The organism is Nocardioides caricicola, assembly GCF_039541135.1.
GTDB lineage: Bacteria > Actinomycetota > Actinomycetes > Propionibacteriales > Nocardioidaceae > Nocardioides > Nocardioides caricicola.
Genome location: NZ_BAABFQ010000004.1, coordinates 71510 through 125989, shown reverse-complemented (window position 1 = coordinate 125989; position 54480 = coordinate 71510). Strand labels below are relative to the sequence as shown.

Below are 54480 nucleotides of genomic sequence, written 5' to 3'. Positions count from 1 at the left end.
CGGTGACCGCGCCGACGACCTCCTTGGCCTTGCCGGCGACGCTGCCGAGCAAGCCGTCGCGAGCCTGGGCAGCCTTGTCCGTGCTGTCGTTGGTCATGCCTACTCGGTGCCCGATCCGGCTGGGCCCAGACGGATCGGGCACTGTGACCCGTGCCTCGTCGGGCGTGAGGCCGCCTCAGACGTCGGCGACGAGCGGGGCGACCTCCGTGCCGAGCAGCTCGATCCCGCGGAGCAGGTCGTCGTGGGCGAGACGCGGGTTCGTCATCTGCAGCGAGAGCCGGTCGACGCCGCCGAGCTGCTCGGAGACCCGGCGGATCTTGTCGGCGACCGTCTGCGGGTCGCCCATGAAGAACGCACCGTTCGGGCCGGAGGTGGCGTCGAACTGCTGCCGGGTGGGCGCCGCGAAGCCGCGCTCGCGGGAGACCTTGGTGAACATCTCGTGCCAGCCGGGGTAGATCGTGTCGGAGGCGACCTGGGTGCTCTCGGCGACGAAGCCGAAGACGTGCAGGCCGACCTTGAGCTGCTCCGGGGCGTGCCCGGCCTCCGCGCCGGCGCGCCGGTAGAGGTCGACGAGCGGGGCGAACTGCCGCGGCTCACCGCCGATGATCGCGACCATGAGCGGCAGCCCGAGCCACCCGGCCCGCGCGAACGACTCCGGCGTACCGCCCACCCCGACCCAGATCGGGAGCGGGTCCTGGACCGGGCGGGGGTACACGCGCTGGCGGACCAGCGGCGGCCGGTGCTGGCCGGACCAGGTGACCTCGACCTGGTCGCGGATCTGCAGGAGGAGCTCGAGCTTCTCAGTGAAGAGCGAGTCGTAGTCGGCGAGGTCGAGGCCGAACAGCGGGAACGCCTCGGTGAAGGACCCGCGCCCGACGACCAGGTCGATCCGGCCCTTCGAGATCAGGTCCAGGGTCGCGAACTGCTGGAACAGGCGCACCGGGTCGACCGCGCTGAGCACCGCGACGGCGCTGCCGAGCCGGATCCGCTCGGTCCGGGCGGCGGCCGCCGCGAGGATCACCGGCGGTGCGGAGTCGTAGTACTCGCTGCGGTGGTGCTCGCCGATCCCGAACGAGTAGAGCCCGCTGCGGTCGGCGAGCTCGATCTCCTCGAGCAGGTGCTCCATCCGCTCGACGGGGCCGACCACGTGCCCGGTCGCCGGGTCGGTGACGGTCGAGACGAAGCTGTCCACTCCCAGGTGCATGAGGCGACGCTAGCCGCAGATACCTCGCATCACGACGGCGCGGGTTCCGCGGCCTGGTGACGACCGGCACAGTCGGTGCCATGTTCGAGTACTTCACCGGCCCCAAGTACGTCTGGAACCTCGGCGTCTGCGCCACGCTCAACAACGGCGGCGCCATCGACGAGGTGGACCGGGCCTGCCGGCCCGCGCGCGACGCGGCCGACGTGGACTCGGGCAGTCGGATCTTCATGCAGTCGTGGAAGGCCGTCGCCGACCAGGTCGCCGACCAGGCGCGCGAGTCCGAGGCCAAGGGCCACCGGCGTACGGCGGGGCAGCAGTGGTACCGCTCCGGCCTCTACATCTGCCAGGCCGAGCGGATGCTGAGCAACACCGACCCGGGGCGCCGCGAGTTCTACCAGCAGGCGCTGGACGCGTTCGCGAAGGTCTTCGAGATCGCCGACCCCGCGACCACGCGCGTCGAGATCCCGTTCGAGGGCACCACGCTGCCGGCGTACTTCTCCAACGCCAGCAAGGACGGCGAGCCGGTCCCGACCGTGATCATGTGGAACGGCCTGGACTCCACCAAGGAGCACATGTACACCTCCGGCTGGGCGCAGGAGATGCGCGAGCGCGGCGTCTCGGTGCTGATGATCGACAACCCCGGCTCCGGCGAGGCGCTGCGGTTCCAGGACCTCAAGTCCCGCATCGAGTCCGAGGAGTGGGCGAAGGCGCAGGTCGACTGGCTCGAGGCGCGCACCGACGTCGACAGCGACCGGATCGGCCTGGTCGGCTGGTCGCTCGGCGGCTACTACGTGCCGCGCGCCGCGGCGTTCGAGAAGCGGATCAAGCTCATCGCCGTCTGGGGTGCCAACCACAACTGGGGCGAGGTGCAGAAGAAGCGCCTGCAGCGCGAGGGCGAGAACCCGGTCCCGCACTACTGGGAGCACGTGCTGTGGGTGTGGGGCTTCGACGACGTCGAGAAGTTCATCGAGTACGCCGAGGGCGTCAACCTCAACGGCGTCGTCGAGAAGATCACGGTGCCGTTCCTCATCGCGCACGGCGCCAACGACCGGCAGATCTCGGTCGACTACGCCCACCAGTCCTACGACCAGGCGGTCAACAGCCCGAAGCGCGAGCTGCGGATCTTCACCGTCGAGGAGGGCGCTGCCGAGCACGTCGGCCTCGACCACATGCCGCACATCAACGCGTACGTCGCCGACTGGGTCGAGGACACGCTCGCCGAGCTGTGAATGCGGGTGGTGGTTTCGAGGCTCGCTTCGCTCGCACCTCAACCACCGTCACAACTCGCGCTCGGTCCCGTCCGGCAGCGACACCACGCCGGTCACGCCGGGCGGCAGCGTCACGTCGACGTCCAGGTCACCGTCGGTGAGCTCCCAGCGCACCGACACCGTGCCGTGCCGGGTCTCGAGCGTCGAGGCCGCCCAGGTCAGGCCGCCACCGGGCCGCGGGGCGACGAGCACGCGCCCGTAGCCGGGCTCGAGCGGCGCGATCCCCGCCACCGTCCGGTGCATCCAGTCCGCGACGGCACCGAGCGCGTAGTGGTTGAAGCTGGTCATCTCGCCGGGGTTGATCGAGCCGTCGGGCAGCATCGAGTCCCACCGCTCCCACACGGTCGTCGCGCCCATCGTCACGGCGTACAGCCACGACGGGCACGCGCGCTGCATCAGCAGGCCGTAGGCGTCGTCGACGTGACCGGTGCGCGCCAGCGCCTCGCAGATGTACGGCGTGCCCGCGAAGCCGGTCGAGATCCGGTGCCCGCTCGCGGCCACCAGGTCGGCCAGGCGCTTGCCGGCGAGCGCCTCGGTGTCGGGGTCCAGCAGGCCGAAGACGATCGCGAGCGTGTAGACCGTCGTGCAGTCGGAGTGCACGGTGCCGTCCGCGCCGACGTACGCCGCGTTGAACGCCGCCCGGGTGCGCTCGGCGATCCCGCGGAACTCCGCGTCGTCGCGGCCGAGGGCCACCGCCGCGTCAGCGAGCATCCGCGCCGAGCGGTAGCGGCAGGCGGTCGCGACCACGGCCGGGTCGGCCTTGGCGTTCCACGGCTGGTCCGGCGGCGCGTCGGGGTCGAGCCAGTCGCCGAACTGGAAGCCGCCATCCCACAGGTCGTTCGCCGACGACAGCGCCTCGACCCGGCGCACGTGCCCGGCCATCGAGTCCCACTGCCGCTCGAGCACGGCCGGGTCGCCGTACGCCTGGTACAGCGCCCACGGCACCCAGACCGCGGCGTCGCCCCAGATCGCGGCGGTGTCCGGCTCGGGCATGCCGGGAGGCGGTGGCACCTTCTTGAGGACGTCGGGCACGCAGAACGGCACCTTGTCGTCCGCGTGCCGCTGCTCGATGGCGAGGTCGACGAGCCAGTCGGCGAGGAACGACTCGACGTCGTAGAGGTACGCCGCCGACGGGGCGAACACCGCCAGGTCGCCGGTCCAGCCGAGCCGCTCGTTGCGCTGCGGGCAGTCGGTCGGGACGTCGAGGAAGTTGCCGCGCAGGCCCCAGACGACGTTGCGGTGCAGCTGCTCCAGCTCCGGGTCGGAGCACGCGAACGTGCCGGTGCGCCGCAGGTCCGAGTGGACGACGACCGCCTCCAGCGCCGCGGGGTCGAGCGGCCCGCTGACCTCGACGTACCGGAAGCCGTGGAACGTGAGCGTCGGCTCGAAGAAGTCGTCGCCACCACTGAGGATGAAGCGGTCGGTGGCCTGCGCGTCGCGCAGCGGCCGGACCCCGAGCTCGCCGTCCTCCAGCACCTCGGCGTGCCGGACCCGGACCTCGCTCCCGCGCGGGCCGCGGGCCGTGAACCGCACCCAGCCGACGAGGTTCTGGCCGAAGTCCACCAGCGTCCGCCCGGACGGCGACGCCCACACCCGCTGGGGGCGGAGCACCTCGTGGCGCACGACCGGTGGTCCGACGTACGGCGCCAGCGTGCTCGTGTCGAACGGAAGCCTGCGCACGGGGTAGAACTGCGACTCGACCCCGACGTTCGCGTACGTCTCGCGGCGCCGGGCGTCGATCGTCTGGCCGTCGTAGAGGTCGTCGGCGAGGGTGTCCGAGGGCCCGGCCTCCCAGGACTCGTCGGTGCCGACGACCTGGCGGTGCCCGTCCTCGAAGGTGATCTCGAGCTGCGCGACCAGGCCGAGCCGGTCGCCGTACAGCGCCCGCCCGCCCTGGAACCCCAGGCGGCCTCGGAACCAGCCGTTGCCGACCGTCGCGGTGATCTCGGTGCGGTCGTGCAGCAGGGCGGTGACGTCGTGGGTGCGGTAGCGCAGCCGCCACTCGTACGAGCTCCACCCGGGCGACAGCACGTCCGGGCCCGCCGGCACACCGCCGACGAGGACCTCGTGCACCCCGAGGCTGCTGACGTGCAGCAGTGCCTGGGCCACCGCGCCGTGGCCCGTGTCGAGGTCGACCGTGCGGCGGAACATCGGGGCGGTCAGGTCGACCGCCGGCGTCACCATCGAGGCGGTCCACGTCACAGTCATGCGGTCACGCTAGGAGCGTGACCGGCGCTCCGGAACGGCGTTGCTGGTGATGGGAGGCATCGGCCCCGGGCGTGGTCGCCGAAGTGACCTAGGTCCCTACCCCGGGTCGTCGGGACCGGGCAGGGTGGGTACGGTGCCGCAACGGACGGGATTGACCGAAAGGCGTGCAGTCATGGTCGATGTGGAGAAGGTTCTCGACGAGGCAGGGTTGAAGAACCCCCGGGTGCGTGAGTACGTCGCGCACTGGGCGGCGATCACCGAGCCGGACCGGATCGAGGTCGTCAGCGCAGCGGACGACGCGCGCCTGGTGCAGGAGGCACTGGACGCCGGCGAGCTGCAGCCCGCGGGCGAGGGCCTCGACTACTCACGCAGCTACCACAAGGACACCGCGCGCTCGGAGGAGCGCACGATCGTCGCGACCAACAACCCGCAGGACCGGGGCGTCTACAACAACTGGCGGCCGGCGTCGGAGATGAAGCCGATGCTCGTCGAGCGGATGCGCGGCGCCTCGCGCGGCAAGACGATGTACGTGATCCCGTACCTCATGGCGCCTCCCGGCTCGCCGCTCGAGCCGTTCGCCGCCGGGGTCGAGCTCACCGACACCCGCACCGTCGTGCTGCACATGATCCGGATGTCGCGCGTGGGCGCGGAGTACGTCGACGCCCTCGCCGACCCCGACACCTTCGTGCGCGCCGTGCACGTCACCGGCGACCTGCCGAACCTCGGCCAGGGCACGCCCGACGACCAGCGCTACTTCGTCACCGTCGCCGACGAGCGGACGATCCTGCACTACGGCTCGTCGTACGGCGGCAACGCGCTGCTCGGCAAGATCGCGCACGGCCTGCGCCAGGCCTGCTACGACGGCTGGGCGTCCGGCGGCTTCCTCGCCGAGCAGTTCATGCTGCTCGGGATCATCGACAAGGAGACCGGCAAGCGCTACCACGTGTGCGGCGGCTTCCCGAGCGCCTCCGGCAAGACCAACCTCGCGATGACGCTGGCACCGGACGCGCTCGGTGACCGCTACCGCGTCGAGTTCTACGGCGACGACATCGCCTGGCTGTGGGTGAACCCCGACGACGGCCGCGTCTACGGCATGAACCCGGAGTTCGGCGTCTTCGGCGTCGCCAAGGACACCAACGAGCTGACGAACCCGACCGCGCTGGACTCGATCCAGCCGGGCAGCGGCGCGATCTTCACCAACGTCGCCTACAACGACCAGACCGAGGAGGTCTGGTGGGAGGGCAAGACCAAGGAGCCGCCCGCCGACCTGACCGGCTGGCGGGACTGGAAGGGCGAGCTGATCTCGGAGCGCGAGCCCGGCGACACGTCGCCGTGGGCGCACCCGAACAGCCGGTTCACCACGACGCTGGCGAACGTCCCGAACGTCGCCGCGAACTTCGAGGACCCCGCCGGCGTCCCGATCGACGCGATCATCTTCGGCGGCCGCACCAGCGACCGCGAGCCGCTGGTCCGCGCGATCCGCGACCTCGCCGAGGGCGTGTACGACGGCCTGACGCTCGGCGCCGAGGCGACGTTCGCCGCCGAGGGCGTCGACGGCCAGCTGCGCTACGACCCGATGTCGATGCGGCCGTTCATGGCCTACTCCGAGGGCGAGTACGCCGCGCACTGGCTGCGGATCATCGGTCAGGCGACCGAGCAGCCGATCTTCGCGCACGTGAACTGGTTCCAGCGCGACCCCGAGGACGGTCACTTCCGCTGGCCCGGCTACCGCGAGAACCTGCGCGCGCTGCTGTGGCTGTGCGAGCTCAAGGACGGCTTGGTCACCGGGCGCGAGACGCCGGTCGGTGTGCTCCCGACCCAGGACGAGCTGCACCTCGACGGGCTCGAGATCGACCAGGCCGACCTGGACGTGATCCTCACGATCGACACCGAGCGGTGGCGCCAGGAGATGGGCTTCCGCGAGGCGCACCTCAAGCAGTTCGACAACCTGCCCGAGGAGATCTGGGAGGCGCACCGCCGGGTGGCGCAGGCTTTGGACGACGACCGTCCGTAGGGGGTGTTACCGTCCGGCCATGCGCTGGACTCGGCCGCTCGCCGCACTCGCCCTGACCCCTGTCGTCACGTCCCTGCTGGCGGTCGCGCCCGCCGCCGCGGCGCCGGCCCCGGCGGACTCGGCGCCGGAGACGCTGGGCCGGTACGTCGCGTTCGGTGACTCGTTCGTCTCGGGACCGGGCATCACCCCCAAGCGGGCAGGCGACTGCGAGCGCAGCACCCGAAACTTCCCGTCGCTGGTCGCGGCGGCGGTGCCGGTCTCCGGGTTCACCGACGCCAGCTGCGGCGGTGCCCGGATCGGCGACCTGTGGGCCGCGCAGCGCGACAACCCGCCGCAGCTCGACGCGCTCACCCCGGACACCGGCCTGGTCACGTTCGGCACGCTCGGCGGCAACGACGTCGGGCTGGTCGGTCGCGCCGCCGGCTGCCTGGCCAGCGACTGCACCGGGACGCCGGACGACGAGTACCACCAGTCGATCGACGCCACCCTGCCCCGGCTCGTCGAGGGCATCCAGGAGACGAAGCGCCGCGCGCCCGATGCGGTGATCGCGGTCATCGGCTACGGCACCTACCTCCCGCCGGGCGGCTGCCCGGACAACCCGGCCCTGTCCGCGTTCTCCCCGGCCGAGGCCGACTACATCCAGGGCCTGATCGACCACCTCTCCGACGTGCTGGAGCAGGCCGCCGAGGCCGAGGAGGTGCTCTTCGTCGACATGCGCGAGATCCCGGGCTCCCTCGACCACACCGTCTGCGCCGCGCCGGACCAGCAGTGGATCCGGGCGCTCGACACCTACGGGGACGGTGCTCCGCTGCACCCGTCCGCAGCCGGCCACGAGGCGATGGCCGGCCAGGTCCTGGAGGTGCTCGCGTACGCTCCGACGGAGCCCCCGGTCGCCATCGGCCCGGTGCGGGTCGGTGCGACCTGCGCCGCCGGCGACCTCCGGGTGCGGGTCCGCGCCGGCGATGCCCCGGTCACGAAGGTCGTCTTCCGGCTCGGGAACCACCGCCTCGGCGTCGACCGCCGGGCGCCCTGGGTGCTCGAGCGCCGAGCCGCAGGTCTTGCCGGCCACCGCGGTCGCCTCACGGCGCAGGTCACCCTGCGCTCGGACGAGCAGTCGTTGACGCTGCGGCGCGCGGTCCCGCGCCCCGCCTGCCTGCGCTAGCGGCGCGGGCGGAGCGCTCCCCAGAGCCCGACGCCGATGCCGACCGCCGCGCCGCCCAGGCCGATCGCCTTCTGCGACCCGGTCATCTGGTCGTGCACGGCCATCCCGCCGAGCAGGTCCGCGGCGTCGGCGCCGCCGGAGGCGAGGAACCAGCGCCGGGTGTCGCGGCCGCGCAGCGAGGTGACGACGAGCGCGCCGCCGATCAGCGCGTCGCGGTAGCCCATCGAGCGCAGCAGCAGCCGCGTGGTCGGGACCGGGTCCTCGTCCTTGTCGCCCCAGAGCTGGTTCGCCTTCACCGGCGAGACCAGGAAGGAGACACCCGACGCGAGGCGGATCGATCCGGCGACGAGGCCGGCCCTGTCGACACGAGGCATGCCTCGGAGACTAGGGCCTCACCCGCGGTCGGGTCAGCCACAGCGCGCCGAGCACGAGCACGGACCCGGCCAGCCCGTCGAGCCAGTAGTGGTTCGCCGTGCTCACGACGACGAACAGCGTGGCCAGCGGGTGCAGCAGCCACAGCCAGCGCCACGGGGTACGGCTGGCGGCGATCAGGACGACCGCGATGAGCAGCGCCCAGCCGACGTGCAGGCTCGGCATCGCGGCATACTCGTTCGACATGCTGCCGAGCACCGGCGCGTGGTAGATCGATATCCCGCCGGCGTGCCCGGTGTCGACCATGCCGAGCGAGCTCAGCAGTCGCGGCGGCGTGACCGGGACGAGCACGTGGAAGACCAGCGCGGCGCCGGTCGCGGCGAGCAGCGCCCGCTTCGCCCAGTGGTAGGCCGGGCGCCGGTAGCGGTACAGCCACACCAGCACCGCGATGGTCAGCGGGAAGTGGACCGACACGTAGTAGCGGTTCGCGAGGTCGATGAGCCAGTCGTGGCCGAGCGCCCAGACCTGCAGCGAGGCCTCCGTGGGCAGGTGCAGCCAGCGCTGGGCGTCGAGGATGAGGTCCGCGTGGGCGTCGGCCTGGCCGAGGTCCTGCGCGGCCAGCATCCGGCCGAGGTTGTAGAGGAGGAAGGCGCCCAGGACCTGGGCGAGCTCCCGCGCCACGTCCACGCCGACGGTACGGCGCGACGCGCTGGCCTCCACCGTGGTGGGCGCGACCGTGCTCACCGCCATGTCCGTCGTACATCCTCTCGCGAAAACTTACATCTGTAAGATAGCCGGGGATCGAGAGATCCCCACATCGGGGTCCGACCCGGATCGCGGGCCGAACTCATCGGTTGAACTCACGGGGGAGGAGGGGCGATGGCGGCGCCAGATACCACCGACTCACGGATCACGCGGAGCCGCGCGCAGCTCGTCGACGCGTTGCGGGTGCTGCTCGAGACCCGCGACCCCGAGGACATCACGGTCTCGGCGCTGTGCGCCGCGGCCGGCGTGAGCAGACCGACCTTCTACCAGCACTTCGCGAGCGTGGACGACGTCGCGGTCGCCGGGGTCGAGCGCCGCTTCGTGCAGCTGCGCGACGAGCTCGCCGACGGCCCGGACCTGTCCCACCGCCTCGTCACCCGCTTCCTGGAGGAGCTCGATGCGGAGCGCGCGACCTGGCGGCGCACGATCGGGGCCTGCTCGGGGTTCGCGGGCTCGCGCGACGCGGTCGAGAACTGGTTCGCCGACCGGCTCGCCGAGCGCACCCCGGCCGCCGGCCCCACCGCGGTCCGGTACGCCGCCGCCGGGTTCCTCGGGGTCGTCCGCGCCTGGCTGCGCGAGGAGGACGGCCCGCAGCGGCGCTCGGCCGACCGGCTCGCGATCGACCTCACCGAGGTGTCGGCCCGGGTGCTCGGCCCGGTGCCCGGGCCGGGCGGAGGCCTAGGCTGCTGACATGAAGACGCGATTGAGCTGCCCCTGCGGCGAGGTGATCAAGGGCCAGGACGAGGACGAGCTGGTCGAGCTGACCCAGCAGCACCTCGCGGAGGCGCACCCGGGCATGTCCTACGGCCGCGACGAGATCCTCTTCATCGCCACCTGACCGGGCTCAGCCGGCGGGCGGTGCCGTGCTCTCGCGCACGACCAGCTCGGTCGGGAGCATCACCTGCTCCGGCTGGCCGCCGCCCATCACGGCCGCGATCGTGCTGACCGCCGCGCGGCCCTTGGCGGCGACGTTCTGGCGCACCGTCGTCAGCGGCGGCCGGCTGCTCGCGGCCAGCCTGCTGTCGTCGAACCCGACGACCGAGACGTCGGCCGGGACCTGCAGGCCCAGCGACTCCGCCGCGCGGATCGTCGCGAACGCGAAGGCGTCGGAGAAGCAGACCACGGCCGTCGGCCGGTCCGGTCCGGCGAGCAGCTCGCGGGCGGCGTCGTACGCCGCGGTCGGGGGCTGGTAGGGCGTCCGGACGACGACCGGCTCGACGCCGGCCGGGTCGAACGCGTCGCGCCAGCCGAGCATCCGCTCGCGAGCGGGGTAGTTGAGCGGCTCGGGGTCGGTCTCGAGGGTGACGATCCCGATCCGGCGGTGGCCGAGGTCGAGGACGTGCTGCGCGGCGAGCCGGGCGCCGCCGCGGTCGTCGACGTTCACCGATGCGGTGCCCTCGCGCAGGTTGTGGTCCACCACGACCATCGGGAGGTTGCGGCGCTCGAGCCAGCCGAGGTCGGGGGCGGTCGGGTCGCAGATGTAGACGAGCACGCCGTCGACGGCCACGTCGCGGGCGGGCACGAAGGCCGGGTCGGACGACGACGGCATCACGGTGAGCGCCATGCCGCGGCCGGCCAGCTCGTCGGACACCGAGGCGAGGAAGGCCGCGGAGACGGCGTCCTCGAACGCCTCGCTCAGGCTGCCGTTGATCAGCAGGCCGACCGAGCCGGTGCGCCCGCGCGCCAGCGCCCGGGCGGCCGGGTCCGGCCCGACGTACCCGAGCTCGTCGGCGGCGGCCAGGATCCGGGCCCGCAGGTCGGCCGAGAGCTGGTCGGGGCGCGAGAACGCGTTCGACACCGTCATCCGGCTGACGCCGACGCGGTCGGCGATCGACTGGAGAGTCACCTTGGCCATAGGTGACCCAGTATCGGTCACCCGCGAAATCGTGCTCACGCCCGGCTCGGACGGCAGGTCTCGGCCGGCCGGGGCTCCATCCATCGGGCGAGGGCGTGCAGGGCGGCCGCGGACCGCAGCCGGGTGCCGGCCAGGCGGGGTGCCCGCGGCTCGGGGTCGGGGACGACGGGGGCGTCGGGGCGGGCGCTGCCCGCGGTGGCGCGAGCCGCGCGGACGGCCAGGTTGGCGGCGATGGGGTCGAGAGTCATGGCTCCTCCTTCGGTCTCTTGACCGGTACAGTAGCCGTGCCTTCTTTATCGGTCAAGTGACCGGTAAAGAACCCTATCCTGCCGGCGCCACCGAGGGCTCGCGCGTCGTCGGGTCCCACGTGAAGACGTAGCTGCCGCCGCCCTCGGGGACGACCAGCGTCAGGTTGCCGCCGCCGGCCGCCCCGCCGGCGCCGTAGTTGACCGTCCAGGAGTCGTCGATCGCGACCTTCCAGTCGTAGCTCCCGGCCGGCAGCGTGAACGTGGCGTGCCACAGGCCGTCCGCGGTGTCGAAGGCCAGGTGGGTGGCGGCGCAGCCGGGCTGCCAGTCCTCCGGGCAGCCGAGCTCGCTCTGCAGGCTGCCGGCCACGGTCACCGAGTCGACGCTGGGCTCCGGGGCGGACACCGTGACCTTCACCGGGTCGCTCACGACCCGCGGCGACCCGGGCTCGGACAGGATCGCCCGGTAGCGCACCGTCGTGCCGCGCTCGAGGTCGGACACGTCGTCGACGACGGTGTACGCCGGCGCCGAGGAGTCCGTGCCGAGGTCGGTCCACGCTCCGCCGGCGACCGACCGCTGGAAGCGGACGACCTGCCGCGGACCCTCCGGGTCGACCGACGCCGCGACCGTGACCGGGTAGACGTCGCCGACCCGTCCGTCGGACGCGGGGGAGGTGATGCGGACCGCGGTCTGCGGCACCCGGACCCCCAACGGGGACGTGCCGCGGGTGTGCCCGGCGTTGTCGAGCACCGCGGCGCGGTACTGCACCTTCGTGCCCGCGGGTCGCCCGGGGTCGTCGTAGACCTTGTAGGGCGCCGTGTCGTCGACACCGATGGTCCGCCACCCGCCGGATCCGGTCCGGCGCTGGAAGGTCACCTCGTAGAACGAGGAGCCGCGGACGTTCGCCCGGACCGCGATGCGGCCCTGGGAGATGCCCCCGGTCGTGACCCCGAGCCGGACCTGCGGCGCCCGCTTCGACGCGGGGATCCGGGTCTCCGACTCGTAGACGACGGCGGACAGCCCGGGCACCAGCACATCCAGCTCGCGCCGGACGTTGGTGGTCAGCGTGGCCGGACCCTCGCCGTAGCGCTTCACGAAGGTGCCCCGCGGGACCCACGTCCGGATGTCGGCCGACGCCGCCTCGGTGCTGTTGTTCAGCACCACGACGTACTCGCGCTGCTGCCGGCGGTCGATCCGGGAGAACGCGAACAGCCCCGGACCGTCGGAGGCGTGGCGGACCTGCTGGGCGCCGTCGGCCAGGGCCGGGTGCTCGGCCCGCAGCGCCGCGAGGTCGGCGATCGACGCGTACAACGGGTGGTCGGTGACGAAGTTGTCGTCGGCGCCGGTGTTGTCGGTGCCGATCTGGTCGCCGGTGCGGTACTCCTCGACCTGGCTGGCGAACATCGTCTGCCGCGCCGACTGGTCGCCACCGAGCCCGGCGAAGCCCTGCTCGTCGCCGTAGTAGACGACCGGGTTGCCGCGCGAGAAGTACATGAGCTCGTGGGCAAGCCGGTCGCGGGCGAGCAGCTCGGCGTCGTCGGCGGACGGGTTGTCGGTCTTCAGGAAGTAGCCGATCCGGCCCATGTCGTGGTTGCCCAGGAACGTCGGCAGCGAGTACGCGTTGGAGTCGCGGTCGGTGTAGACGTCGTCGTTGGCGAAGAACTTCGCGAGCCGCCGGGTGGTCTCGCCCTTCGACGCGAAGTCGCGGGCGGCGGCCTGGAACGGGAAGTCGAGGATCGCCTGCATCCGGTTGCGGGTCGTGTACTGCGCGGTGAACTGCTTCGCGGCCAGGTCGCTGCCGTCGAGCGCCACCTCGCCGAACATGAAGAAGTCGGAGTTGCCGTCGGCGGCCGCGATCTGCTGCATGCGCGGGCCGAACTCCTGCCAGAACGCGTCGTCGACGTGCTTCATGGTGTCGATGCGGAACCCGTCGATGTCGAAGTCCTCGACCCAGGTGCGGTAGATGTCGACCATTCCGTCGACCACCTCGGGCTTCTCGGTGAAGAGGTCGTCGAGGCCGAAGAAGTCGCCGTACTGGCTGTCCTCGCCGGTGAAGGTCGTGTTGCCGCGGTTGTGGTAGTTCGTGACGTCGTTGAGCCAGGCCGGGACCTTGAGGTCCTCCTCGCCGGCGTCGAGCTCGGGGACGTAGGGGAACGACGTCGCCGGGTCGAGCTCGGGGAACTCCTCGGTGCCGGCGAAGTCGCGGTCGTCGAAGGGGTCGCCGGAGGCGTCGCGGTACGGCACCGCGTCCTTCGAGACGTACGCCGTGCGGGCACCCTCCTCGTAGCCGATCACGTCGGCGGTGTGGTTGGTGATGATGTCGAAGAACACCTTCATCCCGCGCTCGTGCGCGGCGTCGACCAGGTCGGCGAGGTCCTGGTTGGTGCCGAGGTGCGGGTCGATCTGGGTGAAGTCGGTGATCCAGTAGCCGTGGTAGCCCGCCGAGGGGCCGTCCTCGAGCTGGACCGGCTTGTTCTTGAAGATCGGGGTCAGCCAGATGGCGTCGGTGCCGAGGCCCTCGATGTAGTCGAGCCGGGAGCGCAGCCCGTCGAGGTCGCCGCCGTTGTAGAAGCCCTTGGCGGTGGGGTCGAAGCCGGTGGTGTCGCGGTCGCCGGTGAGCCCGCCGGTGTCGTTGGCGGGGTCGCCGTTCTCGAACCGGTCGCCCATCACGAAGTAGAAGTTCTGGTCGGTGAGCCCGGGGCGCGGGGCGTGCCGGGCGTAGTCACCGTCGAGGTCCGGTGCCGCCGAGGCGGGTGGGGCGGCGAGGCCCAGCGCGACGGCGATGGCGACGGCGAGGGGCGCGGCGAGGGCGAGACGACGATGCATGGAGACTCCCGAGGGTGACCTGGATCACAGCTGGCAGCAACCTAGGCGGCGCCACCGACACAGGCAAGGACGTTTGGCCGCGGGCATTGCGGGCACGGGGCGGATGGAGGGAGCACACCCGACACGAGGAGCTCCAGATGAAGCACCGCACCGCCTTGGCCGTCGCTGCGACCGTCGCCCTCTGCGCCGGGGGCGTGCTGACCGCGGCCCCACCCGCGAGCGCGACCGGTGGGCACGACGGCGACGACGGGTACGACGTCGTCATCCCGCTCAGCGAGCGCGCCAGCAAGCAGCTGCGCGACGGGCAGAACCGGATCGCCGCGATCGGCAAGGCCGACGCCTGGACGCACGACGGCCAGGTCGTGCTGAGCTTCCCCGTCGCCGGGGGCGACCACCGCCGCGGCGGCGACGGAGACCGGGCGATGGCCCTGCGCGGCGGGGTCGCCTACACCGGCGCCGGCCCGAACATCACCTGGGAGCGCCTGAAGGTGAAGGACAACGGCGTGATCACCGCGAAGCTGCGCGACGGCTCGCGGGCGGCGATCCTCCGGGTCTCGGGCAAGCGGCACCACGACCGCGGCGGCGACCACGGCGACTACGCCCTCGTGCTCACCTCGGTGGGCGCGGCGTCGCTGAACAACGCCGCGAAGGGCGCGCCGTTCTCGGCGGGCGACGTGTTCGCCGGCGGCGACGACTGCCGCTGACCGACCTCCCGCGACCGGGCCAGCGCAGCGGCTGCTCGATCAGTCGGTGGCGCGGGACAGCGTGCCCGCGCCACCGCGGTCGAGGGAACGCCCGATCACCATCCGCTGGATCTGGTTGGTGCCCTCGAAGATCTGCATCACCTTGGCCTCACGCATGTAGCGCTCCACCGGGAAGTCACGCGTGTAGCCGTACCCGCCGAGCACCTGGACGGCATCGGTGGTCACCTTCATCGCGTTGTCGGTCGCGACCAGCTTCGCGATCGACGCCTCCCGGCTGAACGGCAGGCCCTGGTCCTTCAGCCGCGCCGCGTGCAGCAGAGTCGCGCGCGCTGACTGCACGGCCGCCTCCATGTCGGCCAGCACGAACGCCAGGCCCTGGTGGTCGATGATCCGCTCGCCGAACGTCTCCCGGTGCTGGGCGTACGCGACGGCGTGGTCGAGCGCGCCCTGCGCGAGCCCGGTGGCGACCGCGGCGATGCCCAGCCGGCCCGAGTCCAGCCCGGCGAGCGCGATCTTGAGGCCGTCGCCCTCGGCGCCCAGCAGGCGGTCGGCCGGGACGCGGACGTCGTCGAAGCGCATGGTCGCGGTCGCCGAGCCGGTGAGCCCCATCTTCTGCTCCGGCGGGTCGGCGAACAGCCCGTCGGAGCCGGCGTCCACCAGGAAGCAGGAGATGTCGCCGCGGCCGTCGCCGGTGCGCGCCATCACCTTGTAGAAGTCGGCGTGCCCGCCGTGGGTGGTCCACGCCTTGGCGCCGGTGATGACGTACTCGTCGCCGTCGCGGCGGGCGCGGGTCGTCATCGCCGCCGGGTCGGAGCCGGCGTGCGGCTCGGAGAGGCAGTAGGCGCCCAGCAGCTCGCCGCCGAGCATGTCCGGCAGCCACCGCTCCTTCTGCTCCTCGGTCCCGGCGGTCACCAGGCCGAAGCAGCTCAGCGCGTGCACGGAGACGCCGACGCCGACGCTCGCCCAGATCGCGCCGATCTCCTCGAGCACCTGGAGGTAGACCTCGTACGGCAGCCCGCCGCCGCCGTACTGCTCCGGGTAGGGCAGCCCCAGCAGCCCGGCGCGGCCCAGGGTCCGGAAGGCGTCGCGGGGGAAGGTCTCGGTGCGCTCCGCACCGGCGACCTCGGGGCCGAGCTCGTTGGTGGCGAGGTCACGGACCAGGGCGATCAGGTCGACGGCCTCTTCGGACGGCAGCAGGCGCGATGCGGGCATGGCTCCAGTGTGGCGGGTGCCACGTGGTGGGCACCTCCCGGGCCGGGGCCTCCGGCTGAGAGAGTGACCGGCATGACGAACCTCCCCGAGTCGCTCGCAGGCAAGACCGTCGCCGTCCTGGGTGGCACCGGCCCGCAGGGCCGCGGCCTGGCGCGGCGCTTCGCCGCCGCCGGTGTGCCGGTCGTGATCGGCAGCCGCAGCGCCGAGCGCGCGGGCGAGACCGCGAGCACCCTCGCGGAGGCCACCGGCGGCACCGTGACCGGGGCCGACAACGCGGGTGCGGCGGCGGCCGGCGACATCGTCGTGGTCGCAGTGCCGTGGGAGGGCCACGGCGAGCTGCTCGCCGAGCTCGCTCCCGCCCTCGCGGGCAAGGTCGTCGTCGACTGCGTGAACCCGCTCGGCTTCGACAAGCAGGGCGCCTACGCGCTGCCGGTCGAGGAGGGCTCGGCCGCGCAGCAGGCGCAGGCGATCCTCGCCGACAGCACGGTGGTCGGTGCCTTCCACAACGTCAGCGCGGTCCTGCTCGAGGACCCCGAGGTCGCGTCGGTCGACACCGACGTGCTCGTGCTCGGTGACGTCCGCGAGGCCACCGACCTGGTGCAGGACCTCTGCGCCACGATCCCCGGCGTCCGCGGTGTGTACGGCGGCCGGCTGCGCAACGCCCACCAGGTCGAGGCGCTGACCGCGAACCTGATCAGCGTGAACCGCCGCTACAAGGCGCACGCGGGGGTCCGGGTCACCGACATCTGAGGGTCGTGTGCGGGAGATCACCCTGCCTGAACGGCCTGACACCTTAAATTCGGTCGGGATCTGCCCGATAGGACGGTAAGATCTTCGGTGTACCGGTCGGCTGACCAAGCGCCGCCGGTCTCCTCCATCCGCTTCACCATGACGCGGTCGTCGCCACCCGGCGGCGGCCGCGTCGTCGTGCGTGCGCCTCGGCGCAGAAAGTCAGAGTCACCGTGAACATCTCCCTCGCGACCACGCTCGGCCTCGCGGCCACGCTGCTCGCGTTCGCCTGCACCGTCCCTCAGCTCGCCAAGCTGGTCCGCGGCCGTTCCGCCGCCGGGATCAGCGTCGCCGCGCTCGCGAACTCCACGATCAGTGGCATCGCCTGGACCGTCTTCGGCCTCGCCGAGGGCGAGATCTGGGTGGCGCTGCCGGCGTTCGTCGCGCTGCCGGCGACTGCGGGGGCGCTCGTGCTGGCGTGGCGCGACGGCGGCAGCCGCGCGCGGATGTGGCTCCCGGTGGTCTGGCTCGCGGTGATCCTGAGCGCGACCGCGGCGGTGCCGCTGGTCGGCGCGGTGCCGATCACGGTGGTTCTCGGCTGCTCGGTCGCGCTGCTGATCACCCCGGCCGCGATCACGGCCTGGCGCAGCCACGACGTGTCCGGCATCGCCGCGTCCGGCTGGGTCTTCCTGGTGTTCGACGCCCTGCTCTGCGGCGCGTACGGCGTGATCGCCGACGTCGACGCGAACGTGCTCTACGCGATCACCGCGACCCTGGGCGCGGTCGCGGTCCTGACCCGGGTCAGCCTCCCCGCCCACGTGCACGCCCGGATCGTCCCGCTGCCCGCGGGCATCGACCCGAACGTCCAGCGCGAGGACCTGAGCCTCGCCGCCTGAACCGGAGATGCCCGACCGGTTTGCCCGGTTCTGAGAGGCTGACGCCATGAGGGACCGGGTCCGGCGCTGGGTGCTGGAGGTCGTCGGCTGGATGCTCGTCGTCGCGGGCGTCGCGGCGCTCGTGCTGCCCGGCCCCGGCCTGCTCATGCTGGCCGGCGGCCTGGTCGTGCTGTCGCAGGAGTACGAGTGGGCCGAGCGCCGGCTCGAGCCGATCAAGGTCAGGGCCCTGCGTGGCGCCGCCGAGGGCGTCGAGAACTGGGTCCGGATCACGATGTCGGTGACCCTCGCGCTCGGGCTGATCGCCTGCGGCGTGTACTGGATCTGGGGCCCCGAGGAGCCGCCGTCCTGGTGGACGCTCAGCGACGCGCTGTGGCTCCCGGGCGGCGCCGCAACCGGTGTCACCCAGATCGCGTCGGGGCTGATCGCGCTGGGCCTGATCGTCTACAGCTACCGCCGCTTCCGCGTGCGACGGGAGCCAGTCCCCGAGCTGGCCTCGGACGGGGACTGACTCCCACTCGGTCGTCAGGTCGCGCAGGTCACGCCGCGCGCGCCAGCCCGCAGATCGGCAGGGGTACGAGGTCGCACGGGTCGGGCAGGCCCGGGTCGGTGCCACCCCCACCGCCGTTGTCGCCCCCGCCGCCGGCCGGCGTCTCGCAGATGGGCAGCGGCAGGCCGAGCTCACAGACCGGGTCCAGGACCCCACCGGGGTCCGGGATCTCGCCACCGCCACCACCGGTCTGGTCGCAGATCGTCTGCGGCAGCCCGGCGTCGCAGAGCGCCTGGATCGGGCTGCTGCCGTCCTCGCCGGGCGGCAGGGTCGCCGCGTCGCAGATCGCCTGCGGCAGTCCGGCGTCGCAGAGCGCCTGGATCGGGCTGTCGCCGCCGCCGTTCGGGATCGGGAGCGTCGCGAAGGCGTCGCAGATCGGCTGCGGCAGTCCGGCGTCGCACGCGGGCTGCAGCGGGTTCTCCGGCTCCTCGCCGCCGCCCTGGGCGCGGCACTTCTTCAGCTTGGCCTGGGCGCGCTTGAGCTTCTTCTTCGCCTTCGCCTGCTGCTTCTTGGCCTTCTTGAGCTTCTTGTCAGCCGACTGGCGCTGCTTGGCGCCGTCGGCCGTCCGCTTGGCCTTCTTCGCCTTCTTGACCTTGTGGTTGGCCTTCTTGAGGGCCTTCTTCGAGGCCTTGACCTGCTTCTTCTCCTGGGCGCACCCCGCGGCGCGCTCGGCGCTCGCGGCGGTGGCACCCGTGCCCGCACTGGCGTTCGCGCTCGTCGCTCCGGTCAGGCCGGCGAGGGTCAGCGCGAGCGCGACCCCTCCCGCCAGGACCAGCCGCACTGCGTACCTGATCATGCAAACCTCCCTCGTCCGTGGACGAGGGTGTGCCCTCCGTCACACCGGCCCAACCCTCGGCCGGGAACCGGTCTAGGCCGGTCAGAACCCGATCGGGAGGCCCGCGTAGTTCTCGGCGAGCCCGGCGGCGCCGGCGCGGCTGCTCGCGACCCAACGCAGCTGCGAGAGCTGGAGCTCGCGGTCGAACGGGTCGTCGTTGCTGTGCAGCATGGTGGTCATCCACCACGAGAAGTGGGTGCAGCGCCAGACCCGTCGCAGGGCGGCGTCCGAGTAGGCGTCCGCGAGCGCGGGGTCGCCCTTGAGCAGCGCGGCCAGCGCCGGCGCCAGCAGCGCGACGTCGGCGACGGCGAGGTTGAGGCCCTTGGCGCCGGTCGGCGGGACCAGGTGGGCGGCGTCGCCGGCGAGGAACAGCCGGCCGTGCCGCATCGGCTGCTGCACGAACGACCGCATCGGCAGCACGCTCCGGTCGGTGATCGTCCCGGTCGCGAGCTCCCAGCCGTCCAGCCCGTGGCCGAGCCGCGCGGCCAGGCCGTCCCAGATCCGGTCGTCGGACCAGTCCGCGAGGTCGGTGTCGTTGGGGACCTGGAGGTAGAACCGCGACACGGTCGAGGACCGCATCGAGTGCAGCGCGAAGCCGTCGGGGTGCCAGGCGTAGATCAGCTCGTCGGTCGACGGGGCGACGTCGGCCAGGATCCCCAGCCACGAGTAGGGGTAGGTGCGCCCCCAGGTCCGGCGCACCTCGTCGGGCACGGCGCCGCGCGAGGGGCCGAACGAGCCGTCGCAACCGACGACCACGTCGGCGTCGAGCCGGTGCCGGACCCCGTCGGCGTCGGTCCAGGTCACCCACGGTCGGTCGGACTCGAGGTCGTGCAGGGCGGTGTCGCTGATCTCGTAGACGAACTGCTGCTGCCGGGCGTGGGCCGCGAGGACCAGGTCCTTCTGCACCTCGGTCTGGCCGTAGACCCACACCGACCGGCCGACCAGGTCGACGAAGTCGAGGTGGTGGCGCTCGCCCGGCCACTGCAGGTAGATGCCGTGGTGCTGGTCGCCCTCGCGCGCCAGCCGCTCCCCGAGGCCGACCTCGGTCAGCAGGTCGACGGTGGACTGCTCGAGGATCCCGGCCCGGATCCGGCCGGCGACGTACTCCTCCGAGCGGGTCTCCAGTACCACGGACTCGATGCCGTCTGCGGCGAGCAGGTGGGACAGGAGGACGCCGGCCGGGCCGGCGCCGACGATGGCGACCTGGGTGCGCCCTGAGGTGGTCATGCCTGCAGTCAAGGGCGGGTCACGCGGGCGCTGCCATCACTCGTTTCCACTGGCCGAAAGTGCGCGGCCGATGCCGCGAGAGGCGACCTGGAGCGCTCCGACCAGCCGGGGCCGCTCACGGCCCAGCGACGGCAGCACCATCCCGAGCGCCGCGACCACCTCGCCGTCGCGCCGGATCGGCACGGCGACCGAGCACCCGCCGAGGCTCATCTCCTCGACCGTCGTTGCGTAGTCGTCGCGCAGCACGCGGGCGAGCTGGCGGCGCAGCGTCCCCGGCTGGGTGATGGTGTACGCCGTGACCCGGGGCAGGTCCGCGAGCACCGCCTGCTGCACGTCGTCGGGGGCGTGCGCGAGCAGCACCTTGCCGACGCCCGTCGCGTGCATCGGCAGCCGCGACCCGATGCTGCTCACCACCGGCACCGATGCGTGCCCGGAGAGCCGGTCGAGGTAGAGCACCTCGGTGCCGTCGCGGACCGCGAGGTGCACGGTCGCCAGCGTCGCGCCGTACAGGTCGTGCAGGAACGGCGAGGCGAGCTGGCGCAGCCCGGTCTGCACGGGAGCGAGCAGCCCGATGTCCCAGAGCCGGCGGCCGACGACGTACTCCCCGGACGGGGTGCGGGCCAGCGCGCCCCACGCGACCAGCTCGCCGACCAGCCGGTGCGCGGTCGGCACCGGCAGCCCGGCGCGCGCGGCCAGGTCGGTCAGGGTGAGCCGGCGGTGGTGCTCGTCGAACGCCCCGAGCAGCGCCAGCGCGCGGGACGTGACGGTCGCACCGGGCGTCGAGGTGTTGCCGGCCATGCGGGCCAGTCTTCCACTGAACGGAATCGGGCGGTACCTCGCGCCGCGCTCGGCTCCCTACCGTGAGCCGCGTGACCGAGACGCAGGGCGACATCAGCGCGGAGATCGAGGCGATCTCGAAGGAGTACGACGCGTCGGGCACCGTGGAGCACGGGGTCCGGCTCGACTACCCGCCGTACCGCTCGAGCATCCTGCGGCACCCCACGAAGGCGCCGTTCCAGCTCGACCCGGAGGAGCTGGAGCTGTGGGCGCCGGTGTTCGGCCAGCGTGACGTCGACCCGCTCGAGAGCGACCTCACGATCCAGCACCGCGGCGAGCCGATCGGCGAGCGGATGGTCGTCGCCGGCCGGGTGACCGACGGCGAGGGCCGGCCGGTGCGCCACCAGCTCGTCGAGATCTGGCAGGCGAACGCCGGCGGACGCTACATCCACCAGCGCGACCAGCACCCGGCGCCGCTGGACCCGAACTTCACCGGCATGGGCCGCTGCCTGACCGACGGCGACGGGTTCTACCGGTTCACCACGATCAAGCCCGGGCCGTACCCGTGGCGCAACCACCAGAACGCCTGGCGGCCCGCGCACATCCACTTCTCGCTGTTCGGCACGGAGTTCACCCAGCGGCTGATCACCCAGATGTACTTCCCCGGCGACCCGCTGTTCGCGCTCGACCCGATCTACCAGTCGATCGTCGACCCGGCCGCCCGCGGCCGGCTGGTCGCGACGTACGACCACGACCTGACGACGCCCGAGTGGGCGACCGGCTACCGCTGGGACATCGTGCTCACCGGTTCGCACCGCACCCCCGTCGAAGGAGACGTCGAGTGACCGCCGCCCCCACGCCCGGCCAGACCGTCGGCCCGTTCTTCGGCTACGCCCTGCCCTTCGACGGCGACAACGAGCTCGTCCCCGTCGGCCGCCCGGACGCCGTGCGGCTGCACGGCCGCGTGCTCGACGGGGAGGGGAACGGCGTCCCCGACGCGATCCTCGAGCTGTGGCAGCTCGCCCCCGACGGGACGGTCCCGCAGGCCGAGGGCTCGTTCCACCGCGACGGCTACACGTTCACCGGCTGGGGTCGTGCGTCGACCGACCGGACCGGGCGGTACCAGTTCACGACGCTGCGCCCGGGCGGCCCGACGCCGTACTTCGGGCTGACGGTCTTCGCGCGCGGGCTGCTGCACCGGCTCTTCACCCGCGCCTACCTGCCCGGCGCCGCGCCGGCCGCGCTGCGCAGCCTCGACGCCGAGGCCGACGACCGCGGGTTCGTGTTCGACATCCGGCTCCAGGGCGCGGACGAGACCGTCTTCCTGTCGTACACGCAAGACTGACCTGCATGGCGGACCTGTTCTGGCCCGGCGACGAGCGCGCCGGATCGCACTTCACCACCGAGGACTTCCTCGGCGCGATGCTCGCGGTCGAGGAGGAGTGGCTCGGCGCCGAGGTCGGCTGGGTCGTCGACGCGCACGACGTCGCGCTCGAGGCGGAGTCCGGCGGCAACCCGGTGATCCCGCTCGTGAAGCGGATCCGCGAGACCTACCCGAACGCGCACCGCGGGCTCACCAGCCAGGACGTCGTCGACTCCGCGCTGATGCGGATGGCGGAGTCGGCGGTGACGACGCTTCGGCGCGACCTCGCGACGGTCGTACGCCGGCTCGCGGACCTCGCCGAGGCGCACCGGGACACGCCGATGGTGGCGCGCACGCTGACCCAGCACGCCGTGCCCACGACGTTCGGCTTCCGGGTCGCCGCCTGGTTGACCGCGGTGCTCGACGCCGACGACGACCTGGCCCGCCTCGCGTTCCCCCAGCAGCTCGGCGGCGCCGCCGGGACCCGCGCGGCGATCGTCGAGCTCGGGCGCGAGGTGCCGGCCGGGGTGCCGCGCTGGCACACGACGCGGGCTCCGGTCACACGGCTCGGCGACGCGCTCGCCGGGTGCACCGACGCGTGCGCGCGGATCGCGAACGACGTCGTGACGATGTCGCGGCCGGAGATCGGTGAGCTCGCGGAGGGCTCCGGCGGGGGCTCGTCGACGATGCCGAACAAGGCGAACCCCACGCTGTCGGTGCTCGTGCGGCGTGCCGCCCTGACCACGCCGCAGCTCGCGGCGACCCTGCACCTCGCCGCGGCGCAGCAGGTCGACGACCGCGCCGACGGCGGCTGGCACGCGGAGTGGGCGACGCTGCGCGACCTGGTCCGCCGCACGCTGGTCGCGGCGTCGCAGACCGCCACGCTCGTCGCCGACCTCCGCGTCGACGCCGACCGGATGGCCGCGACCCTGGCCGCGGCCGGCGAGGCGGTGCTCGCCGAGCAGCGGAGCATGACCGACGACCCGGCGCCGACGTACTTCGGCGACGCGGGGGCGTACGTCGACCACGTGGTCGCCCGGGCGAAGGGATCCCTCGGATGAAGCTGGTCCTCGGCCCGTCGCTCGGCACGTCGGCCGCCACGCTCTGGAGCGCCTGCGCGGAGCTGCTCGCCGACGACTTCGAGGTGGTGGCGTGGGACCTGCCCGGGCACGGCGGTGAGCCCGTCACCGGCCCGGTCACGATCGCGGACCTCGCTGCTCGCGTGCTCGACCGCGTGGACGGGCCGTTCTGCTACGCCGGCGACTCGGTCGGCGGCGCGGTCGGGCTGCAGCTGGCGCTGGACGCGCCGGACCGGGTGCGCGGCGTGGTCGCGCTGTGCACCGGCGCGAAGATCGGCACCGCCGAGGGCTGGCAGGAGCGCATCGAGCAGGTGCGCGCCTCGGGCACCCCGTCCCTGGTGGCCGCCTCGGCCGGCCGGTGGTTCGGCCCCGGGTTTCTGGACCGCGAACCGGCGCGGGCGTCGGCGCTGCTGCACGCGCTGAGTGACGCCGCCGACGAGGGGTACGTCGCGGTCTGCGCGGCGCTGGCCGCCTTCGACGTGCGCGACCGGCTCGGCGAGATCGCCGTACCGGTGCTGGCCGTGGCCGGTGCCGACGACGCCGTCTGTCCGCCGGAGCTGCTGCGCGAGGTCGCCGACGGCGTGCCGGGCGGGCGGTACGCCGAGCTGCCCGGCGTCGCGCACCTCGCACCCGCCGAGGCCCCGGAAGCGGTGGCCGACCTGATCCGAGAGCACTGCCGGGAGGCGAACTCATGAGCTACGACGACGGCATGAAGGTGCGGCGGGAGGTGCTCGGCGACGAGCACGTCGACCGCGCGAGCGCCGGCACCACCGACCTGACGCGGGACTTCCAGGAGCTGATCACGACGTACGCCTGGGGCGAGATCTGGACCCGCCCCGGCCTCGACCGGCGTTCCCGCTCGATGATCACGCTGACCGCGCTGATCGCCCGCGGTCACCACGAGGAGCTGGCGATGCACCTGCGGGCCGCGCTGCGCAACGGCCTCACGGTCGACGAGATCAAGGAGGTGCTGCTGCAGAGCGCGATCTACTGCGGGGTGCCCGACGCGAACACCGCCTTCCGGGTCGCGCAGCAGGTGCTGGCTGAGGAGGGGCTGGCGTAGGGCTGGTGTGCGTCGTTCGCAGGTTCACCATGGTGCCCTGGTGAACCCGCACTTCCCATGGCCTGCACGCCGTGGGATGTGACGGTTCGTCTACATACCCGGTGAAACCGCGAACGACGGCTACCCTCGACCTACTCGGACGAACGGGGACGCCAGTGTTCACCTACTTCTTGATCGCGGCAGCGGTGGTGCTCGTGGGCGCCACGATCTGGGTCCAGGTGCGGGGCCGCAAGCGGCCCGGTCGGCACATCACGCAGAACGCCCCGATGGACGACTCGATGAACGCCCGGGCGAAGTGGCAGCACGACCTCACCCAGAACAGCCACTGGTCCGGCGGCAGTCCGAGCTAGACGCACCGCGCCACGATCGCGGCGACCTGCTGGGCGGCGGGTGAGGCGTCGGCGCGTGCGGCCAGCGCGAGGTCGATGGTCGGCGCGTCGGTGAGCGCGACGTAGGCGACGCCCTCCAGGCCGAGCGCGCGCACCGGCTCGGGCACGAGTGCGACGCCCAGGCCGGCGGCCACGAACACCACGAGCGTCGCGGTCTCGGCGACCTCGACGACCGACGACGGCTGGAAGCCCGCGGCCGCGCAGGCCTCCAGCACCCGGGCATGGATCGACGACCGGTGACCCGACGGGTGCATCACGAAGGCCTCGTCCCGCAGCGCGGCCAGCCCGATCCGGCGCCGGCCGGCGAGCGGGTGCCCGGCCGGGAGCACCGCGACGAGTCGTTCGGTGCGCAGGGTGCGCGCGTCGAGGCCCGGCTCGCCGGGGCGCAGCAGCGCGAGGTCGTAGGTGCGGTCGGCCAGCCCGGCGGCCAGCTCGGGCGAGAGCAGCTCGCCCCGCAGGTCGAGCTCGACGCCGGGCAGCGAGCGGCGCACCTCCTGGGCGACCCGGGGGAGGACGTCGTACGTCGCGGTCCCGACGAACCCGACCGACACCCGGCCCGCGCGACCCGACGCGAGCGCGGCCATGTCGTCGCGGGCTCGGTCGACGTCGCCGAGCACCTCGCGTGCGTGCCCGACCAGGCGGGCGCCGGCCTCGGTGAGGTCGACGCGGCGGGTGGTGCGCGTGAAGAGCTCGACGCCGAGCTCGCGCTCGAGCTGCTTGACCTGCTGCGAGAGCGCGGGCTGGGCGAGGTGCAAGCGCTCGGCCGCGCGCCCGAAGTGCCGCTCCTCGGCGAGGACGGCGAAGGACCGCAGGTGTCGCAGTTCCATGCGTGGAGGTTATCAATCGAGCAGGATTCAGTATTGGAGATGATCGGCGGTCCCGACCTAGGCTCGTATGCATGAGCTCCGCGTTCGTGTACGCCGCCGCCCGCACGCCGTTCGGCCGCTTCGGCGGCGCCCTCGCCGAGGTGCGCCCCGACGACCTCGCCGCGACCGCGATCCAGGGCGTGCTGGCGAAGGCGCCCGACCTCGACCCCGCCGCGATCGGCGACGTCGCCTGGGGCTGTGCCAACCAGGCCGGCGAGGACAACCGCAACGTCGGCCGGATGGCCGTGCTGCTCGCGGGGCTCCCGGTCAGCGTGCCCGCCACGACCGTGAACCGGCTCTGCGGCTCCTCCCTCGACGCCGCGATGATCGGCTCGCGGGTGATCGAGTCCGGCGATGCCGACGTCGTGCTGACCGGTGGCGTGGAGTCGATGACCCGGGCGCCGTGGGTCCTGCCCAAGCCCTCGCGCGCGTTCCCCGCCGGCAACGTCACCGCGGTGTCGACCACGCTGGGCTGGCGGCTGGTCAACGAGAACATGCCGGCCGAGTGGACGGTCTCGCTGGGCGAGGCGAACGAGATGCTCGGCGAGAAGTTCTCGATCCCGCGCGAGCGCCAGGACGAGTTCGCCGCCCGGTCGCACAACCTCGCGGCCGCCGCGTGGGACGCCGGCTTCTACGACGGGCTCGTGGTCCCGGTGGGCGACCTGGCCCGCGACGAGGGCATCCGGCCCGGGTCCACCGCCGAGAAGCTCGCCGGGCTCAAGCCGTCGTTCCGCACGGACGGCACGATCACCGCCGGCAACGCGTCCCCGCTCAACGACGGGGCGTCTGCGGTGCTCCTCGGCTCGGAGGACGCGGCCGTCGGCATCGACCCGGTCGCCCGGATCGCGGGCCGCGGCGTCGCGGCCGTGGAGCCGCAGATGTTCGGCTACGCGCCGGTCGAGGCCGCCGACCGCGCGCTCGCCCGGGCCGGCATCACGTGGGACGACGTGAGCGCGGTCGAGCTCAACGAGGCGTTCGCGGTCCAGTCCCTGGCCTGCGTCGACGCGTGGCGGATCGACCCCGAGATCGTGAACAGCAAGGGCGGCGCGATCGCGATCGGCCACCCGCTCGGCGCGTCCGGCGGGCGGATCCTCGGTACCCTCGCCGCGCGACTGACCGAGTCCGGGGGGCGGTACGGCGTGGCCGCGATCTGCATCGGCGTCGGCCAGGCGCTGGCCGTCGTGCTGGAGAACGTGTCGTGAGGATCTGCGACAGTGCCGCCGAGGCCGTCGACGGCATCGAGGACGGCTCGACCGTGCTGGTCGGCGGGTTCGGCATGGCAGGGATGCCGGTCGCGCTGATCGATGCGCTGATCGAGCAGGGCGCCTCCGACCTGACCGTGGTGTCGAACAACGCGGGCAACGGCGACACCGGGCTCGCCGCGCTGCTGGCGAAGGGCCGCGTGCGCAAGATGGTCTGCTCGTTCCCACGCCAGCACGACTCCTGGGTCTTCGACGGGCTCTACCGCGCCGGCAAGGTCGAGCTGGAGCTCGTCCCCCAGGGCAACCTCGCCGAGCGGATGCGCGCCGCGGGCGCCGGGATCGGCGCGTTCTTCTCGCCGACCGGGGTCGGCACGCCGCTCGCGGAGGGCAAGGAGACCCGCGAGATCGACGGTCGCACCTACGTCCTGGAGTACCCGATCCGCGGCGACGTCGCGCTGGTCGGCGCGCACCGCGCGGACCGGATGGGCAACCTCGTCTACCGCAAGACCGCGCGCAACTTCGGCCCGGTGATGGCGACGGCAGCCGCGACCACCATCGCGCAGGTGAGCGAGGTCGTGGAGACCGGCGACCTCGACCCCGAGGCCGTCGTGACGCCGGGCATCTACGTGGATCGGGTGGTGCGGGTATGAGTCTCAGCAAGGACGAGATGGCGGCCCGGGTCGCCGCCGACATCCCGGCCGGGTCGTTCGTGAACCTCGGGATCGGCCAGCCCACGCTGGTCGCCGACCACCTGACCGCCGGCTCCGGCGTCGTGCTGCACACCGAGAACGGCCTGCTCAACATGGGCCCGGCGGCCCACGGCGACGAGATCGACCCCGACCTCACGAACGCCGGCAAGCAGCCGGTCACCGAGCTGCCCGGGTCGTCGTACTTCAGCTCGGCCGACTCCTTCGCGATGATGCGCGGCGGCCACCTCGACGTGTGCGTGCTCGGGGCGTTCCAGGTCTCCGCGGCAGGCGACATCGCCAACTGGCACACCGGTGAGCCGGACGCGATCCCCGCCGTCGGCGGCGCGATGGACCTCGCGATCGGCGCGAAGCGGGTGTTCGTGATGATGACGCTCTTCGCCAAGGACGGCACGCCGAAGCTGGTGCCGTCGTGCATCTACCCGCTCACCGGCGTGGGCTGCGTGGACCGGGTCTACACCGACGTCGCGGTGTTCCAGGTCGGGTCGTCCGGCGTGACCGTGCTCGAGACGTTCGGTACGACGTACGACGAGCTCGCCGACCGGCTCGACGTACCCCTGGCGCGGGGCTGACCTCTCGGCTAGCGCCGCGTGTGGTGCACCCGCCGCCGCAGCTGCAGGATCCGCAGGCTGCCGACGACTGCGGTGAGCGCGATGCCGATCACCGCGGCGATGAGCAGCGCCACCGAGAGCGGGGTGCTGCCGTCCCACGACAGGAACGACAGATGCACGTCCTGGGTGTTCTGGGCGATGAACACCACGAGCAGGATCAGCAGCACCGCGGCCGCGACCACCGCCACCCACGCGCCGCTGGTGCGGGAGCGACGCAACGGGTCCTTCTGCTCGGTGGGGGGCTCGGCCGGGGGCTGCTGGTCTGTCATGTCGGAGAGGTACCCGACCGGACGTCGGATCAGTCGGGGATCGCCGCGGGCTCGCCGGTCTTCAGCAGCGTGGCGATGTAGATGACGATCGGCACCTCGCCGGCATTGCGGGCGTGGTGGACCTCGCCCTGCTCCTCGATCAGCCAGTGTCCGGGGCGCACCCGCACGGTGTCGCCGGGCTTGATCACCTTGACGAGGGTCGGGGCGTCGCCCGGCCCCTTCATCAGCTTCGCCCGGCCGGTCTCGACCGTGTAGGTGAGCACGCCCTCGGCAACGTAGCCGAGCTGCGAGCCGGGGTGGTGGTGCGAGGCGAGCTTCGCGCCGGGCATCACCACGACGCGGCTCAGGCCGAGGGTGCGGTTCGGGGCGCCCTTCGGTCCGGGGACCTCCGCGAGCGCCTGACGGGTGACCGTGACCGGGGCCTCGGCCGCGGCCCGCTCGTCGGCGGTGGCGGAGACCGCGATGCCGGCGCCGAAGCCGGCGGCCACGAGGGAGAGGCTCGCCACGGGGAGGAGGAGTCGTTTCATGTCTCGCACCCTAGGGACATCTTCCGGGGTTGTCTCAGGGATCCGCCCGGATGTGTGGACGCAGTGGCCGCAGCAGGCTGGACGCCATGATCCGTGCTCACCACCTCACGAAGCGTTTCGGCGACAGGGTCGCCGTCGACGGCGTCGACTTCGTCGTCGAGCCCGGTCGCGTGACCGGCTTCCTCGGCCCCAACGGCGCCGGCAAGTCGACGACCATGCGGATGGTCCTCGGCCTGGACGCGCCGACGTCCGGCACCGTGAGCGTCAACGGTCATCGGTACGCCGCATCGCCCGCGCCCCTGCGCGAGATCGGCGCACTCCTCGACGCGCACGCCATCCACCCCGGGCGGTCCGCCCGCGACCACCTGCGGTGGATGGCGGCGTCCAACGGCATCCCGACCACGCGCGTGGGCGAGGTGCTCGACCTGGTCGGCCTGGAATCGGTCGCCGGTCAGAGGGCGGGCCGGTTCTCGCTCGGCATGGGGCAGCGACTCGGCATCGCGGCGGCGATGCTCGGCGACCCGCCGGTGGTCGTGCTCGACGAGCCCGTCAACGGACTCGACCCCGAGGGCATCCGTTGGGTGCGCACCTTCGCGCGCCAGCTCGCCGACGAGGGCCGGACCGTCTTCATCTCCAGCCACCTGATGTCCGAGATGGCGCTGATGGCCGACCATCTGCTGGTCATCGGGCGCGGCACGATCCTCGCGGACTGCTCGATGGCTGCGTTCATGTCCGACCACGCGGCGTCGTACGTCCGCGTGAAGGCGCCCGCCCTCGGCGACGCCGCGAACCTGCTCGCCGGGCGCGGCCTCGAGGTCGCCCGCGTCGACGACGAGATCCGGGTCGGGGGCCTCGACGCCCCGGCCATCGGGGACCTGCTCTTCAAGCACGGGCTCGCGGTGCACGAGCTGACGCTGGTGCGCTCCTCGCTCGAGGACGCGTTCATGGCGCTCACCGCCAGCAGCGTCGAGTACCACGCCGTCGTGGACGGAGCCGCGTGATGACCGCGACGCTGATGGAGTCCGGATCCGTCGTCGAGCGCGCCGGCGTCGCACGCCCGTCGTTCGCCGCGGTGCTGCGCGCGGAGTGGCTGAAGCTGCGCTCGGTGCGCTCGACCTGGTGGACGCTGGTCGCGACGTTCGTCCTCGGCGCCGGCCTGACCACGCTGATCTGCTGGGGCAACGCCGACTGGCTGGCCTCGCCCGAGGCCGACGAGTCGCCCGGCTCGTTCATCACCTGGGGGATGATGATCGCCCAGATCACCGCGGTCGTCCTGGGCGCGCTCGTCGTCACGACGGAGTACGGCACCGGCATGATCCGCACGACGTTCGCGGCGGTGCCCTCGCGCGGCCGGGTGCTCGCGGCCAAGTCCGTGGTGGTCGCCGTGCTGCTCGCCGTCGTCGGCACCGTCACCGCGTTCGTCGGGTACGCCGGGGGCAACTTCTTCCTCGACCGCGAGGGCATCGGCATGCCGCTGGAGGGCGACGTGCTGCGGTCGATGTTCGGGTCCGGGCTCTACCTCGCCGGGATCGGACTGTTCACGGTCGCGGTCGGGTTCCTGGTGCGGCACACCGCCGGGACGATCTCGAGCGTCCTCGCCCTGATGCTGATCCTGGGCAACATGGTGAACCTGATCCCCGGCGCGTTCGGCGAGTGGGTCACCAAGCTGATGCCGGGCAACGCCGGCTCCGGGGTGTCGACGCCGGTCTCGTTCAACCCCGACCTGCTCGACCCGTGGGTCGGCTTCGCGGTCTTCGGCCTGGAGGTCGCGGTGCTGCTCGCAGCGGCGTACGTCGTGGTGAGGCGGCGCGACGCCTGACGGTCAGCTCGCCGCGGCGAGCTCGGCGCGGTCGTCCCGGGCGCTGGGCAGGTGCACCGTCACGACCGTCCCCACGTTCGGGGTGGACGAGAGCGTGACGCGTCCGCCGTGGGACGAGACGATCGATCGGGTGACCGCGAGGCCGAGGCCGAGGCCGAGGCCCTGGTCCTCCCGGGCTCGGGACTGCCGCGCGCGGACGAACCGCTCGAAGAGGTCGGCCTGGTCGCACACCGGGATCCCGACACCGGTGTCGGCGACCTCCAGCACCGTCTCGCCGTGCCGGTGGCGCAGCCCGACCCGCACGACGCCGCCGGGCGGGGTGAACGTGATGGCGTTGTCCACGAGGCTGGTGACGACCCGGCCGAGCTGGGTCTCGTCCCCGAGCACCGGAGCGGAGTCGTGGCCGAGGTCGACGGTCACGTCGAGGCCGGCCGCGTCGAGGTCGGGAGCAGAGCGCTCGACCGCGTCCTTGACGACTCCGGCGAGGTCGAGGCGGCGACGTTCCACCTGGAAGGCGTCGGCCTGGACCGCGGACAGGGTCAGCAGGTTCTCCACCAGCTTGAGCAGGCGCCGCCCGTTGCGCTCGACCCGGCCCACCATGCTCGCCTGCAGCGGGCTGAGCGTCCCGGCGGAGGAGTCCAGGAGGACGTCGGTGTAGCCGAGGATGCTCGTCAGGGGCGTGCGCAGCTCGTGGTTCACCGCGGCGATGAACTCGTTCTTGGCGCGGTCGACGGCGTTGAGCCGGGCGACCAGCTCGCGCTCCTTGGCGAGCGCCTCCTGCAGCTGCCGGTGCGCGGTGCGCGCCTCGGTGACGTCCTCGGCGAGCGTGAGGTGGCCGAGGACCTCGCCGGCGTCGTCGCGCAGGGCGATGGAGGTGGTGGAGACCGTGATGCGCTCGCCGCCTGGCCGGACGTAGGTCCAGTCGCGCGGCGCGCAGCTGCTGTCGGCGCGTACGTCGGCCAGGACGACGGCGTAGCCGGGCGCGGTGCCGAGCTCGGCGGCCCGGGCGGCCAGCTCGCGGGCGTCGTGGAAGACCACGGGGGTGACCTGGCCGACGACGTCCGGGGACCGGCGACCGGTCATCCGCTCGGCGGCCGGGTTGAAGAACGTGATGACCCCGTGGACATCGGTGGCGATGATCCCGCGGGCCGTGGCGGGGTTGCGGGCGCTGTCGAGCAGGCCGCGTGCGAACCACTGCTCGTCGGGGTCCGGGGCCGTCTCGGTGCTCCCGACGGTCGGGGTGTGCGGGGCCGCCTCGATCAGCTCGACCTGCAGCCGGGACCCGACGCTGCCCGGCGGCCGCGTGGCCGTGACGTGGACGCGCCGGCCCGCTCGGCTGGCCGGCTGCGCGGCGCCGGTCCAGGCGCGGCTGCGGCGGTCGATCACGGAGCGGCAGCCCTCCAGGACGAACGGGGCGTCGGCCGCCGCGAACTGGGGCCCCCAGGTGGTGCCGACGAGCGTGCCGTGGGCGGTGCCGAGCAGCCGCTCGGCGGGCGTGGTCGCCGACACCACGACCAGGTCTGCGCCCTGGCGGCGCACCTCGACGAGAGCACGGTCGGTGATGCGGTCCACGACCTCACCCCACTCGGGGCGTGGAGCGGCGAGCGGCCGGCGCGACAACCGCGGCGTCGGTGGTGTTCGCGATCATGCTGTCAGCGTGCGCCGCTCCCGGGCCGGTCGACAGGGTCCTTGGCCTCGACCTGGCTAGTACATGCGTACCAGGGTGCGCCACGGCCGCGAGGTTCACGCGGACCACTCGACCTCGGCGGGCACGAGGTGGCGGGCGGGACGGCGCATGGAGTGGCGCTCGGCGACGGCGGCGACGTACGCCGCGCTGCGCCGCGCCGCGAGCCGGGAGCGCGGCTGCGCCGGCTCGGTCCGGTGCGGCTCGAAGGCGTTGGTCAGCGCGTCGCGGAGCAGGACGAGGGCCTCGGCGCGGAGCTGGGAGATGCGCGACTCGGTCACGCCCAGCTCCTGGGCGATCTCCCGCATCGGACGCTCCTCGAGGAAGTAGCCGGTGACGACGGCGCGCAGGCGCTCCGGGAGCTCCTGGATGGCGGCGGCGAGGTAGCCCAGCTGCTCGGCACGGTCGGCCAGGGCCTCCGGGCCGGGAGCCGCGGAGGCCAGCACGTCGGCGATGGAGTAGTCGAAGCCGTGGAGCGACAGCACCGTCGCCCGGGAGACGTCGGCGTCGGTGCGCGCCACGTCGGCGGTCGTGAGCCCGAGCGACTCGGCGACCGTGGCGTCGTCGGGGAAGGCCCCCGTCGTCGACGCCAGCTCGTGGCGGGTCGCGTCGATGTCCCGGCTGCGGCGGCGCACCCCGCGCGTCGCCCAGTCGATGGCGCGCAGCTCGTCGAGGAGCGCGCCGCGCACGCGGGTCGCCGCGTAGGACGCGAACGGCACCCCCAGGGCCGGGTCGAACGCCTGCGCGGCCTTGACCAGCGCGACCAGGCCGGCCGACCGGAGGTCGTCACGGTCCACGGAGGCGGGGATGCGCGCGGAGAGCTCGCGGACGAGGTGCCCGACGAGCGGCACGTGCTCCTCGGCCAGGTGAGCGGGGTCGGTCGGCTGCTCGCCGACCGACTCGGTTGCGTTGGTGTGGTTGTGGACGTTGCCGAACCGTCCCCCGGTGGTCTCGGTCATGGGTCAACTCTGTGCCGAACGTCACCTCGTCGACAGACGCCAACGTCCGGTTCCGACTAGTACGTCGGGGCCACCACGCACTAGTCCCGTCGCCGGGCTGCTCAGCCGGACTGCTCAGCCGGCGGGCGACGGGTCGGTGCCGCGCGGTAGCCAGTACCGCAGCGTGGTGAGGCCCTCGTCGCGCTCGAGCCGGCACCAGCCGCCGACGACCTGGGCGCGGTCGCGCATGCCGTCCAGCCCGCGGTGGCCCTGGGCCGAGCGCAGCGTGGCGACGTCGCCCGACGGGCCGACGCCGTCGTCGATGACCGCGATCTCCACGCCGTCGGGATCCGGCCGGATCGCGATCACGACGTGGCTGGCCTGGGCGTGGCGGCGCACGTTGGTGAGCGCCTCCTTGCAGATGCGGATCGCGTGTCCGCGCGTCACCGGGGGCAGGTCGGCGTCCGCCTGGGTCGCCCCGAGGGCGGGGTTCGCGCCGTTCTCGACCCGGATCGACGTCGCCACGGAGTCGTCGAGGAACACGTAGGCGAGGGCGTCGCGCACCTGGTCGGTGAGCGTGACGCCCGGGTCGGGCACCTCGAGCTCGAACAGGAGGTGGCGGAGCCCGCCGGTGACGTCGCTCAGGGCCACCTGGAGCGCGTCCACCGAGTCGGTGAGCTCCGGCGCGGCGGCGGCGATGCGGGTGCGGAGCAGGCCGAGCCGGAGGTCGATCGCGGCCAGGGACTGGATCGAGTGGTCGTGGACGTCGGCCGCGATGCGGGCGCGCTCGTCCTCCTGCGCGGCTACGAGCCGGTTGAGCAGGTCGACGCGCTGGGCGTCGATGAGCTGCAGCTGGGCCTGGGAGTCGAGGCGGTCCAGCGCGAACGAGACGTTCTCGGCCATCGTGATGAGCACCGAGACGAGGTCCTCCTCGAGCAGGGTGCGGTTCGGTGCCTGGACCACCAGCACCGCCGCGACGCCCGAGATCCGGCGCACGGGCAGGGCGACCGCCGCGGTGATGCCCTCCCGTCCGGCCCAGTCGGCCCAGGGGCCCGAGACCTCGGCGCCGATGTCGGCGCAGAACCACGGGAACGAGTCCGCCAGCACGCTGAGCAGCGGCGGGATCGCGTGCAGCGGGTCGAGGCCGCCCTTGCCGATCGGTCCGATGTCGCCTACCCGGCTCGCGACCCGCAGCCCGTCCGCGTCGTCCGGGGTCGCCACCCAGGTGGCGACCCGGGGGCTCGCGGCGGCGATCACGCGGCAGACGTGGGTGTAGAGGTCCTCGGGTGTGCGGGCGCGGAGGATCTCGGCGTTCAGCTCGGCGAGGGCGAGGTGCGCCCTGCTCATCGTCCCCACCCGCTCCTCGGCCGCGCGACGAGCGGAGATGTCGACGACCCCGGCGATGGTCCAGGTGCCCTCGGGGGTCGGCACGGGCGTCAGGCTGATCTCGACGGGGAACGTCGTCCCGTCCTTGCGCCGTGCCGCGAGCTCGAGACCGGACCCCATCGCCCTCGGTCGCGCGTCGGCGACGTACCCCTCGCGCAGCCCCGCGTGGTGCCGGGCGTGGGGAGCCGGGATCAGCACCTCGACGGGCTGGCCCAGGAGCTCGTCGAGGGTGTAGCCGAAGGCGTCGAGGCCCGAGTGGTTGACGTAGTTGATCGTGCCGGACGCCGTGACCGCGACGACCGATGACGCGCTGGAGTCGAGCACCGTGAAGAGGGCGTCGGACGGAGGGATCGCGGGTCCGGCCGGCGGGGCGGCGTCCTCGCCGTCTCCCGCTGCGTGCTCGCTACGCGGTTCGCTCAACCTCGTCCCCCCGGGCGGGCTCTCGGTTCGCCTGCTCCGCCAACATGAGGAGCGCCTTGGCGCCCGACGGTACCGCCAGGACGACCTCCCCGGAAGCACACCGGTGGACGAGGTCGGGGAGAGCGGCGCCCAGGTTTCCCTTGGCGAGGTAGCCGGTGGCGCCCGCGGCCAGCAGGTCGCGTACGTCGCTCACGCCGGTGTGCGCACTCAGGGCGATCACGACCACCGGAGTGTCGGGCGCATCGCCTTCGGCCTCGGCCCGCTCGCGGTCGTCCGCGCGCAGGCCGCGGACCGCCGTGGCCCCACCGCCCGGCATCCGGATGTCGACGAGCGCGACGTCGGGCCGGAGGGCGGCGACCACCTCGCGGAGCTCGGGGCCGGAGCCGACCGCCGCGACCACGGCGAACCGCGGATCGGCCGTCAGCACGTCGCTGACCGCCTCGCGGAACGTGCGGTCGTCGTCCCCGATGGCGACTCGGATCTGGGGCATGACGTCTCCTGCGCCGGACCGCGTCGTCCCGCGATCGTCCCCGCGATCATCGCAGTCGGGCGGTTCCCGTGACTTGGCTCACAGGTGCCAGTTGGTCTAGTACGTTGGCACCACTCAGCCGGTCTCGCATGATCGGCGCGCACCAGAAGCTCGGGTTGGAGACGTGGAACCAGTCCTCTCGGAGGGTGGGGCTGAGGGCGGGAAGGCCCCCAGCCTCGACGTCGCGCGAGTGAAGCGCCGATGACGGCGGTCCCCGACCAGCCCATCCGGGTCCTCGTCGTCGACGACCACGAGGTGCTGGCCGGCGCGCTCGCCCAGGTCCTCGCCACGGAGCCCGACCTCGTCATCGCCGGGGTGGCCGGCGACCTCGGCCGCGCGCGCTCGCTGCTCGCCACCTCGACCCCCGACGTCGTGCTGCTCGACCACCGGCTGCCGGACGGCGACGGGGTCGCCGCCCTCCCCGAGCTGCAGGCGCTGCGTCCCTCGGCCCGGTTCGTCGTCCTGACGGCGAGCACGGCCGACAGCGTCCTGGTGGCCGCGATCGAGGGCGGTGCGGCCGGCTTCGTGTCCAAGACCCGTGGCCTCGGCGAGGTCACCGCCGCCGTCCGCTCGGCCGCCAGCGGCGAGGCCGTGATCTCCCCCGAGCTGCTGGCTCGGCTGCTGCCCCGGTTGCACCGGGGCGGGCAGTCGCGACCCACGGACCTCACCGAGCGGGAGCGCGAGGTCCTCGCGCTGCTCGCCGAGGGCCTCTCGAACGCGGCGATCGCCGAGCGGATGACCGTGAGCGTCCACACCGTGCGCAACCACCTCGCCAACCTGTCGGCCAAGCTCGGCGCGCACTCGAAGCTCGAGGCCCTCTCGATCGCGATCCGCGAGGGCCTGCTGCCGGACCGGTGACGCTCCGGACTGTCCCCAGCGGGCCATAGGGTCACCGTGTGACCCTGCAGATCCACCGAGCCGCGCGCACCGACGTGCTCGCCGACCGGCTCGGGGACCTGCTGTCCACGCCTCTCGACGACCCGTTCGCCGAGGAGGTCGTGGTGGTCCCGGCCCGCGGCGTCGAGCGGTGGCTGACCCAGCGGCTCTCCCACCGGCTCGGCACCGGTGCGCGGGGCGGCGACGGCGTCTGCGCGGGCGTCCGGTTCCTCAACCCGCGCAGCCTGGTCAGCCTGCTCCTCGGCCGCGAGCGCGACGACCCGTGGGACCCCGAGCGCCTGGTCTGGCCGCTGCTCGCCACCATCGACGACTGCCTCGGGGCGCCCGGGTTCGAGACCCTCACCGCGCACCTCGACGGCGACATGCGGCGCAACCGGCGCTACTCCGTCGCGTTCCGGCTGGCCGGGCTGTTCGCGTCGTACGCCGTCCAGCGGCCGTCGCTGATCGCCGGCTGGCGCGAGGGGCACGATGACCTCCCCGACGACCTGCGCTGGCAGGCCGAGCTGTGGCGCCGGCTCATTGCCCGTGTCGACGCCCCCGCGCCGGACCTCCGGCACACCGCGACGGTCGCGACCCTGGAGCAGGGCGGCGCCGACCTCCCGCTCCCCGGGCGGCTCAGCCTGTTCGGCCACACCCGGATCCCGGTCACCGAGGTCGAGCTGCTGGCTGCCCTGGGCGCGCACCGCGACGTGCACCTGTTCCTTCCGCAGCCCTCGCCGCAGCTCTGGGACGACCTCGCCGGGCTCGGCGGCGTCGTCGCCCGCGAGGACGACACCTCCGCGGAGCGGGTCGGCCACCCGCTGCTCGCGTCGCTGGGCCGCGACGCCCGCGAGCTGCGGCGCACCCTCGACGGCATCCCGGCCGAGCTCGTTCCCACCCCGGGCGTCGACCGGGAGACGATGCTCGGCTGGCTCCAGCACGACCTGCGCGCCAACCACGCCCCGGCGTACGACGAGCGCGCGCGCCGCCGCCTCGCCGAGGGCGACCGGACCCTGCAGGTGCACGCGTGCCACGGCCCGGCCCGCCAGATCGACGTGCTCCGCGAGGTGCTGGTCGGGATGCTCGAGGACGACCCGACCCTCGAGCCGCGCGACATCCTCGTGATGTGCCCGGACATCGAGACGTTCGCGCCGCTGATCTCGGCCGGGTTCGGGCTCGCGACCACCGCCGACGGCCACCCCGCGCACCAGCTGCGGGTGAAGCTCGCCGACCGGGCCCTCACCAGCACGAACCCGCTCCTCTCCGTCGCGGGCGACCTGCTGGAGCTGTCGGGTGGGCGGGTGACGGCGGCCGACGTGCTCGACCTCGCGGCGACCGAGCCGTGCCGGCGCCGGTTCGGCTTCACCGACGACGACCTCGACCGGGTCAGCCGATGGGTCGCGCAGGCCGGCGTGCGGTGGGGCATCGACGAGCGGTCGCGCACGCAGTTCCAGATGGACCGGTTCCCCCACAACACCTGGCGGATGGGGCTCGACCGGATCCTGCTCGGCGTCGCGATGAGCGGCGACGACCACCGCCACCTCGGCCGCGGGCTGCCGCTCGACGACGTCGGGAGCAACGAGATCGACCTGGCCGGCCGGGTCGCCGAGCTCGTCGACCGCCTCGACACCTGCCTGACCGGGCTCGCGGAGGCGACCACCGTCGCGGAGTGGACCGACCGGTTGCGCGCCGGCGTCCGGGGCCTCACCGACGTGGTGGCCGACGACGCCTGGCAGCTCCCGCAGTTCGAGCGCGAGCTGGCCCGCGCGGCGGCGTCGGCGCACGAGGGCGAGATCGAGCTGCGGCTCTCCGACATGCGGGCGCTGCTGCAGTCCCGGCTCGCCGGCCGGCCGACCCGCGCCAACTTCCGCACCGGCTCGCTCACCGTCGCCACGCTGGTCCCGATGCGCTCGGTCCCGCACCGCGTCGTATGCCTGGTCGGGCTGGACGACGGCGTGTTCCCGCGCGCCGGGGCGGTCGACGGCGACGACGTGCTCGCCCGGCACCCGATGACCGGCGAGCGCGACGGCCGCAGCGAGGACCGGCAGCTGCTGCTCGACGCCGTGCTGGCCGCGACCGAGCACCTCGTCATCACCTACACCGGGGCCAACGAGCAGTCCGGTGCGCGGCGTCCGCCCGCCGTACCCCTCGGCGAGATCCTCGACGCCGCCGACCGCTGCACCGCGGAGCCGGTCCGCGACCGGGTGCTGACCGAGCACCCGCTGCAGCCGTACGACGCGCGCAACTTCGAGCCGCGGCGCCCGTTCAGCTTCGACCGGGCCTCGCTGGCCGGGGCACGGTCGGCGTCGGGTGAGCGCCGCGAGCCGCCGCCGTTCCTCGCCGGGCCGCTGCCGGCGCGCGACCGCGAGGACGTCTCGCTCGCCGACCTCAAGGCCTTCCTCGGCCACCCGGTGCGCGCGTTCGTCCGCGACCGGCTCGACGTCGCGACGCCGTTCACCCGCGATGACCTCGCCGACGCGATCCCGGTGTCGCTCGACAGCCTGGAGAAGTGGCAGATCGGCGACCGGCTGCTGCGCGAGCTGCTCGCCGGGCAGGACCCGGTCGCGGTGATGACCGCGGAACAGCTCAGCGGCACGCTGCCGCCGGGCGGCCTCGGCACCGGCGCGTTCAACGAGGTCGTCGAGGAGTGCCAGAAGCTCTGGGTGCGCACGGCCGACATCCGCGAGGGCGAGCGCCGGTCGGTCGACGTGGACGTCGACCTCGGCGACGGCCGCCGGCTCACCGGGACGGTGCCGAGCGTCTACGGCACCCGGGTCGTGGCGCTCGGGTACTCCCGCCTCAACGCCCGCCAGCGGCTGCACGCCTGGGTCGACCTGCTCGCGCTCAGCGCCTCCCACCCCGACCAGCACTGGACGTCCCACGCGGTCGGCCGCGAGCGCGCCGGCCCGAAGCGCGCGCTGGCCGGACCCCTCGACCACCGCGCGGTCGACTGGCTGCGTGACCTCGTCGAGCTGCGCGACCGCGGGCTCTGCGCGCCGCTGCCGGTGCCGGTCAAGACCGGCGCGGCGTGGGCCGAGGCGCACCTGCGCGAGCAGATGGGGCAGGACACCCCGCCGTACGCCGCCGCGAACCGCGAGTGGGAGACCGACCCGTTCAACCAGTTCGACATCCAGGGCGAGGACGCCGACGGCTACCACCAACGCGTGTACGGCGTCCGGGCGTCGCTGGACCTGCTGGTCGACGCCGGCCTGGGCGACATCGCGTGGCGGATCTGGGAGCCGCTGCTCACCGGCGCCGAGAGGGTGGGCCCGCTATGAGCCCGTTCGACATCACCGGCGACCTCCCGACCGGCACCGTGCTCCTCGAGGCCAGCGCCGGCACCGGCAAGACCTGGACCATCGGCGCGCTCGTGACGCGGTACGTCGCCGAGGGGCACGCGAAGCTCGAGCAGATGCTGGTCGTCACGTTCGGCCGCGCCGCCAGCCAGGAGCTCCGCGAGCGGGTGCGCGCCCAGCTCGTCGAGGCCGAGCGGGTGCTGAGCGACGACCCGGCCGCGGGCGACGTCTCCGACTCCGACCTCGTGCGGCTGCTGCGCGCGTGGGACGCCGACGCCCGCCGGGCGGGGCACCGGCGGGTCACCGAGGCGCTGGCCGGCTTCGACGCGGCGACGATCGCCACCACCCACCAGTTCTGCTCGCTGGTGCTCGACTCGCTCGGCGTCGCCGGCGACACCGACTCCCGCGCCCGGCTGGTCGAGGACCTCGACGACCTGGTGAAGGAGACCGTCGACGACCTCTACCTGCGCGCGTTCGCGTTCGACCCCGGCGGCCCGGTCTTCGACCACGTGGAGGCGCTCGCGATCGCGCGGACCGCGGTCGGCGACCCGCAGGCCCGCCTGGAGCCCGCCGGTGAGGACCGCTCGACCCCGGCTGGCCGCCGGGTCAGCTTCGCCGAGGCCGTCCGCGCCGAGCTCGACCGGCGCAAGCGCCGCCTCGGCATCCTGTCGTACGACGACCTGCTGACCCAGCTCGCCGACGCGCTGAAGGACGAGGACGGCGCCGCGGCCCAGCGGATGCGCGCGCGGTGGAGCATCGTGCTGGTCGACGAGTTCCAGGACACCGACCCGGTGCAGTGGCAGGTGCTCGACCGGGCGTTCTCCGGCCACGCGACGATGGTGCTGATCGGGGACCCGAAGCAGGCGATCTACGCCTTCCGCGGTGGTGACGTCACGACCTACCTCCAGGCGGCCGCCACGGCCACGACCCAGCAGACGCTCTCGGTGAACTGGCGCAGCGACGCCCCGCTGCTGGACTCCTTCCAGGCGCTGCTGCGTGGCGCCGCGCTCGGCGACGACCGGATCGTGGTCCGCGACGTGGAGGCGCACCACCGCGAGAGCCGGCTGTCCGGCGGCGCCGCGCCGTTCCGGGTGCGGGTGGTCCGGCGCGACCAGTTCCGCCGCGGCGGCAGCGCGATGCTCCCGGTCGCCCAGGTGCGCCCGCACGTCGCGAAGGACCTCGCGCTCGACGTGCGCAGGCTGTTGGCGTCCGGGGCGACGTACTGCGGTGAGCCGCTGCGGCCGCGCGACATCGCGGTGATCAGCTACCGCCACGCAGACCTGGCCGACGTCCGCGAGGCGCTGCTCGCCCAGGGCGTCCCGGCGGTGATCGCCGGCGGCGGCAGCGTCTTCGCCACCCCGGCCGCGGTCGAGTGGCTGACGCTGCTGGAGGCGCTCGAGCAGCCGCACCGCAGCGCGCGGGTGCGCGCGGCCGCGCTCACCTGCTTCCTCGGGCACACGCCCGCCGAGATCGACGCGGGTGGTGACGACCTCACCGACGAGGTCGCCGACACCCTGCGCGCCTGGGTCGAGCTGTTCACCCACCGCGGCATCGCCGCTGTCCTCGAGGCGGCGAACGTCTCCGGCCTGCCCGAGCGGGTGCTCGCCGAGGTCGGCGGCGACCGCCGGCTCACCGACCTGCGCCACATCGGAGAGGCGCTGCACGAGGTCACGCTCACCGAGCGGCACGGCCTCGTCTCGCTGCTCACCTGGCTGCGGGACCAGGTGTCCGAGGGCCGCGCGGGCCGCGGGGTCGAGCGCACCCGCCGGCTCGACTCCGACGCGGCCGCGGTCCAGCTCGTGACGATCCACGCCAGCAAGGGGCTGGAGTACCCCGTCGTCTACCTCCCGGCGCTCTCCGACCGGTTCGTCCCGAAGCCTACCCGGCCGCTGTTCCACGACGACGACGGCAACCGCTGCCTGAACGTCGGCGCCGGGGGTGCCGACTGGAGCGACCACTGCCGGCGCTGGGCCGACGAGGAGGCCGGCGAGTGGCTGCGCCTGCTGTACGTCGCGATCACCCGCGCCAAGTCGCAGGTCGTCGCCTGGTGGGCGCCGACCAAGAACGCCGTCGCCTCGCCGCTGCACCGGATGCTCATGCGCGACGCCGAGTCCGTCGACGTCCCCGACAGCCCGCCGGTCCCGAACGACGACGACGTCGTCGCCCTGTTCAGCCGTTGGCGCGACCGCGGCGGGCCCTCGCCCGAGGCGGCCATCCACGCCGACCCCGGAGCCGACCCGCCGCGGCCGGCCCCGCCGGCGCTCGCTGCCCGCGCGTTCACGCGCGAGGTCGACACCGAGTGGCGGCGTGCGTCGTACTCCTCGCTGAGCAAGCTCGAGACGGCCGCCGCGGTCACCAGCGAGCCGGAGGTCAGCGCCAAGGACGACGAGGAGCTCGAGCCGACCGCCCTGGAGCTCGTGCCGCCGGCCGACGACGTGCCGTCCCCGATGGCCGGACTGCCGGTCGGCGCGACGTTCGGGTCGCTCGTGCACGCGGTGCTGGAGCACACCGACCCCGACGCTCCCGACCTGCGCGCGGAGCTGCTCGCGCACATCGACGACCAGCTCGGCTGGTGGCCCGTCGAGCTCGACCGCGAGGAGCTCGCCGACGCGCTGGTCGCGGTCTGCGACTCGCCGCTCGGCCCGCTCGCAGGCGGCCTGACCCTGCGAAAGCTGTCGCTGGCCGACCGGCTGCGCGAGATGGACTTCGAGCTGCCGCTCGGCGACGGCCGGCTCGGCGACATCGGCCCGCTGCTCGAGCGGCACCTGCCGGCCGGCGACCCGGTCCGCGAGTACGCCCACACGCTCGCCGGACCGCTCGGCGAGCAGACCCTGCGCGGCTACCTCACCGGCTCGGTGGACGTCGTGCTCCGGCTCCCCGGCCCGCGCTACCTCGTCGTCGACTACAAGACCAACTGGGTCGGTCCCGCCGACGCCCCGCTGACCGCGCACAGCTACCGGCCCGAGGCGCTGGCCGCCGCGATGGGTCACTCCGACTACCCTCTGCAGGCTCTGCTGTACGCCGCCGTGCTGCACCGGTTCCTGCGCTGGCGGCAGCCCGGCTACGACCCGTCGGTGCACCTCGGTGGGGTGCTGTACCTCTACCTGCGCGGCATGTGCGGCCCGGACACTCCGCTGGTCGACGGCGCCCCGTGCGGCGTGTTCGCCTGGAAGCCGCCGGTCGCGCTCGTCGAGGACCTCTCCGACCTCCTGGACGGTGGGCGATGACCGAGTTGTTCGAGCCGGTCGGCGAGCACGACTGGAGGATCGCCACCACCGCCACGGGGCTGCTGGCCGACTTCAACGCCGCGGGTGTGCTGACCTCGTCCGACGTCCACGTCGCGACCCGCATCGGCGCGCTCGGCGGCGAGGCCGACGAGCGGGTGCTGCTCGCGGTGGCGCTCGCGGTCCGGGCGGTCCGCCGCGGCTCGGTCTGCCTCGACCTGGCCACCGTCCGCGACACCGCGCCCGAGCTGACCTGGCCGGACGCGTGGCCGATCGAGGAGTCCCCGCTGGTCGCCGCCGGCGTCGTGCGCTGGGACCGCGGGCTGCTCTACCTCGACCGCTACCACCGGCTCGAGACCCAGGTGCACGACGACCTCGCGGCCCGGCTCGCGCTCCCGCCGCCCCCGGTCGACGAGGCTCGCCTGGAGGCCGCGCTCGCCCGCCTCGGTGCCGAGCACTTCAGCGAGGAACAGCGCGCGGCGGTCGTGGCCGCCGTGCGCCGGCGTACGACGATCCTCACCGGCGGACCTGGCACCGGGAAGACGACCACCGTCGCGCGGCTGCTCGCGCTGCTCGCCGACCAGGCCGGCGGCGGGCTCTCCATCGCCCTCGCAGCGCCGACCGGCAAGGCCGCGACCCGGCTGCAGGAGGCCGTGGTCGGCGAGCTCGACGCGGTCGCGCGCACCTGGCCGGAGGCGGCGGGACTGGTCGGTCGCGTCGACGGGCTGACGCTGCACCGGCTGCTGGGCTGGCGCCCCGACAACGCCACCCGGTTCCGCCACGACCGCAGCAACCGGCTCAAGTACGACGTGGTCGTCGTCGACGAGTCCTCGATGGTCGAGCTCACGATGATGGGCCGGCTGCTGGAGGCGCTGCGGCCGGAGTCGCGGCTGGTGCTGGTCGGCGACCCGCGTCAGCTCACCTCGGTCGGCGCGGGCGCGGTGCTGAGCGACCTGGTCGCCGGGTTCGAGGGCCGCGCGGACTCACCGGTCGCCGCGCTCACCGTGAACTTCCGCTCCGAGGAGGACATCAAGGCGCTCGCGACCGTGCTCCGCGACGGCGACGCCGACGACGTGCTGCGGGTGCTGCGCACGGCGTCGGACCAGGTGTCGTTCGTCGAGGCCGCCGACCAGGCCTCGATCGAGGCGGCGCTGCGCGAGGACTCCCTCACCGCGGCGCGCGCCGTCTGGGAGGCCGCGGTCGCCGAGGACCCGGCCCGCGCGCTCGACGCGCTGGACCGCTATCGGCTGCTCTGCGCGCACCGCGACGGCCCGTACGGCGTGCGCCGCTGGAACCACCTCGTCGAGCGCTGGCTCGCCGAGGACCCCGCGGTCGAGAGCCAGCACGTGCTCGGAGAGGAGTGGTACGTCGGGCGCCCGCTGCTGGTCACCAGCAACGACTACGCCCTCGACGTCTACAACGGCGAGACCGGCGTGGTCGTGCGCCGCGGCGGCCGCCCGCGTGCGTTCGTGGCCGGGTCGGAGCGGCTCAAGGAGTTCGCCCCCGGGCGGCTCGACGCCGTCGAGACCATGCACGCGATGACCATCCACAAGAGCCAGGGCAGCCAGGCCGACCGGGTGACCGTCCTGCTCCCCGACGAGGGCTCGAGGCTGCTGACCCGCGAGCTGTTCTACACGGCCGTCACCCGGGCCCGTCAGCACGTGCGCGTGGTCGGCACCGAGGCCGCCGTACGCGCCGCCGTGGAGACCCGCGCCCAGCGCGCGACCGGCCTGCGGCTCCGCCTGGCCGAGGGCTGACCCGCGGCGCTCGCTCTGGGAGGGCCCCCAGCCCCGCCTGGCCGAAGGCTGACACGCGGAAACCCCGCCGCAACAGGTCCCGGCTAGGGTCGAGGCATGCCGTACCTGCTGCGCGTGGAGCTGCCTGACGTCCCGGGGTCCCTGGGCCGGGTGGCGACCGCCATCGGTATGGCCGGCGGCGACATCGAGGCGATCGAGATCGTGGAGAAGCGGCACGCCGAGGGCACCGCGGTCGACGACGTGCTCCTCGAGACCGCGCCGAACGCGATGCCCGACTCGATCGTGTCGGCCTGCAACGCGCTCGACGGCGTGCAGGTCGTGTGGATCAGCCGGTACGCCGCGGGCGGGAACCTGTTCCTCGACCTCGAGGCGGTCGAGGAGCTGACCGCCGACCCGGAGGGGTCGCTGAACCGGCTCGTCGACCTGCTGCCCGTCACGTTCCGGGCCGACTGGGGCGCGCGGGTGTCCAAGGCGGACGGCGTCGTGCACGCGACCGCGGCCGCCCCGTCCGGCCTGGCCTGGCAGCAGATCGAGCGCGCGGAGCTGATCGAGTCCGCGGACGAGAACGCCGTCGTCGCGGCCGCCCGGCTCAACAAGTCCGAGATCGTGGTGATCGGCCGTCGCGGCGGCCCCGAGTTCCTCGACTCCGAGCTGGCCCGCCTCGGCCACCTGGTCGGCCTGGCCATGTCGATCTCGCGCACCGCGGCCAAGGCCGCCAACCAGCGCTAGCGCATACCCGCCGCCCGGATGGGCACTGCTCAGCGAGAGAGCAGATGCCGCACGGATGGAGGGTCACATGTCCAAGTTGTCGTTCCTCGCCGGCTTCGGTGCCGGGTACGTCCTCGGAGCCCGCGCTGGACGCGAGCGCTACGAGCAGATCGCGGACAAGGCTCAGGGTGTCTGGCGCGACCCCCGGGTGCAGCACAAGGCCGACCAGGCCCAGCACCTGGTGAAGGAGAAGGTCAGCGACGCCAGCGCGAAGGTCAGTGAGCAGGTCACCGGCCAGTTCACCGGACAGGCGACGCCGTGAGCCACCAGACCCAGTCCACCGGCGACCTGGTCTCCCAGCTGTCGAGCGAGATCTCGACGCTCGTGCGAGACGAGCTCCGGCTGGCCCAGGTCGAGGTGACCGGCAAGGCCAAGAAGGCCGGCATCGGCGCCGGGATGTTCGGCGCGGCCGGCGTGCTCGCGCTGTACGGCGTGGGCGTGCTGATCGCCGCCGCGGTGCTCGCGCTCGCCCTCGTGGTCGACGCGTGGCTCGCCGCGGTGATCGTCGGCGTCGTCGTCCTGGCGGTCGCGGCTGTGGTCGCCCTCGGTGGCAAGCGCGAGGTGGCCCAGGCGAGCCCGCCGGTGCCCACGCAGGCAGTAGAGAACGTGAAGGCGGACATCGACACCGTCCGTCACCCCAGGAGGGACCATGAGTAACGGGACCAGCCCGGAGGTCGCCGCGCTCCAGGCGGACATCGAGCGCACCCGCGAGGAGCTCGCCCAGACCGTCGACCAGCTCGCCGCGAAGCTCGACGTGAAGTCCCGGGTCCGCGACCGGGTGACCGGCCCGGACGGCAAGCCGACGCCGGCCGTCACGAGCGTCGGCGCCGGGGTCGTCGCGGGGCTCGCGGCGATGCTCGTCCTCTGGCTGTGGGGACGCCGATGAGCGCCCCGAAGCACGAGAAGAAGACCAGCCGGTCCGCCGCGCTGCTGTACCGGCCCTGGGGACTGGTCGCCAGCCTGCTCGGCGGACTCGTCGCCGGCCAGATCTTCCAGCAGGTCTGGAAGCGCATCGACCCGCAGAGCGCCGACGCCCCGCCGAAGCCGCTCGAGTCGGAGTACCGGCTCCGCAAGATCCTGATCGCGGCCGCCATCCAGGGCGCGATCTTCACGGTCGTGCGGGCCCTGATCAACCGCGGCGGCGCTCGGCTGTTCGAGCGCTGGACCGGTGAGTGGCCGGGCGACTGACCGTCAGGGCACGGACTTGATCCGGGTGACGAACACCGAGCCCAGGATCGCCGCGGCGAACGCGCTCAGGTAGACCGCGCAGTAGCCGACGGAGAACGCGTCGCCGTCGGTCTCGGTCAGACCGCCGAGGGCGTCGACCACCACCAGGATCACGCCGGCGATGCCGGGCGCCACGACCTGCGGCAGGGCATTGGCGATGTTGATGACGCCGAGGTCCTTGCCACGGTCGGCGGCCCCGGGGAGGACCTGCGTGATCAGCGCGAAGTCGACCGACGTGTAGATGCCGTAGCCGACCCCCATCAGGACGGCGGCGACGAGCGCGGCCGGCCAGGTCTGCGCGACGGCGAGCAGGGCGGAGGCGAACGCGCCCACCACGCCGGACCAGATCACGAAGACCTTGCGGCGCCCGGTGCGGTCGCTCCAGACGCCGAAGCCGACCGCGGTCACCACGAGCGCGGCGGCGTACGTCGCCGTCAGCACGAACACGCCGTCCTCGGCCTCGTCGGACGTCAGGCCGATCGCGTCCTGCAGGTAGTACAGGAGGTAGAGCAGCCCCAGCGCGTTGCCGAGGTTGACCAGGAACCGCGTGATCCACGCCCACGCGAAGTCGGGGTGCTCGCGCGGCGACACCCAGAACGACCGGAGGAACGCGCCCCAGTCGAACGGCGCCGGCCGCTCCTCCGGGGTGAGCGCGACGTCGCGCGAGCCCAGGCAGTACGGCACCGCCAGCACCAGCAGCACCGCAGCGGTGGCGACGTACCCGGCCGCGATGCTGCCGGTCGCCGACGCGATGCCGACCCCGCCGACGACGCCGACGGTCTGGGCCATCGCGAGGACGCCGCCGACCTTGCCGCGCGAGCCGACCGGGACCTGGTCGGGCACGGTCGCGGTGATCGCCGCGAGCATCGCGTTCAGCGTCGCCTGCACGCCGCACCAGCCCAGCGCCATCAGCACGACGTTGTCGGCGACGGCGAGCAGGAGCAGCGATAGCGCGCCGCCGACCGCTCCGCCGACCACCCACGGGAGGCGGCGTCCCGCGCGCAGCGTGGTCCGGTCCGAGAACGCGCCGAACACCGGGTTGCAGACCACGGACACGAACGCGCCGAGGCCGAGGACGACGGCGAGGACGACCTTCTTGTTCGCCTCGTCGATCGACTCGGCCTGCTGGGCGAGCAGCACCTGGATCGGGCCGAAGAACCCGGCCCACAGCCCGATGCTGGCCAGCGTCAGGAACGCGACCCAGCGCCCGGGCGGGTCAGCGAGAGGCTCGGCCAGCGCGGAGCGGCGCGCGCCTGTCTCGGTCGTCACAGGCGCAGGATGGCACGCTCAGCAGCCCACGTCCGCGATGTCGCCGTTCTCGCCGAGTCCGTCGAGGGAGTACGCCGAGCAGTAGTAGCCGCTCAGCAGGTCGGCGCGCCGGAGCGTCACCGGCTCCCACCGGCCGTTCCCGACCGGCTCAAGGTAGCGGAACGTCGTGTCGAGCAGCGGCGCCGCCGGGCGGCTCTTGAGGTAGTGGCCGAGCCAGCGCTGCACGTAGACGCTGGTGAGGGCCTGGCCGTAGCGGCTGGCGGGCAGCACCAGCGGGATGTCGGTGTACTCCAGGTGCGTCGACGCGCGCGGCACGACGAGCATCGTGTCGAGCCCGGCCCGCTTCCACGCGTCGTAGCCGGTCGCCCGCTCCCGCCCGGGGTCGGGCTGCTCGGCGGCCGGGGTCGGCTCGAAGAAGTACTCCGACTGGATCGCCAGCGCCGGCACCCGCGGCTCGGCACCGTCGCTGCTCAGCTTGTCGAGCGCGACCACGGTCGCCACCCGCCTGTCGGTGCCCTGCACCTGCGAGACGGCGGTCGCGCCGAGCGAGTGCCCGATGATCGCGACCGGCTCCGCGTCGTACGACCGCCAGAACGGGTTGTACGGCGAGGTCGCGCTGGCGCCAGCGGAGTTCTCGTTCGGGTACTGGTGCTTCGGGTCCGACACGAAGAAGTCGAGCGCGTCCTCGGTGCCGGTGGTGAAGTTGCCGAGCTGCTGCGACGGGACGCCGTGGCAGTCGAGCGGGTTGCAGAACGGCACCATCGGCTGGTTCAGCGGGGAGTCCTCGTGCGGCAGCGTCTCGCTGGTCCCCTGACCCTGCACGTCGTAGGTGAGCACGACGTACCCGCGCTCGGCGAGGTCCTGGGCCAGCCACTCGTACATGCCCTGCGAGCCCTGGATCGAGCCGGTCGTGATCACCACGCCCGGGAACGGGCCCTGGAGCTTCTTGCCGGTGTACGGGTCGCGCGCGTCCGGCAGCGGCCGCCACACGGTGCCGCGCAGGAGCGCGCCGTACCGGTTGGTGAACGCGACGCGCTGCGACCGGCCGCGGGTGTCGGTCCAGCCGGCGCGCAGCGGGTTCCCGACGTTCCATCCCGGGACCAGGTTGCCCGCGGTCAGCGACAGCCGCAGCGGGGACGCGACCTGGGTGAGCAGCTGCTCGACGTACCGCCCGGTCGTCGCGGCGACCAGGGCCGGGAGGTACGCCGGGTTCTGCAGCTGGCCGCCCTCGCCGGTGATCCGGCCGTACGAGTCGGCCATGTTCTGCAGGTCCGCCTGCGGGTCGGGCGGCGCCGCCGACGCGGGTGTGGCCAGCGCGGCGGTGACGAGGAGCGAGAGGGCAGCGGTCAGCAGGCGCATGGTCGCTCAACGAACGACCGGCGCCTCGGTGACGTCAGACGCGCTCGAGCAGGAAGACCGGGATCTCGCGGTCGGTCTTCTCCTGGTACTCGGCGTACGGCGCGTACTGCGCGACCGCCCGCTCCCACCACTCCGCGCGCTCCTCGCCCTCGGCCACGCGGGCGCGGTAGGTGTGCTTCTCGCCCTTGTCCTGGAGGTCGACCTCGGGGTGGTCGAGGAAGTTCTGGTACCACGCCGGGTGCGACGGGTCGCCGCCCTTCGACGCGACCGCGGCGTACACGCCGTCGTGCTCGACCCGCATGACGGGGTTCTTGCGGAGCTTGCCCGACCTGGACCCCACCGACGTGATCACGACGATCGGCCACTCGGGCTTGCCCTGGAGGAGGTTGGCCCGCTCGCCGTTCGAGGCCTCGAACTCCTCGACCTGGTTGCGGACCCACTCCCACTGACTCGGTTCGTACTCGCCTTCAAGTGCCATACCCGAACAATGCCCGCTCGGTGCCGACACATTCCCCGCCGATAGCCTCGCCCCATGAGCGCTATCGACGGGGTGTCGGAGATCTTCGACGCCGAGCAGTGGGACGAGGTCCCGGGCTTCGACGACCTGACCGACCTGACCTACCACCGCGCGAAGGCGCACGGCACGGTCCGGGTCGCGTTCGACCGGCCCGACATCCTCAACGCCTTCCGTCCGCACACCGTCGACGAGCTGCTGCGGGTCCTCGAGCACGCGCGCACGTCGAGCGACGTCGGCTGCGTGATCCTCACCGGCAACGGCCCGAGCGCGAAGAACGGCAAGTGGGCGTTCTGCACGGGCGGCGACCAGCGGATCCGCGGCCGGGCCGGCTACCAGTACGCCGAGGGCGAGACCGCCGAGACCGTCGACAAGGCCAAGCTGGCCCGCCTCCACATCCTCGAGGTGCAGCGGCTGATCCGGTTCATGCCCAAGGTCGTGATCTGCGTGGTGCCCGGCTGGACCGCCGGCGGCGGCCACAGCCTCCACGTCGTCTGCGACCTGACCCTGGCGTCGCTCGAGGAGGCGCGGTTCAAGCAGACCGACGCCGACGTGGGCTCGTTCGACGGCGGCTTCGGCTCGGCGTACCTCGCCCGCCAGGTCGGCCAGAAGTACGCCCGCGAGATCTTCTTCCTCGGCCAGGAGTACTCCGCCGAGGACGGCATGCGGATGGGCACGGTCAACAAGGCCGTCCCGCACGCCGAGCTCGAGGCGACCGCCCTGGAGTGGGGCCGGCTGATCAACGGCAAGTCCCCGACGGCGCAGCGGATGCTGAAGTACTCCTTCAACCTGCTCGACGACGGCCTGGTCGGCCAGCAGCTCTTCGCCGGCGAGACCACCCGGCTGGCGTACATGACCGACGAGGCCCAGGAGGGCCGCGACCAGTTCCTCGAGAAGCGCGAGCCGGACTGGTCGCCGTACCCCTGGTACTACTGAGCGTTCCGGCTCGCCCGCTGGCGACGCATCACATCCGGCGGCACATCCATCAGCCATGCTGGCGTCGTGAAGCCAGATGACGCGGACGTGCGCGACCCAGGTGAGTTCATGGTCATGGTGGGATCCGGGCCGCGACTCACGAGCGACTGCTGACCGAGTCGAGTCGTCCGCCTCAGGCGGGTGTATAGACACCTGAGAGGCGGACGACCCGAGTTCCCGGGATCGCTTGCTCGGGCTGCGACTCTTGAGCCATGGCGAAACCCACGGACGCGTGGTTCGGCCAGGCCTTCGGGAAGGCGTGGAAGGACAAGGCGGAGGAGATCGGCCGGTTCAACCTGGCCATCTTCGGCAAGACCGGCGTCGGCAAGTCGACGCTGGTCAACGCGATCTTCGGTGAGGAGATCGCGGCGACCGGCATCGGCCAGCCGGTCACGAAGGCCGCGCACCTGTACCTCCACCAGAGCGGCACGCTCGGCGTGCTCGACACCCGCGGGCTCGAGGTCGGCAAGGACAACGCCGAGCTGATCACCGAGCTCCAGGACTACCTGCACGGGATGCGCCGGCGGGCGCTGTCGGAGCAGGTGCACGTCGCCTGGTACTGCGTGCGCGCCGGCGACCGGCGCTTCGAGCCGAGCGAGGCCGAGTTCGTCCGCGCGCTGCACGCGATGGGCCTGCCGGTGGTGATGGTGCTGACCCAGGTCGCCCGGTCCGGCGACCGGGTGCACCCCGACGCCGAGGCGCTCGCGGCGCACATCGCCGCGATGGACCTGCCGATCCAGGACGGCCTGGTCCACTACACGATGGCGAAGGCCGACGAGTTCACCGGGCAGGCGGCGTACGGCCTCCAGGAGCTCCTCGATGCCACCTTTCGCGGCGCGCCCACGGGCGTCGCCCACGCGATCACGGCGGCGCAGCAGATCGACTTCGACCGCAAGCACGAGCGGGCGGAGGCGGCGATCAAGGTAGCGACCGGGGCGGCGGCCGCCGCCGGCGCCTCGCCGATCCCGTTCTCCGACGCCGCCATCCTCGTCCCGATCCAGCTCGGGATGATGGCGTCGATCGCCGTCACGTACGGCATCTCGGTCGAGCGGTCGACCGCCGCCTCCATCGCCGCCACCGCTGCCGCGACGACGGCCGGCCGCTCGGTGGTCGGGAACCTGCTCAAGTTCGTGCCTGGCGCCGGGACCGCTGTTGCGGGCACCATCAACGCGACGATCGCGAGCACGTTCACGTACGCGATCGGGCATGCGTGGGTACGGGTGTGTGAACGGCTTGCGCGTGGTGAGCTGCGAGCGGTCGGAGGGGCCCTCGACAGCGACAAGATCCACCGCCTGTTCATGGAGGAGTTCAAGTCGCAGGCGAAACGGAGGTCAAAGGCGTTGTGAGCACCCGGTGGGAGCGGATCGCCCGGGAGGCCGCAGGGGAGGACTACGCGAGGGAGTACGCCGCACGGTTCCGCGCGCTCGCGGCCCGTGGCGAGGACGTGCACGGGGAGGCCGCGTTCGTGGCCGAGCTGGTGCCGGCTCCGGCGCGCGTGCTCGACGCCGGGTGCGGCACCGGCCGGATCGCCGTACGCCTGAGCGAGCTGGGGTACGACGTGGTCGGCGTGGACGTCGACCTCGCGATGCTGTGGGTCGCCGCGGGCGACAACCCGGAGCTGGAGTGGCAGTGGGCCGACCTGTCGACCCTCGAGCTCGAGTCGACGTTCGACGTCGTGCTGGTCGCGGGGAACACGATCCCGCTGCTCGAGGACGGCACCCTCGCCGACACGTGCACGCGGCTCGCGGCGCACACCGAGCCCGGTGGCCTGGTCATCTGCGGCTTCGGGCTGGACGAGGCGCACCTGCCGGCCGGGTGTCCCGTGACGACGCTGACCGACTTCCAGGCGGCGATGGCCCTGGCCGGGCTCGACGACGTCGCCGAGTTCAGCGGCTGGGAACGGGGTGAGTTCGACCCCGAGGGTGGGTATGTCGTCTCCGTGTACCAGAGGCCCGAGGCATGAGGATCGTCGTCCTTACCGGTGCCGGCATCTCCGCCGAGAGCGGCGTGCCGACCTTCCGTGACGCGGACGGGCTGTGGGAGGGCCACCGGGTCGAGGACGTCGCGACGCCGGAGGCCTTCGACCACCAGCCGGGGGTCGTGCACCGCTTCTACGACGAGCGCCGCTCCGCGCTGCACGCGGTCGAGCCGAACCCCGCGCACCGGGCGCTGGCCCGGCTGGAGGAGGCCCTCGGCGACAACCTGCTGGTCGTCACCCAGAACATCGACGACCTGCACGAGCGCGGCGGATCGACGCGGGTCCTGCACATGCACGGCGAGCTGCGCTCCGCACTCTGCCGCGGCTGCGGCGGTCGCTCGCCGTGGGACGGCCATCTTGCCCACCTGCCGCCGTGCCCGGCCTGCGGGGAGGCCGAGCTGCGGCCCGACGTGGTCTGGTTCGGCGAGGTGCCGTACGAGATGGACCGGATCCAGACCACCCTCGACCGCACCGACCTGTTCGTCTCCATCGGCACCTCCGGCGCGGTCTACCCGGCCGCCGGCTTCGTGCAGTACGCCGGCCGACGCGGCGCCCGGACCCTGGAGCTGAACCTCATGCCCAGCGAGGGCACCCACCTCTTCGACGAGGCCCGCCACGGCCCGGCCTCGGAGCTGGTGCCGGCCTGGGTGGACGAGCTCCTCCGATAGTCCCTCACGTTCTGGTTGCCCGCACCGGCGTGTCGGCAACCAAAACGTTAGGGACTATCCCGCAAGCCGGGCGCGCACCATCGCCTCGAGGCGCGGCCAGTCCTCGGTGAGCCCGATGCGGGGGACGAAGTTGCGGATGGTGTCGATGAACATCTCGCCGGACTCGATGATCCGCGGGTCCATGTGGCCGAAGACCTCGAGCGCGACGACGCCGTACAGCTGGGTCCAGCCCTGCATGTAGACCCAGATCAGGCCCCGCTCGTCGGGGCCCAGGCCCTCGGTCTCGGCGGGGATCACCGGGTCGGTGACCGCCTCGCGCACCGAGGCGGGCAGGTCGGTGACGGCGGGGATCGGGTGGTGGTTGTGCTGCCAGAGCGCCCGCATCTGGCCGGTGAGCAGGTGCCCGGACGTGGCGAGCGTCAGCTGCTCGCGGCGGATGCAGTCGGCGTCGGCGATGGGGTTGGCGAAGACCAGGCCGAACTCGCGCGGGTTCGCCAGCGCCCACTGGCGGAACTCGGTCGTCGACATCAGCAGCCGGCCGGCGTGGTCGTCCTCGGGCAGCAGGTCGGCGGCCGCCGCGAACCGGGCGGTCGCGGCCTTGTCGATCTCGAAGGCGACCAGGTCGACGAGCTCCTGGTAGTTCGCGACGTAGCGGTACAGCGCCGGCGGGGTCACGCCCATCCGGCCGGCGACCGCGCGCAGCGAGAGCTCGGCGCCCTCGGCGAGGAGCTGGCGGGAGACGGCGACGATCTCGTCGTACGTCGCCTCGCGCTGCCGCTCGCGTCGCGTCGGCTGCCGCAGGGTCCCCATGTGCTCTCCCTTCCGGGCGAGATCTTGGCACCCGACCGTTGACGACCGCAGTTTACACCG

At 73.1% G+C, this 54480-nt stretch carries 56 protein-coding genes (1 of these 56 running past the window's edge); 33 read left to right on the top strand and 23 right to left on the bottom strand.

The window, feature by feature from the left end; genetic code table 11:
• Positions 1 to 97, bottom strand: the 5' portion of a protein-coding gene (locus ABD875_RS07715) for a hypothetical protein (RefSeq protein WP_345172965.1). 443 nt of this gene lie to the left of the window's left edge; only the first 97 of its 540 coding nucleotides appear in the window; the start codon lies at positions 95 to 97; its stop codon lies beyond the left edge, outside the window.
• Between the two features lie 78 nt (positions 98 to 175).
• The gene (locus tag ABD875_RS07710; RefSeq protein WP_345172963.1) at positions 176 to 1204 is read right to left on the bottom strand and encodes an LLM class flavin-dependent oxidoreductase; all 1029 of its coding nucleotides are present in this window, start codon (positions 1202 to 1204) and stop codon (positions 176 to 178) included.
• Positions 1205 to 1284: 80 nt separating this feature from the next.
• On the opposite strand from ABD875_RS07710, the gene ABD875_RS07705 reads away from it, so the two are divergent.
• Positions 1285 to 2433: an alpha/beta hydrolase family protein gene (locus ABD875_RS07705; RefSeq protein ID WP_345172960.1), complete on the top strand. Its 1149-nt coding sequence runs from the start codon at positions 1285 to 1287 to the stop codon at positions 2431 to 2433.
• A gap of 48 nt (positions 2434 to 2481) precedes the next feature.
• Here ABD875_RS07705 and ABD875_RS07700 read toward each other — a convergent pair whose 3' ends face one another.
• A complete protein-coding gene (locus ABD875_RS07700; RefSeq protein ID WP_345172958.1) occupies positions 2482 to 4680 on the bottom strand; it encodes a family 78 glycoside hydrolase catalytic domain in 2199 nt (732 codons plus the stop codon).
• Between the two features lie 172 nt (positions 4681 to 4852).
• On the opposite strand from ABD875_RS07700, the gene ABD875_RS07695 reads away from it, so the two are divergent.
• Together ABD875_RS07695 and ABD875_RS07690 are read left to right on the top strand one after the other, a co-directional pair.
• A complete protein-coding gene (locus ABD875_RS07695; protein WP_345172956.1) occupies positions 4853 to 6694 on the top strand; it encodes a phosphoenolpyruvate carboxykinase (GTP) in 1842 nt (613 codons plus the stop codon).
• A 19-nt stretch (positions 6695 to 6713) separates the two neighbouring features.
• Complete coding sequence (locus ABD875_RS07690; RefSeq protein WP_345172953.1) at positions 6714 to 7856, top strand: SGNH/GDSL hydrolase family protein; 1143 nt, start codon at positions 6714 to 6716, stop codon at positions 7854 to 7856.
• Here the strand turns inward: ABD875_RS07690 and ABD875_RS07685 are convergent.
• Both ABD875_RS07685 and ABD875_RS07680 read right to left on the bottom strand, forming a co-directional pair.
• A complete protein-coding gene (locus ABD875_RS07685) occupies positions 7853 to 8230 on the bottom strand; it encodes a DUF4267 domain-containing protein (RefSeq protein ID WP_345172951.1) in 378 nt (125 codons plus the stop codon). The two genes, ABD875_RS07690 and ABD875_RS07685, sit on opposite strands and share 4 nt — an antisense overlap.
• A 10-nt stretch (positions 8231 to 8240) precedes the next feature.
• A complete protein-coding gene (locus tag ABD875_RS07680) occupies positions 8241 to 8978 on the bottom strand; it encodes a phosphatase PAP2 family protein (protein ID WP_345172949.1) in 738 nt (245 codons plus the stop codon).
• Between the two features lie 129 nt (positions 8979 to 9107).
• Here ABD875_RS07680 and ABD875_RS07675 point away from each other — a divergent pair, with 129 nt between their 5' ends.
• Both ABD875_RS07675 and ABD875_RS07670 read left to right on the top strand, forming a co-directional pair.
• Positions 9108 to 9683 (top strand): TetR/AcrR family transcriptional regulator, encoded by a 576-nt coding sequence (locus tag ABD875_RS07675; RefSeq protein ID WP_345172947.1) that lies wholly within the window; start codon positions 9108 to 9110, stop codon positions 9681 to 9683.
• 1 nt (position 9684) lies between these two features.
• Positions 9685 to 9831, top strand: coding sequence for a hypothetical protein (locus ABD875_RS07670; RefSeq protein WP_243058490.1), 147 nt, complete (start codon positions 9685 to 9687; stop codon positions 9829 to 9831).
• A gap of 6 nt (positions 9832 to 9837) precedes the next feature.
• Here the strand turns inward: ABD875_RS07670 and ABD875_RS07665 are convergent, their stop codons facing one another.
• The 3 genes from ABD875_RS07665 to ABD875_RS07655 form a co-directional block, all read right to left on the bottom strand.
• Entirely contained in the window at positions 9838 to 10848 is a 1011-nt protein-coding gene (locus ABD875_RS07665; RefSeq protein WP_345172944.1) for a LacI family DNA-binding transcriptional regulator, read from the bottom strand.
• Positions 10849 to 10883: 35 nt separating this feature from the next.
• Entirely contained in the window at positions 10884 to 11096 is a 213-nt protein-coding gene (locus ABD875_RS07660) for a hypothetical protein (RefSeq protein WP_345172942.1), read from the bottom strand.
• A gap of 73 nt (positions 11097 to 11169) precedes the next feature.
• Positions 11170 to 13920, bottom strand: a complete 2751-nt coding sequence (locus tag ABD875_RS07655) for an alpha-amylase family glycosyl hydrolase (RefSeq protein ID WP_345172940.1) — start codon at positions 13918 to 13920, stop codon at positions 11170 to 11172.
• Positions 13921 to 14057: 137 nt separating this feature from the next.
• On the opposite strand from ABD875_RS07655, the gene ABD875_RS07650 reads away from it, so the two are divergent.
• Positions 14058 to 14624 carry a hypothetical protein gene (locus ABD875_RS07650; RefSeq protein ID WP_345172939.1) on the top strand — a complete coding sequence of 189 codons (567 nt, stop codon included), beginning with the start codon at positions 14058 to 14060 and terminating at the stop codon, positions 14622 to 14624.
• A gap of 39 nt (positions 14625 to 14663) precedes the next feature.
• Here the strand turns inward: ABD875_RS07650 and ABD875_RS07645 are convergent, their stop codons facing one another.
• Positions 14664 to 15836 (bottom strand): acyl-CoA dehydrogenase family protein, encoded by a 1173-nt coding sequence (locus ABD875_RS07645; protein WP_345172938.1) that lies wholly within the window; start codon positions 15834 to 15836, stop codon positions 14664 to 14666.
• Positions 15837 to 15908: 72 nt separating this feature from the next.
• Here ABD875_RS07645 and npdG point away from each other — a divergent pair, with 72 nt between their 5' ends.
• The 3 genes from npdG (at position 15909) to ABD875_RS07630 (ending at position 17969) form a co-directional block, all read left to right on the top strand.
• Positions 15909 to 16586: an NADPH-dependent F420 reductase gene (gene npdG / locus ABD875_RS07640; protein ID WP_345172937.1), complete on the top strand. Its 678-nt coding sequence runs from the start codon at positions 15909 to 15911 to the stop codon at positions 16584 to 16586.
• 212 nt (positions 16587 to 16798) lie between these two features.
• Positions 16799 to 17461, top strand: coding sequence for a PQ-loop domain-containing transporter (locus ABD875_RS07635; protein WP_345172936.1), 663 nt, complete (start codon positions 16799 to 16801; stop codon positions 17459 to 17461).
• A gap of 46 nt (positions 17462 to 17507) precedes the next feature.
• Positions 17508 to 17969 carry a PGPGW domain-containing protein gene (locus tag ABD875_RS07630; protein WP_345172935.1) on the top strand — a complete coding sequence of 154 codons (462 nt, stop codon included), beginning with the start codon at positions 17508 to 17510 and terminating at the stop codon, positions 17967 to 17969.
• Between the two features lie 28 nt (positions 17970 to 17997).
• On the opposite strand, the gene ABD875_RS07625 is transcribed toward ABD875_RS07630, so the two are convergent.
• The 3 genes from ABD875_RS07625 to ABD875_RS07615 form a co-directional block, all read right to left on the bottom strand.
• Positions 17998 to 18804, bottom strand: a complete 807-nt coding sequence (locus tag ABD875_RS07625) for a hypothetical protein (RefSeq protein ID WP_345172934.1) — start codon at positions 18802 to 18804, stop codon at positions 17998 to 18000.
• Between the two features lie 81 nt (positions 18805 to 18885).
• On the bottom strand, positions 18886 to 20070 hold the full coding sequence (locus ABD875_RS07620; protein ID WP_345172932.1) for a 4-hydroxybenzoate 3-monooxygenase: 1185 nt from the start codon (positions 20068 to 20070) through the stop codon (positions 18886 to 18888).
• Positions 20071 to 20106: 36 nt separating this feature from the next.
• Positions 20107 to 20868: an IclR family transcriptional regulator gene (locus ABD875_RS07615; RefSeq protein WP_345172929.1), complete on the bottom strand. Its 762-nt coding sequence runs from the start codon at positions 20866 to 20868 to the stop codon at positions 20107 to 20109.
• A 71-nt stretch (positions 20869 to 20939) separates the two neighbouring features.
• Between ABD875_RS07615 and pcaH the strand changes: the two genes are divergently transcribed.
• The 6 genes from pcaH (at position 20940) to ABD875_RS07585 (ending at position 24702) form a co-directional block, all read left to right on the top strand.
• Positions 20940 to 21692 carry a protocatechuate 3,4-dioxygenase subunit beta gene (pcaH, locus tag ABD875_RS07610; protein WP_345172928.1) on the top strand — a complete coding sequence of 251 codons (753 nt, stop codon included), beginning with the start codon at positions 20940 to 20942 and terminating at the stop codon, positions 21690 to 21692.
• Positions 21689 to 22192, top strand: coding sequence for a dioxygenase family protein (locus tag ABD875_RS07605; RefSeq protein ID WP_345172925.1), 504 nt, complete (start codon positions 21689 to 21691; stop codon positions 22190 to 22192). The genes pcaH and ABD875_RS07605 overlap by 4 nt, the downstream gene beginning before the upstream one ends.
• A 5-nt stretch (positions 22193 to 22197) precedes the next feature.
• Positions 22198 to 23271 (top strand): lyase family protein, encoded by a 1074-nt coding sequence (locus ABD875_RS07600; RefSeq protein WP_345172923.1) that lies wholly within the window; start codon positions 22198 to 22200, stop codon positions 23269 to 23271.
• Positions 23268 to 23984, top strand: coding sequence for an alpha/beta fold hydrolase (locus tag ABD875_RS07595; RefSeq protein ID WP_345172921.1), 717 nt, complete (start codon positions 23268 to 23270; stop codon positions 23982 to 23984). The genes ABD875_RS07600 and ABD875_RS07595 overlap by 4 nt, the downstream gene beginning before the upstream one ends.
• On the top strand, positions 23981 to 24352 hold the full coding sequence (pcaC, locus tag ABD875_RS07590; RefSeq protein WP_345172919.1) for a 4-carboxymuconolactone decarboxylase: 372 nt from the start codon (positions 23981 to 23983) through the stop codon (positions 24350 to 24352). Before ABD875_RS07595 ends, pcaC begins: the two co-directional genes overlap by 4 nt.
• Positions 24353 to 24507: 155 nt before the next feature.
• Positions 24508 to 24702: a hypothetical protein gene (locus ABD875_RS07585; protein ID WP_345172917.1), complete on the top strand. Its 195-nt coding sequence runs from the start codon at positions 24508 to 24510 to the stop codon at positions 24700 to 24702.
• On the opposite strand, the gene ABD875_RS07580 is transcribed toward ABD875_RS07585, so the two are convergent.
• A complete protein-coding gene (locus ABD875_RS07580; RefSeq protein ID WP_345172915.1) occupies positions 24699 to 25568 on the bottom strand; it encodes a LysR substrate-binding domain-containing protein in 870 nt (289 codons plus the stop codon). The two genes, ABD875_RS07585 and ABD875_RS07580, sit on opposite strands and share 4 nt — an antisense overlap.
• Positions 25569 to 25639: 71 nt before the next feature.
• Between ABD875_RS07580 and ABD875_RS07575 the strand changes: the two genes are divergently transcribed.
• Genes ABD875_RS07575 through ABD875_RS07565 form a run of 3 tightly spaced genes read left to right on the top strand, consistent with a single transcriptional unit; the run spans position 25640 to position 28088 of the window.
• Positions 25640 to 26809, top strand: coding sequence for a thiolase family protein (locus ABD875_RS07575; protein ID WP_345172913.1), 1170 nt, complete (start codon positions 25640 to 25642; stop codon positions 26807 to 26809).
• Positions 26806 to 27459: a 3-oxoacid CoA-transferase subunit A gene (locus tag ABD875_RS07570; protein WP_345172911.1), complete on the top strand. Its 654-nt coding sequence runs from the start codon at positions 26806 to 26808 to the stop codon at positions 27457 to 27459. The genes ABD875_RS07575 and ABD875_RS07570 overlap by 4 nt, the downstream gene beginning before the upstream one ends.
• Positions 27456 to 28088 carry a 3-oxoacid CoA-transferase subunit B gene (locus tag ABD875_RS07565; RefSeq protein ID WP_345172909.1) on the top strand — a complete coding sequence of 211 codons (633 nt, stop codon included), beginning with the start codon at positions 27456 to 27458 and terminating at the stop codon, positions 28086 to 28088. The genes ABD875_RS07570 and ABD875_RS07565 overlap by 4 nt, the downstream gene beginning before the upstream one ends.
• A gap of 8 nt (positions 28089 to 28096) precedes the next feature.
• Here ABD875_RS07565 and ABD875_RS07560 read toward each other — a convergent pair whose 3' ends face one another.
• Together ABD875_RS07560 and ABD875_RS07555 are read right to left on the bottom strand one after the other, a co-directional pair.
• Positions 28097 to 28396, bottom strand: a complete 300-nt coding sequence (locus ABD875_RS07560; protein WP_345172905.1) for a LapA family protein — start codon at positions 28394 to 28396, stop codon at positions 28097 to 28099.
• 29 nt (positions 28397 to 28425) lie between these two features.
• On the bottom strand, positions 28426 to 28923 hold the full coding sequence (locus ABD875_RS07555) for a cupin domain-containing protein (RefSeq protein WP_345172903.1): 498 nt from the start codon (positions 28921 to 28923) through the stop codon (positions 28426 to 28428).
• A gap of 86 nt (positions 28924 to 29009) precedes the next feature.
• Between ABD875_RS07555 and ABD875_RS07550 the strand changes: the two genes are divergently transcribed.
• Both ABD875_RS07550 and ABD875_RS07545 read left to right on the top strand, forming a co-directional pair.
• Positions 29010 to 29924 (top strand): ABC transporter ATP-binding protein, encoded by a 915-nt coding sequence (locus tag ABD875_RS07550; protein WP_345172901.1) that lies wholly within the window; start codon positions 29010 to 29012, stop codon positions 29922 to 29924.
• On the top strand, positions 29924 to 30742 hold the full coding sequence (locus tag ABD875_RS07545; RefSeq protein ID WP_345172899.1) for an ABC transporter permease: 819 nt from the start codon (positions 29924 to 29926) through the stop codon (positions 30740 to 30742). The genes ABD875_RS07550 and ABD875_RS07545 overlap by 1 nt, the downstream gene beginning before the upstream one ends.
• A 3-nt stretch (positions 30743 to 30745) precedes the next feature.
• On the opposite strand, the gene ABD875_RS07540 is transcribed toward ABD875_RS07545, so the two are convergent.
• From ABD875_RS07540 to ABD875_RS07525, 4 genes are all read right to left on the bottom strand, one after another.
• Complete coding sequence (locus tag ABD875_RS07540) at positions 30746 to 32314, bottom strand: sensor histidine kinase (RefSeq protein WP_345172897.1); 1569 nt, start codon at positions 32312 to 32314, stop codon at positions 30746 to 30748.
• 171 nt (positions 32315 to 32485) lie between these two features.
• The gene (locus ABD875_RS07535) at positions 32486 to 33385 is read right to left on the bottom strand and encodes a sigma-70 family RNA polymerase sigma factor (protein WP_345172895.1); all 900 of its coding nucleotides are present in this window, start codon (positions 33383 to 33385) and stop codon (positions 32486 to 32488) included.
• Between the two features lie 114 nt (positions 33386 to 33499).
• Positions 33500 to 35170: a sensor histidine kinase gene (locus ABD875_RS07530; protein ID WP_345172893.1), complete on the bottom strand. Its 1671-nt coding sequence runs from the start codon at positions 35168 to 35170 to the stop codon at positions 33500 to 33502.
• Positions 35154 to 35660, bottom strand: a complete 507-nt coding sequence (locus tag ABD875_RS07525; RefSeq protein WP_345172891.1) for a response regulator — start codon at positions 35658 to 35660, stop codon at positions 35154 to 35156. Before ABD875_RS07525 ends, ABD875_RS07530 begins: the two co-directional genes overlap by 17 nt.
• Before the next feature lie 240 nt (positions 35661 to 35900).
• On the opposite strand from ABD875_RS07525, the gene ABD875_RS07520 reads away from it, so the two are divergent.
• The 9 genes from ABD875_RS07520 (at position 35901) to ABD875_RS07480 (ending at position 46808) form a co-directional block, all read left to right on the top strand.
• On the top strand, positions 35901 to 36557 hold the full coding sequence (locus tag ABD875_RS07520) for a response regulator (RefSeq protein ID WP_345172889.1): 657 nt from the start codon (positions 35901 to 35903) through the stop codon (positions 36555 to 36557).
• Between the two features lie 38 nt (positions 36558 to 36595).
• Complete coding sequence (gene recC / locus ABD875_RS07515; protein WP_345172887.1) at positions 36596 to 39853, top strand: exodeoxyribonuclease V subunit gamma; 3258 nt, start codon at positions 36596 to 36598, stop codon at positions 39851 to 39853.
• Positions 39850 to 43098 carry a UvrD-helicase domain-containing protein gene (locus tag ABD875_RS07510; protein WP_345172885.1) on the top strand — a complete coding sequence of 1083 codons (3249 nt, stop codon included), beginning with the start codon at positions 39850 to 39852 and terminating at the stop codon, positions 43096 to 43098. The genes recC and ABD875_RS07510 overlap by 4 nt, the downstream gene beginning before the upstream one ends.
• Entirely contained in the window at positions 43095 to 44852 is a 1758-nt protein-coding gene (recD, locus tag ABD875_RS07505) for an exodeoxyribonuclease V subunit alpha (protein ID WP_345172883.1), read from the top strand. Before ABD875_RS07510 ends, recD begins: the two co-directional genes overlap by 4 nt.
• 96 nt (positions 44853 to 44948) lie before the next feature.
• A complete protein-coding gene (locus ABD875_RS07500; protein ID WP_345172881.1) occupies positions 44949 to 45581 on the top strand; it encodes an ACT domain-containing protein in 633 nt (210 codons plus the stop codon).
• Positions 45582 to 45648: 67 nt separating this feature from the next.
• Positions 45649 to 45882, top strand: coding sequence for a hypothetical protein (locus ABD875_RS07495; protein ID WP_345172879.1), 234 nt, complete (start codon positions 45649 to 45651; stop codon positions 45880 to 45882).
• Complete coding sequence (locus ABD875_RS07490) at positions 45879 to 46277, top strand: phage holin family protein (RefSeq protein WP_345172876.1); 399 nt, start codon at positions 45879 to 45881, stop codon at positions 46275 to 46277. Before ABD875_RS07495 ends, ABD875_RS07490 begins: the two co-directional genes overlap by 4 nt.
• Positions 46270 to 46506: a DUF3618 domain-containing protein gene (locus ABD875_RS07485; protein WP_345172874.1), complete on the top strand. Its 237-nt coding sequence runs from the start codon at positions 46270 to 46272 to the stop codon at positions 46504 to 46506. Before ABD875_RS07490 ends, ABD875_RS07485 begins: the two co-directional genes overlap by 8 nt.
• On the top strand, positions 46503 to 46808 hold the full coding sequence (locus ABD875_RS07480; protein WP_345172872.1) for a DUF4235 domain-containing protein: 306 nt from the start codon (positions 46503 to 46505) through the stop codon (positions 46806 to 46808). Before ABD875_RS07485 ends, ABD875_RS07480 begins: the two co-directional genes overlap by 4 nt.
• A gap of 3 nt (positions 46809 to 46811) precedes the next feature.
• On the opposite strand, the gene ABD875_RS07475 is transcribed toward ABD875_RS07480, so the two are convergent.
• From ABD875_RS07475 to ABD875_RS07465, 3 genes are read right to left on the bottom strand one after another with little or no spacing between them, the layout of a single operon-like run.
• Complete coding sequence (locus ABD875_RS07475; protein WP_345172870.1) at positions 46812 to 48116, bottom strand: MFS transporter; 1305 nt, start codon at positions 48114 to 48116, stop codon at positions 46812 to 46814.
• An 18-nt stretch (positions 48117 to 48134) separates the two neighbouring features.
• Positions 48135 to 49475: a dienelactone hydrolase family protein gene (locus ABD875_RS07470; protein ID WP_345172868.1), complete on the bottom strand. Its 1341-nt coding sequence runs from the start codon at positions 49473 to 49475 to the stop codon at positions 48135 to 48137.
• A gap of 34 nt (positions 49476 to 49509) precedes the next feature.
• Positions 49510 to 49953 carry a nitroreductase family deazaflavin-dependent oxidoreductase gene (locus ABD875_RS07465; protein ID WP_345172867.1) on the bottom strand — a complete coding sequence of 148 codons (444 nt, stop codon included), beginning with the start codon at positions 49951 to 49953 and terminating at the stop codon, positions 49510 to 49512.
• Between the two features lie 54 nt (positions 49954 to 50007).
• Between ABD875_RS07465 and ABD875_RS07460 the strand changes: the two genes are divergently transcribed.
• The 4 genes from ABD875_RS07460 (at position 50008) to ABD875_RS07445 (ending at position 53610) form a co-directional block, all read left to right on the top strand.
• Positions 50008 to 50925: a 1,4-dihydroxy-2-naphthoyl-CoA synthase gene (locus tag ABD875_RS07460; protein ID WP_345172865.1), complete on the top strand. Its 918-nt coding sequence runs from the start codon at positions 50008 to 50010 to the stop codon at positions 50923 to 50925.
• A gap of 251 nt (positions 50926 to 51176) precedes the next feature.
• Positions 51177 to 52310: a GTPase family protein gene (locus ABD875_RS07455; RefSeq protein ID WP_345172864.1), complete on the top strand. Its 1134-nt coding sequence runs from the start codon at positions 51177 to 51179 to the stop codon at positions 52308 to 52310.
• The gene (locus ABD875_RS07450) at positions 52307 to 52927 is read left to right on the top strand and encodes a class I SAM-dependent methyltransferase (protein ID WP_345172862.1); all 621 of its coding nucleotides are present in this window, start codon (positions 52307 to 52309) and stop codon (positions 52925 to 52927) included. Before ABD875_RS07455 ends, ABD875_RS07450 begins: the two co-directional genes overlap by 4 nt.
• The gene (locus ABD875_RS07445) at positions 52924 to 53610 is read left to right on the top strand and encodes an NAD-dependent deacylase (RefSeq protein ID WP_345172860.1); all 687 of its coding nucleotides are present in this window, start codon (positions 52924 to 52926) and stop codon (positions 53608 to 53610) included. Before ABD875_RS07450 ends, ABD875_RS07445 begins: the two co-directional genes overlap by 4 nt.
• Positions 53611 to 53664: 54 nt before the next feature.
• Here ABD875_RS07445 and ABD875_RS07440 read toward each other — a convergent pair whose 3' ends face one another.
• The gene (locus ABD875_RS07440; RefSeq protein WP_345172859.1) at positions 53665 to 54420 is read right to left on the bottom strand and encodes a TetR/AcrR family transcriptional regulator; all 756 of its coding nucleotides are present in this window, start codon (positions 54418 to 54420) and stop codon (positions 53665 to 53667) included.
• Positions 54421 to 54480: the final 60 nt, after the last annotated feature.

What these genes read in the sequence shown, in the direction of transcription:
- ABD875_RS07680 (WP_345172949.1), bottom strand. Translation starts at nt 8,978, where the DNA reads ATGGCGGTGAGCACGGTCGCGCCCACCACGGTGGAGGCCAGCGCGTCG.
- ABD875_RS07595 (WP_345172921.1), top strand. Translation starts at nt 23,268, where the DNA reads ATGAAGCTGGTCCTCGGCCCGTCGCTCGGCACGTCGGCCGCCACGCTC.
- ABD875_RS07700 (WP_345172958.1), bottom strand. Translation starts at nt 4,680, where the DNA reads ATGACTGTGACGTGGACCGCCTCGATGGTGACGCCGGCGGTCGACCTG.
- ABD875_RS07565 (WP_345172909.1), top strand. Translation starts at nt 27,456, where the DNA reads ATGAGTCTCAGCAAGGACGAGATGGCGGCCCGGGTCGCCGCCGACATC.
- ABD875_RS07535 (WP_345172895.1), bottom strand. Translation starts at nt 33,385, where the DNA reads ATGACCGAGACCACCGGGGGACGGTTCGGCAACGTCCACAACCACACC.
- ABD875_RS07555 (WP_345172903.1), bottom strand. Translation starts at nt 28,923, where the DNA reads ATGAAACGACTCCTCCTCCCCGTGGCGAGCCTCTCCCTCGTGGCCGCC.
- pcaC (WP_345172919.1), top strand. Translation starts at nt 23,981, where the DNA reads ATGAGCTACGACGACGGCATGAAGGTGCGGCGGGAGGTGCTCGGCGAC.
- ABD875_RS07465 (WP_345172867.1), bottom strand. Translation starts at nt 49,953, where the DNA reads ATGGCACTTGAAGGCGAGTACGAACCGAGTCAGTGGGAGTGGGTCCGC.
- ABD875_RS07710 (WP_345172963.1), bottom strand. Translation starts at nt 1,204, where the DNA reads ATGCACCTGGGAGTGGACAGCTTCGTCTCGACCGTCACCGACCCGGCG.
- ABD875_RS07500 (WP_345172881.1), top strand. Translation starts at nt 44,949, where the DNA reads ATGCCGTACCTGCTGCGCGTGGAGCTGCCTGACGTCCCGGGGTCCCTG.
- ABD875_RS07575 (WP_345172913.1), top strand. Translation starts at nt 25,640, where the DNA reads ATGAGCTCCGCGTTCGTGTACGCCGCCGCCCGCACGCCGTTCGGCCGC.
- ABD875_RS07560 (WP_345172905.1), bottom strand. Translation starts at nt 28,396, where the DNA reads ATGACAGACCAGCAGCCCCCGGCCGAGCCCCCCACCGAGCAGAAGGAC.
- ABD875_RS07650 (WP_345172939.1), top strand. Translation starts at nt 14,058, where the DNA reads ATGAAGCACCGCACCGCCTTGGCCGTCGCTGCGACCGTCGCCCTCTGC.
- ABD875_RS07670 (WP_243058490.1), top strand. Translation starts at nt 9,685, where the DNA reads ATGAAGACGCGATTGAGCTGCCCCTGCGGCGAGGTGATCAAGGGCCAG.
- ABD875_RS07545 (WP_345172899.1), top strand. Translation starts at nt 29,924, where the DNA reads ATGACCGCGACGCTGATGGAGTCCGGATCCGTCGTCGAGCGCGCCGGC.
- ABD875_RS07510 (WP_345172885.1), top strand. Translation starts at nt 39,850, where the DNA reads ATGAGCCCGTTCGACATCACCGGCGACCTCCCGACCGGCACCGTGCTC.
- ABD875_RS07655 (WP_345172940.1), bottom strand. Translation starts at nt 13,920, where the DNA reads ATGCATCGTCGTCTCGCCCTCGCCGCGCCCCTCGCCGTCGCCATCGCC.
- ABD875_RS07480 (WP_345172872.1), top strand. Translation starts at nt 46,503, where the DNA reads ATGAGCGCCCCGAAGCACGAGAAGAAGACCAGCCGGTCCGCCGCGCTG.
- ABD875_RS07615 (WP_345172929.1), bottom strand. Translation starts at nt 20,868, where the DNA reads ATGGCCGGCAACACCTCGACGCCCGGTGCGACCGTCACGTCCCGCGCG.
- ABD875_RS07460 (WP_345172865.1), top strand. Translation starts at nt 50,008, where the DNA reads ATGAGCGCTATCGACGGGGTGTCGGAGATCTTCGACGCCGAGCAGTGG.
- ABD875_RS07485 (WP_345172874.1), top strand. Translation starts at nt 46,270, where the DNA reads ATGAGTAACGGGACCAGCCCGGAGGTCGCCGCGCTCCAGGCGGACATC.
- ABD875_RS07550 (WP_345172901.1), top strand. Translation starts at nt 29,010, where the DNA reads ATGATCCGTGCTCACCACCTCACGAAGCGTTTCGGCGACAGGGTCGCC.
- ABD875_RS07705 (WP_345172960.1), top strand. Translation starts at nt 1,285, where the DNA reads ATGTTCGAGTACTTCACCGGCCCCAAGTACGTCTGGAACCTCGGCGTC.
- ABD875_RS07580 (WP_345172915.1), bottom strand. Translation starts at nt 25,568, where the DNA reads ATGGAACTGCGACACCTGCGGTCCTTCGCCGTCCTCGCCGAGGAGCGG.
- npdG (WP_345172937.1), top strand. Translation starts at nt 15,909, where the DNA reads ATGACGAACCTCCCCGAGTCGCTCGCAGGCAAGACCGTCGCCGTCCTG.
- ABD875_RS07685 (WP_345172951.1), bottom strand. Translation starts at nt 8,230, where the DNA reads ATGCCTCGTGTCGACAGGGCCGGCCTCGTCGCCGGATCGATCCGCCTC.
- ABD875_RS07525 (WP_345172891.1), bottom strand. Translation starts at nt 35,660, where the DNA reads ATGCCCCAGATCCGAGTCGCCATCGGGGACGACGACCGCACGTTCCGC.
- ABD875_RS07645 (WP_345172938.1), bottom strand. Translation starts at nt 15,836, where the DNA reads ATGCCCGCATCGCGCCTGCTGCCGTCCGAAGAGGCCGTCGACCTGATC.
- ABD875_RS07695 (WP_345172956.1), top strand. Translation starts at nt 4,853, where the DNA reads ATGGTCGATGTGGAGAAGGTTCTCGACGAGGCAGGGTTGAAGAACCCC.
- ABD875_RS07620 (WP_345172932.1), bottom strand. Translation starts at nt 20,070, where the DNA reads ATGACCACCTCAGGGCGCACCCAGGTCGCCATCGTCGGCGCCGGCCCG.
- ABD875_RS07675 (WP_345172947.1), top strand. Translation starts at nt 9,108, where the DNA reads ATGGCGGCGCCAGATACCACCGACTCACGGATCACGCGGAGCCGCGCG.
- ABD875_RS07455 (WP_345172864.1), top strand. Translation starts at nt 51,177, where the DNA reads ATGGCGAAACCCACGGACGCGTGGTTCGGCCAGGCCTTCGGGAAGGCG.
- ABD875_RS07660 (WP_345172942.1), bottom strand. Translation starts at nt 11,096, where the DNA reads ATGACTCTCGACCCCATCGCCGCCAACCTGGCCGTCCGCGCGGCTCGC.
- ABD875_RS07690 (WP_345172953.1), top strand. Translation starts at nt 6,714, where the DNA reads ATGCGCTGGACTCGGCCGCTCGCCGCACTCGCCCTGACCCCTGTCGTC.
- ABD875_RS07495 (WP_345172879.1), top strand. Translation starts at nt 45,649, where the DNA reads ATGTCCAAGTTGTCGTTCCTCGCCGGCTTCGGTGCCGGGTACGTCCTC.
- ABD875_RS07600 (WP_345172923.1), top strand. Translation starts at nt 22,198, where the DNA reads ATGGCGGACCTGTTCTGGCCCGGCGACGAGCGCGCCGGATCGCACTTC.
- ABD875_RS07520 (WP_345172889.1), top strand. Translation starts at nt 35,901, where the DNA reads ATGACGGCGGTCCCCGACCAGCCCATCCGGGTCCTCGTCGTCGACGAC.
- ABD875_RS07470 (WP_345172868.1), bottom strand. Translation starts at nt 49,475, where the DNA reads ATGCGCCTGCTGACCGCTGCCCTCTCGCTCCTCGTCACCGCCGCGCTG.
- ABD875_RS07665 (WP_345172944.1), bottom strand. Translation starts at nt 10,848, where the DNA reads ATGGCCAAGGTGACTCTCCAGTCGATCGCCGACCGCGTCGGCGTCAGC.
- ABD875_RS07630 (WP_345172935.1), top strand. Translation starts at nt 17,508, where the DNA reads ATGAGGGACCGGGTCCGGCGCTGGGTGCTGGAGGTCGTCGGCTGGATG.
- ABD875_RS07440 (WP_345172859.1), bottom strand. Translation starts at nt 54,420, where the DNA reads ATGGGGACCCTGCGGCAGCCGACGCGACGCGAGCGGCAGCGCGAGGCG.
- ABD875_RS07445 (WP_345172860.1), top strand. Translation starts at nt 52,924, where the DNA reads ATGAGGATCGTCGTCCTTACCGGTGCCGGCATCTCCGCCGAGAGCGGC.
- recD (WP_345172883.1), top strand. Translation starts at nt 43,095, where the DNA reads ATGACCGAGTTGTTCGAGCCGGTCGGCGAGCACGACTGGAGGATCGCC.
- ABD875_RS07625 (WP_345172934.1), bottom strand. Translation starts at nt 18,804, where the DNA reads ATGATCAGGTACGCAGTGCGGCTGGTCCTGGCGGGAGGGGTCGCGCTC.